Source organism: Arthrobacter sp. Soil_C_60 (genome assembly GCF_057656375.1).
Genome location: NZ_JBDGKM010000007.1, coordinates 71,916 through 129,586, shown reverse-complemented (window position 1 = coordinate 129,586; position 57,671 = coordinate 71,916). Strand labels below are relative to the sequence as shown.

Genomic DNA, 57,671 nt, shown 5'->3' with positions numbered 1-57,671 from the left:
GCTTCCCGGATTGATCCGAACTCCTCGTGCATCTTTTCCAAGTCGTCTCGCGTAAGAAGTTCCGCGCCCTGCCGGGCGGCCTCAACTTCGAGGATTCTGCGGATGGAATAAACGTGCAGGAGCTCCTCCAGGTGGAGCTCCTTAACCACAGCGCTTCTGCGCGGAGGGTTCTCCACCAGCCCCGCCTCTTCCAGCCGCCTTAAAGCTTCGCGTATCGGCATGTGGCTAGTGCCCAGTTGGGCCGACAAATCCTGGATACGGAGCTTGTATCCTGCCTCGAGTTCACCATTCATAATGGCGGCGTGGATTGCCTCGAACACCTGCTCGCCAACCAAAGTGCCCGGTTCGATCCTCGCCATCGTCATGCACGTCATTCTACTGTCCTAAGAGAAGTTTGATCAAAAAAAATTGATCAAAATATTCATTCACTGCAGACTCCTGTTTCAATCAATTAGACCTTTGCCAAAGACTTGCCCTGATGCTGGATCGCAATTGGGCAACTTTTACTGCGGTTTAGGCACGATCATGAGCGAGGTCGTGGTTTCCGACAGCGACTTTCCCTTCGTCTCCGGTGCCCAAATCTGCGAGACGATTGCACCGATGGCAACTACGCCCGCAAGCATCAGAAGAACTGGGCCGATCCCCAGAGTTTCGATGCCTACGGGAAGCAAGAATATGCCGATTGCTGCACCGAGCCGGCTGAAAGCGGCTGCAAAGCCTGTCCCGACACCGCGCACCCCTGTCGGGAACAATTCGCCTGGGTACACAGCAGTGAGGACACCATTGACTGCGTTCAGGAACGAGAATACGAAGAAGAGTATGAGTACTAGCCATGACGGGGCGGATGACCAGAGGCCGAGCAGAAGGAAGATGCCGAGCATGATCCATTGAGGCGGCGCCGTGAAAACCCGTCGGCCGGCCTTGTCAATCAATGACATCGTGACTGCTACGGCCACGACCGCCACCATTGACAGTCCCACGCCTCCACTCAAACCATCGGCGAGCCCGTACTGACTGAGTACAGCACCTGCGAAAGTAGCGATGCCAAAGTACGGTAGAACGTTACAGAACCAGAAGACGGAGATGAAGGCGGTGGATCGAACGTTTTCCCGTGAAAAGATCTCCACGAAACGCGCCTTCTTCTCGTGTTGAGCAACTCGCTCGAAGTCGGCAATGTCCGAAGCGCCGTCCATATATTTGTAAGCAATGGCGCGCGCTTCATCTTGACGCCCCTTCGACCACAGCCATCGTGCAGACTCCGGGAGGCCGATTCGACCCAAAAGCAAGGCAACGGCGAGGACGGTGGACGACCCGAGGATTAGGCGCCAGGAGACTCCGATAGCGCTCAGGTAGAAGGCGAACGCGTAAGCAAACATAAATCCGCCGTAGAACGCGAGCTGGTTGATCGACATGAGACGACCGCGGGTGCGTGATGGTGCGAACTCGGAGAGCATCGGCCAACTTACGGAGTACTCAGCACCAATGGCCAGCCCCATTGCAAAGCGGACGAACATAATCAGCTCTGGCGAACCCACGAAGAACTGGAGAATCGATGCCGCGACGAACAGCGCAATATCAATTATGAAGAGGGGCTTGCGGCCCCACTTGTCGGCAGCCCATCCTCCAAGGGGTGCCCCGATAAGAATGCCCACCATGGTCATGGCGGCGAGCAGACCGACCTGCAGTGCGGTGAAACCGAGGTCTTCCTGCAGGACAGCTGTCACCGGTCCAATGATGCCGAGAATATAGCCGTCCAAGAAGGTGCCGCCAGCCAGCACCCCGAAGAGACGGATAATGAACCGTCTTTTGAACTTTGTATCCTCAGCTGTCTGCTGTGTAAGTGACATTATCTTTCCTTCGACATCCGCAACCTGCACTGAATGAGTAGGCGGATATAGATTCCTTGCCGTCTTTTTTTGCTTGCGTCCCTAGGCGGTTACGCTGACACGAAGAAGAGACGACTGTTCGAGAACTCTCCGATCCCGGTCGGGCCCATTTCGCGCCCGAAACCGGAACGCTTTACACCGCCGAACGGCAGTTCTGCCGCTTCTGCCGCGATGGTGTTGACGTGCGCCATGCCCACTTCGAGGCGAGCAGCAAGGCGCGAGGCGCGAGCCTCATCGGTGGAGAACACAGAACCTCCAAGTCCAACAGCGCAGTCGTTTGCTATCTGCAATGCCTCCTCATCGCTGTGGACCTTGTACACGGTCGCAACCGGACCGAAGATCTCCTCCTGGTATGACTCCGAGTCCAGCGGGACGTTGGTGAGGACCGCGGGTGAGTAGTATGCCGAGGGGCCTTGCGAGAGTTCACCGCCGACCTCCAAGGTCGCTCCTTCGGAGACGGCCTTTTGCACCTGTGCATGCACCGTCTCGGCGGCTGCACGGGAGGACAACGGAGCGTACTCATCAGGGCCGAGATTCAACTGGTTACCGGGTTTCAGACCCTGGGCCTGCTTCGTCAGCTCTGCAACGAACTCTTCGTAGATGTCGTCCATGACGATAATGCGCTTGTTGGAGTTGCAGACCTGCCCACCGTTGTAGGTGCGGAAGTCCCACGCCTGCTTGGCAACCTGTGGGACATCCTCGGCGTCGAGCACCACCATTGGATCGATACCGCCAAGTTCCAGCACGCACTTCTTCAAGTGCTTTCCCGCCTGCGCACCGATGTGCGCACCAGCGCGCTCCGACCCAGTGAGCGAAACACCTTGCACCCGGGGATCCTCGATGATCGTGGCGATCTGGTCGTGCGACGAGAACAGGTTCTGGTAGCCGCCGACCGGGACGCCAGCCTCCTCCATGATCTGTTGCATGGTCAGTGATGAGCGGGCGCAGATGTCCGCATGCTTGAGCAGGATCGTGTTACCCAAAAGCAGGTTCGGTGCCGCGAATCTGACTGCCTGGTAGTAGGGGAAGTTCCACGGCATGACGCCGAGCAGGACGCCGATGGGGCGCTGCTCGATGCGTGCCTTGCCTGGGACCGTGCTGGGGATCTCGTAGTCCGTGATCAGGCTTGGACCATGCACGGCGTAGTACTCGCAGATAGAGGCGGCGAACTCTACTTCCTCGGCTGCCTCGGAAAGTGACTTCCCCATCTCGAGGGAAATTAGTCGTGCGAGCTCCTCGGATCGCTGCCGAAACAGGTCAGCAACGCGTTGGATGATGGCTGCCCGTTCCTGAACGCTGCGCTCTCTCCACTGGCGGTAGACAGAATCCGCTCGACCGAGTGCAGCCTGAATGTCTGCATCGCTTGCTGATTCAAAGGACTCTAGAACCTCGCCCGTTGCGGGATTCTGAAAACGGTACTTGGACATGATGATCTCTTTCGAAGAAATAAAAACAGAGAGGCTTGACGTAAGAAGAGCGGCACGGCCACGCACTACGGGTGGGCAGGCCGGGACGTACTGTGCGAGGAGTGGCCGCCTTTTTACGAAACGGGTAGCATTCCCGCGGCATTTTTCGCAGAAAAGTTGCCCGAACCACCGTGCTTAACGGACGTAATCAGCGCCGGTGATGTCGATGGTTGTGCCTGTGGCGTGTTTGGCGCGGCCGCTGGCAAGAAAAGCGATCACTTCGGCAACATCCTGCGGGGGAGTAACCTCGCGTAGCGGCAGTGTGGCGGCGATCGCATCTGCCTCGCTGCCCGATGACAGCTCGGTTGCCACCCAACCGGGTGAGAGGACGTAAGCCAAGACACCGTCGGAGGCAAACCCCCGGGCGATACCTTTGGTCATTGCCGCCAAGCCGCCCTTGGCGGCACCATAGGCCAAGTGTTCCGGATCATCGCCGCGATGGGCGGAACGGCTGGCGACGCTGATAATGATGCCGCCCCGCCCGCGGAAGTGTTTCACCGCCGACCGCCCCAGATCGGCCGCTGCCCACAGATTGAGGGACAGGTTGGCGTCCCAGCCATGTTTCCAGGCCTCATCCGTGCCGAGCATAGGGGAAGGGATCCACGCGCCGGCGTTGTTGACCAGAACGTCGACTGCTTCGACAGCATCGAGAGTCTTCAACCACAGCTGCGCCGGTCCGTCCACCTCGGATAAGTTGGCCTGCACGAGATGGACGCGATCGCCCAGCTCCTGCGCGATCGCCTCCGCCGGCCCTGCGGCCGACCAGTAGTGCAAGACGACCGTGGCTCCGTCACGGTGCAGGGTCCGCGCTGTTGCCGCACCGATTCCCCGGGACGCACCTGTTACGAGAACGGTCAATCCAGCCAGCGGTCCCATTGTGCCTGTCGTTGTCATTGGTCCAGTTCCCTTTTCTGTCGTGGCAGCACCAGTACAGACCCCCGGCTAGCTCGGTCCTCGTGCTGAGACGCGCGTTCCGCGCTAAACCGCGGCGGCGAGCAACTCGTCAACGAGGGGCTTCAGCAGGGCGCGCTTCTCGGCGGACAGCGCACTGAAGGGCCGACGCGGCGAACCTGCTGGATAGCCGGTCATTTCCATGGCAGCGAAGACTGAAGGTACGTACTCACCCTTTTCGAGGTAGCTCATCAACGGCTCCAGCGGAAGCCACAGCTGCCGTGCGAGGTCCCATTCGCCGCGCATTGCAGCATCGACGAATGCGACGGCCGCCTTGGGGGCGATGTTCGCACCTCCCCAGATCACGCCTGCGGCACCCGAGTACAAGGCGGCCGCTGCGAGCGAGTCAGCACCGTTCAGCACTGGCAGGCCGGTGCGGATAAGGTCGGCCTCGGCGGTCATATCACCGCGGCTGTCCTTCACGGAGACGAAGTTCGGGATCTCAATCAATCGGCGGAAGAGATCCGGCGTAATCGCAGGGGCAACTCCGCCCGGAACGTTGTAGCCGATGATGGGCAAGCCGCCCGCGTCCACAGCCTCGTAGTACGCGAAGATATTGTCATCGTCTGCTGGCCCCTCGAAGAATGGCGGCAGCACCATGACACCGTCCACACCGTTATCGGCCGCGTGCTTGGTGCGGGACACTACGTCCTCCACAGTGAGCGCGGAGGTCTGGGCGATGGTCTTTGCGCGGCCATTGATGATCTTCGAGCCGCGCTCGATGAGCTCATCGGCTTCGTCCCGCGTGAGGTAGACGTGGAGACCCGTGCCGGAGCTCAGCAAAAAGCTGGAGATACCAGCGTCGAGGTATCGCTCGATGTTCTCCTCAAGCTGGCCGTAAGCGACCTTGCCGTTCTCGTCAAAGGGCGTTGCAAGGGCCAAGTTCAACCCAGGGAATAGGAAGTCAGACATTCGGTTCTCCTTGTGGTGGTCAGGTAGAGGTTTTAGATGGTTGAAAGCAGTGAGTTCTTCGGAGCCCGGGCTTGCTGGTTCTCCGTGGCGATCAGGCTCATAGCGTCCTGCGCTGCCTGGAACCCGGTGGCGACCGACGTTTCCGTGTACATCGTGCCGAGGTAGTCGCCAGCGAGCTTGATGCGCTCGGTTCCTCGCAGCAGAGTTGGCTGGAGCTTGCCGCGTCCGGGGAAGCAGTACGGCGCACCTTCGGGCAGCCGCCAGGTTTCGGCTTCTACCACTGAGCTTCGGAAGCCCTCGCCCAGAACTTCGTTCATGTCATTGAGGTGGATGTCGAGGATCTCCTCATCGGACTTGTTGATCAGGGCTGCGCCCTTTGCGCCCGGGGAGAACACCATGAACGTGGAGCCAGGCTGACGTTCCGCCTCAGATCCGCGGACGATGCTTGATTGGTTCGTCAGGATTGAGAACGAGCGCTTCGGGGCTGCGATGCAGTAGACGTCGTCCCACTTCTTCGGGGTGGTCTCATTGGTCATCACGGAGGTGACCACGTGGTTCCCGTACTTGATCTGGCCCAGGGCCTCGCGCAGGTCATTGGGAAGGTCCTTCGTAACACGGTTCGTCACCGTCGCGGTGGTCGCCATAACGACCGTGCGGGCCTCTACCTCGTGATCCTCGCCGTTCTGCCGGTATCGGACGACGACGGAATTCTTCTTCGGCACAACCTCAACGACTTCGGCCCCCAGCTGGACCCGGTCGCCCAAACGGGCCGCGATGGTCTCAGTCAAGGTCGATGGTCCACCCACGATGCCGCGGTTCAAACCGGCGCCGATGCCCAGTACCAGCGAGAAGTAGCCGATGCCGGTACCTGCTGAAATGTCATCAACCGAACCGGTGCATCGGGTTACGGTGACGTCGAAGATTTCTTCAGCGTCCCGGGGCATCTTCCGACCGATCCATTCGCGGAACGAGATTTCGTTCTGGAAGTCGTAGATGCGCTGCTGTCGCTTGGTTGCGGACTCGCCTGGACGGACTTTCACCACATTCATGTATTCCATGATTAGCGAACGCAGGATTCGTGCGCCCACGGTGAATGCCGCGATCCGCGAGTCCATGGAGATGGGAAGACGCAACGGATAGGTCGCCAGCGTTCCCGAGTACAAGGTCTTGCCGTTCATGTTGAATCCGGTCAGGGAACCCGGGATCTCAACAGCCTCGATGCCAGTCTCGTTGAACAGGGTGTCCGTCGCCGAACCGGGACCTGCATACATGTGGCCACCCCAATTGAGCCAGTGTGAACCTCGTCGCTCGGAGCGCACTCGCCCTCCAATACGGGGCTGGCTTTCAAGCAGCACGGTGTCGAAAAAGCGCGAACGCCACGCAGCGGAAAGCCCCGCGAGGCCTCCACCGACAATGATCACATCTTTCATTATTGCCTTCTCATCTTTCCTAAAAACGGACTGGGCGGTCTCGCTACGAGCAACATCGAAACCCTCACCCATTGATGTCGGATCGTGGCCACGAGCATCCTCGCTGTAGGCCGGTTCGTCCGAGCTGCTCACGATGCTGCTGCGGAGAGTAAGGTTCCGGATCTTGAACGGTGAGAGCAGTGGATTAACGGCCAAGGGGCCCTGATTCGTGCTGACGCCATACAAAACACTATGAAGCGCATCACGCCGCCCGTCAATAAGTTTGATCAAATTTTTTTGATCAAACTTATGGAAGCTCCTTAAATGGCAGTATGGTATTGGCGAGGATTGAATTGAACCCGGCACTTTGGTGGGCGAGAGCAGGTCTTTGAAGCCCCTCACGCGGCCCTCATGACTGGCGAGTTCGAAGCAGGGTCCAAGCTGCGGATCCATGGGACCTGTCGGACCAGCTAGGTAACGAGTCACATGCCGATACGTGAAGCACTCCGGCGGCTGGAGGAAGCAGGGCCGGTGGAAAACCCGCCGCACAGAAGCGGGGTGGTCAAGGAGCCCCACCTGGAGGAGTTGCTGCATATCTACTCGATCCGCAGGATCCTTGAGGTCAAGGCGGCGCGTCAGGGGCTGAACTGGTGACGCCCGCCGATCTTGCGAAGATGCATGAGGGACCGCGTGGTGCGGAAGGCCTTGAGTGAAGAGCGGATCGCTGGCTACTCGATCACACGAACACATGCTTCGGATCCTCTCTATGCGGCCACAGGCAATCCGCTGCTCGTCGAAATGATCCGGGATTGTGGAACCGCTGCTGCTCCTATAACATCTTCGGCGCCCGGCAGGCACTGACGTCCGACGAAACCTCCATATTCTGGACGTCGCATAAAGAGATTCTGCAGCGGCCGAAGTGTACGACCCGGGTCTGTCAGCCGGATTATCGACGACTCCCTCCTCAGCGTCATCGACCGGATCAAGGAACGCCTGCCCCAGAATGCCGCCATGCCAGGAGCCGCGAGCAGCGCGCCGTGCCGCAGTGACGTAGCGGCAGCCCTGTCGTCTCACGCCCCCTACACTGTCCCAGCCATCTCGACATAGCTGCCCGAGATGGCAGGGTGTGCAGTCAGGACAAGGTCAGCCGGCATCCACGGCTTGTCCTGTTCCAGGAACGGAAACTCCTCTGAGATCCACTCCTGCTGAAAGCCGCCTGACGACTCACCCTTGCCGAATCCGCTCCGCTTGCGGGACGAGATCACAGAACCACCGGCACCGCAATGGCGCCGTGTCTGCCGCGTTCTTCCCAAGCGGGCGGGCGGAATGACACCGCTTCACCGCGACGTGTCGGCCTAAAACTCTCTCGATAGGCAGATGTGGCGTCGCTGGTGCTGAGTGCTCACTTGTAAATGGCGTAGACCTTACGGACGGTTTCTGTGACGTCCCATCGGCCGGACCAGCCCGTAGGCAGGACAACAAAGTCTCCGGCACTGATGGTGCTGACTTCGCCTGTGGCGCCATCGGTGATCATTGCGGTGCCTGCCAGGATGTAGCAGACTTCCGTATCGGCCCTGTCGATGACCGGCCACCCGCCGGGTTCGCATTCCCAAACCCCGATGTTGCTACCGGTTTCAGGCGCCAAGGTCCTGACGCTGAGGGTGGGGTTGCCGCTGTCGGCACCGGCCCGCAGCCCGGCCGCCGGCAGGCTGCCTTCGACATCATTCTTTTTAAGCACGGACATTTGTGCCATTGGATTCTCCTTAGTGTGCGCCTGTGAGCTTTTCGAGAATTTTCGAGATATTCGAGGGTTTGCCGGTTAAGCGTTCTTCTACGTCGGCAGCCGAGGCGGCGTACAGGCCCATGTTCACCAGCAGCCAGCGGAGGGGTTCGCGTTCCCATTGGGGCGAGCGATGGTCCACGATGGGCAGGTTTGTCAGGGAAGATTGTTTGCCAAGAATCAAATCGCGGAGCACCCGGCCGGCCAGGTTGCTGGTTGCGACCCCATCCCCTACATAAGGTCCGGCCCAAGCGAGTCCTGTCTCCTTGTTCAACCCAACGGACGGGTGCCAGTCCCTGGGCACGCCGAGCGGACCACCCCATCGGTGGGTGATGGCCGCGTCTTCGAGAGAGGGAAAGAAGTCCAGCATGGTGCGGCGGATTTTGGCGTGGATTCCGTCGTTCACGTCGTAGGACTCCGAGACCGATGATCCGAAGTGATAAGGGGCCCCCCTACCACCGAAGACGAGGCGACCGTCGCTTGTCATATGCGCGTACACGCGCAGATTCCGAAGGTCGTTGAAACCGAATCGCTGATCAAGTCGCAATTCACGCCGCGTCGCTTCAGCCAGCGGTTCCGTTGCCAAGACGAGGGAGTAGAGCGGAGCAAGAGTCCGTTTATGGTTCGGCAATTGCGAGGTGTAACCCTCGGTCGCGCGAATGACGTACTTTGCTGTGACCCTACCGCCGCTGGTTTGAATCTGGCCGGGCTCAAAGTCCACAACATTGGTTTTTTCATAGATGGTTGCCCCCATCTTTTCCACCGTTGCGGCCAGGCCGCGCACCAGTTTCCCAGGATGCACAAGTGCGCAATGCTGGGTGTAGGCGGCTCCAAGAACTCCCTGGGCTCCGACGGCGGCCTGCGCCTCTTCCCGGCTGCGCAGTTCCCACTGCCCTCTCAGCCCGAAGTCATAAGCGGACCTGACGGCTGCCTGAGCTTTGTGCAATTGAGCTTCGGAGCGTGCGAGGGAGAGGAAGCCTTCTTTGCTGAAATCTGCGTCGATTTTCTCCTCCGAGATGATCGTTCCGACTTCATCGACGGTATCGTTCATCGCGTACTGCAGGGAGAGCGCCTGATCGTAACTGTGCAGTTTCGCTACGCGCCCCAGGCTTATCGGGAAGATCCCCGAGCACCAGCCGCCGTTGCGCCCCGATGCGCCGAAACCAACGTACTCGCGCTCGACAACGACCACCCGCAGGGCAGGGTCCGACTTCAGCAGATAGTAGGCGGACCACAGCCCCGTGTATCCGGCCCCGATAATGACCACGTCGGCAGTCATATCAGCGGAGAGGGGCGGGCGAACCTTCTCCTCCGGCAGCGACGCCCACACGGGAACGCCGGGATTCTGGACAGCCCCCAGATCCCTTGCTGCATTGTTTCCCAGCTCAAACTGAGAGTTGATAACCACGATGACACCTTCCTTTCTTCCCTTCGAGTATGGTTTGAACCCGTGACGCATACCATAGACGGTTTGCTAGAATGGGCCCCTCTTGTTAGCACTTCGTATAAATGGCTTGAGGGCTTGCACTGATTGATGATGGCACCGGGGACGTCTTGGCGGATCCCGGCCGGCATAAAGGCACCGGAGCCGGCAACGTCAACCCTGCAGGGGGTGCCAGGACAACTCCGCATGTCCCTGAGAATTCGAACGGGAAATAATAAGGCCCCGGACCCACTGCTGGCTGCACTGTGTGCTCGGAATTACGGCAGTTGAGCTGGAGCAGTACGCGAAATCCGTGGACGAGAGGCGGCACGAAGGGGAAACGGTGCTGGGAAGCCTGCTTGAGGGTGCCTTGGAAATGCGCGCCATCTCCTCAGTCCTTGAGCAACGCGGGATGAGCGGTGGCAGCATCAGCACCGACTTCGTGGGAGTCGATTCCGTGGAGTTCCTTGACCACCGCGCTTCTGTGCGGCGGGTTTCCACCGGCCCTGCTTCCTCCAGCCGCCGGAGTGCTTCACGTATCGGCATGTGGCTCGTTACCTAGCTGGTCCGACAGGTCCCATGGATCCGCAGCTTGGACCCTGCTTCGAGCTCGCCAGTCATGAGGGCCGCGTGAGGGGCTTCAAAGACCTGCTCTCGCCCACCATAGTGCCGGGTTCAATTCAATCCTCGCCAGTACCATACCTGGCGTTTCAAGAGGTAACCAGAATCTTGATCAAAAAAATTTGATCAAACTTATTGACGGGCAGTGTGACGCGCTTCATAGTGGGTTGTATGACCTCAGCACGAATCGAAGCCCGTTGGCCGTTGATCCTCTGCTCTCAACATTCCCCGAAACCTCATACTCCGCAACAGCATCATGAGGACCTCGCACGAGGCGGCCTACAGTGTGGACGGGTTGCCGCAGGACCGGCATCGGAAGTATCACGTGGAAAAGGTGAAGGGCGGTGTTGGGCTGACAATGATCGGAGGCTCAGCGGTCATCTCTTTGGACAGCCCTCCTTTATCAAGCCTGAGGGAAAGCTCCAGCTCTTCCGGATTGCCGACGCGCTCACAAGCCGGAACATCCATGCAGCAAACTACGACGCTCTCCGTCTTTGCGAGGCCGTCTAGGTATGCCAAGCACAACAGGAGTACGGGATATGAACCCACCAACTGCAATAGAAGTGAAGAACCTGACCAAGATCTATGAGTCAGCCGAGAACCGACGCTCATGGCGCCAGCAAAGTCCTCCCCTGCGGAAACCAGCGGTTGATTCCGTATCCTTTTCCATCAAGAAGGGTGAGCTTTTTGTCATCATGGGGCTCTCCGGATCCGGAAAATCCACCCTGCTCCGCATGCTGAACCGCCTTGTAGAACCCACATCGGGCGACACAGTCATTGCCGGGCTGCCAATCAATGGGCTGAAACAAAAGGACCTGCGGGTCACCCGGAACGAGACCATCAACATGGTCTTCCAGCACTTTGCGATCTTCCCGCACCGGACAGTCCTCGAGAACGCTGCATACGGGCTGCAGGTGCGGGGTATGGAGCGGGAGGGAAGGGAAGCCCGGGCCATGGAAGCGCTGGAGACAGTGGGGCTTGCGGATTGGGCGCACGATCTCCCAGGTGCGCTCTCCGGAGGTATGCGCCAGCGGGTAGGTCTGGCGCGGGGCCTGGCAACAGATGCCCAGATCCTCCTCATGGATGAGCCCTTCAGCGCCCTGGACCCTTTGATCAGGCGCGACATGCAGGACCTGCTCCTGAAACTGCAGGAAAAACTCCAAAAAACGATTGTTTTCGTAACACACGACCTTAATGAGGCCATGCGTCTAGGCGACCGCATCATGGTCATGCGGGACGGTAAAGTGATACAGCTGGGAACGGCCGGAGAAATTCTCGCCCGGCCGGCTGACCCCTACGTGGCCAAATTCGTTTCCGACGTCGACCGCTCCCGCGTCGTGACCGCCCAGGAAGTCATGCGCGATCCCCTACTGACGGCTACGGAGGATGAGTCGGCCGCGGACGTTCTGGCCCGGCTGGCCAACGCTGAAGCACACGGTGTATACGTTCTGGACGGGCAGGGTCGCGTCGCAGGAGCCGTCAGCGCAGAAGCCCTGAGCCGGGGAGTGCAAGAGGGCGCAATGTCTTTGGCGCAGATTCCGACAGCTGAGTACGCAACCGTGGATTCCTCCACGCTGTTGAGCGAGCTGTTCCCCCTCGTGGGTCGTAACAGTGTCCCTCTCGGGATCACCAACTCGTCCGGCCAACTGGTCGGCGTATTATCCGTGGCGGCACTCCTAGCCGCCCTCTCTGATACGGAGCGGCGGTTCGAAAATGCTTGAGATTCCCATCGGAAGTTATGTAGCAGATGCAGTCTCCTGGCTGCAGGACAACATGGGAGGGCTCTTCGAAGCGATTGCCTGGCTCATGGAAGCCCTCATCAACGCAGTGCTCATCGTACTGACAGCTCCACACCCCCTCGTGATTGTTGCAATCAGCGGCGTCCTGGCCTTGTGGGCCCGCGGTATCGGACTTGCAGCCTTCACCGTCCTAGGCATGCTCCTGATTCAGAGCATGCAGCTCTGGCCCCAAACCATGGACTCCCTGGCCATCGTGTTGGTCGCCAGTTTCCTGGCCATTGTCGTCGGCGTACCCACCGGAATCTGGGCGGCCCGCAGCAAGCTCGGAAGCCAAATTCTCCGCCCGGTGCTCGACTTTATGCAGACGCTTCCCGTGTTCGTCTACCTGATCCCGGCGGTGTTTTTCTTCGGAATCGGAGTCGTACCCGCAGTGGTCGCCACCTTCATCTTCGCAATCCCACCGGCAGTACGTCTGACGGAACTGGGCCTGCGCCAGGTAGACGGCGAGATGGTCGAAGCAGCAATCGCCTTCGGCGCAAGCCCCCGGCAGATGCTCGGACAGGTCCAACTCCCCCTGGCAATCCCCTCCATCATGGCGGGACTGAACCAGGTCATCATGATGTCGCTGTCGATGGTGGTCATAGCCGGCATGGTCGGTGCGGGCGGCCTCGGAGCCGTAGTTGTCACCGGTATCAGCCGCCTCGATATCGGAGTCGGATTTGAAGGCGGTCTCGCGGTCGTCTTCCTGGCAATCTTCCTCGACCGGCTCACCGCATCCTTTCCGCGCCCTCGTCGCGTCCGCAAGCAGACTGCAAAGACCAAGCCCGTCCAGGCAGGCAAGACCGGGGCTCTCAGCAGCGCACCTACAGGCTAGATGCTGAGCCGGTCACTAATTTTCAGCAGTTCCCAACCACGATCAGAAGGACCGTTCGCATGTTCCCCTCCATTAATCGCCGCCACGCGCTGCAAGCAGCGTTGCTTGCAGCAATACTCCCCGCTACTGCTGCTGGGTGCAGCAACAGCACGCAGTCGGCTGGAAGCACCTCAGGGACAGAACAAGCCATAACCATCGGCATCAATCCATACGACGAAGTTCTCGCCTCCAGCTACCTGTGGAAAGAGATCTTGGAGGAGGAGGGCTACACCGTTGAATTGGAACAGCTCGACGTTGCCCCGCTGTACTCAGGGGTAGCAACCGGACAGCTGGACATATTCTTCGGGGCAGTTCCGCTGACTCACCAGGACTACTGGGACCGGTTCAGCGAGGACTTTGACGTAACAGGACAGTGGTACGACACCCTCGTCCAAGGTGTCGTGGTGCCCGAATACTCTGAAGCCAAGACCATGGCCGACCTCAAAGGCAAAGCATCTGAATTCGACGGAAGAATTGTCGGCATCGAGTCAGGCAGCGGACTCATGGCCCAGACCAAAGACGCGCTGGTCAAGTACGACCTGTCAGACTACAACCTCATCGAAGGAAGCACACCAGCAATGCTGGCAGCCCTGGACCGTGCGATCAAAAACAAGGAATCGATAGCAGTAACCCTCTGGCAGCCCCACTGGTCCTTCCAGAAATACCCGTTACGGCTCCTTGAGGATCCAGAAGGAGTATTCCCGCCGAATGACACGTTCAAGGTGATCACCAGCAAGGAATTCTCCGAGAACGAGGACGTTATTGAGCGGCTGGCTAAGTTCCACATGACCCCAGAGCAACTGCAGTCCCTGGAAGTCGTCATCAACGAGGCGGGCCAGGGCAACGAGCAGGAAGCCGTCAGGTCCTGGATTGAGGATAACCAGGCCGCGGTTGACTCCTGGAAGTCCGCTTCCTAACCCACTCCCCCCGCCCGCGGCAGAGGAACCATACCGGTACTTCTGCCGCTGGCTCGGGACCCCTTGCCAGGTTTTCTTGAAGAAGAAAGCCCATGAAAATCGTGTTGGCGAAGCAGGTCCCCGACACCTGGTCCAACCGCAAAATCAATTTTTGCCCCTCGGGTTACTGGACCGCGACGCGTCTGATCCGGTTGCCGCAAAATCAACTAACGTGCGCTGGAAAATGCCCTGCGAAATAAGGAAGCAACGCCCAGCACAGAAATCACCGCGCTCATCATGGGCCCAGACAGCGCCGTCAGCATGCTCCGCAAACTGCTGTCCATGGGCTCTGACTCAGCCATACTGATCGAGGACGCAACGCTCGCCGGATCGGACATGGTCCAGACCGCGCGTCCTTGCCGCCGCCGTCCGCCAGCCGGCCCGGCCCTGGTGCTGGCCGAAAACGAATCCATCGATGGCCGCGGCGGCATCGTCCCGGCAATGATGTCCGAGCTGCTGGACATTCCCCTGCTGCCCGGACTCGACAACCTGGACATCACGTCCCACCCCGTATCCGGAACCGCCCAGGTGGATGGAGCCTTGCTCACGCTGGAATCCGACTTCCCGGCCGTGGTGTCTGTGTCGAACCCGTCTTCACCGCCCACACCTTGGACAGCGCGCAACACCTAATTCCCTTCCTAAAACGTCCCTAAAGCTTCAAACCCCTAGCAAACCTTTCCCCCGTCCGAAAGTAGCGAAGCCCATTCAAAGGAGAACCTGTCCATGGACTTGAGACGCATCACCGACTGGACGCTTCTCACCGGAGCCAGCGTCGAGATCCGGCAACAAGGAGCCAGGATTTGCGAAGGGCTTGTAGATGCCGTTACCGATGACGGCAAAATCCTCTGGCTGCGGCCACTTGCCGAGAGCCGCCGCCTCTATGAAAAGGCCGAATCTTACGAAGCCTGGGCATCGGAGTACCGTACCGGCTTCCACTATGAAGTCACCAAGGGCCTCGACAGCAATCTGACAGAAAGCCGATGACGACAGCGCTCATTCGAGTAGAAGGGGCGTTCGCCGCGGCCGGGTTCGCTTTCGTCGATGAACACCACCGCCCGGAGGTGCGTTGGTAGAGGGTGCACAATCTCTCGTCCTTCGCCGCCCTCGTAGCCTTTGCCGGTGCAGCCCTCAGCCAATGGCTCGCCCCGGAACCAAGGGGATCTCCCTCACCGAAGCCGCTGCCGGCTACACACATTGACTTCGGTACGCCCAACCGGCCTGCCTGCATCTCACCTCGCCTGTAAAGCGCTCATAAGGAACTGAAATGGCACTGCACCCATTGGAAGATCATTGCTCCCCGATGGCCCGTCCCCTGGCCTTCCGTAAAGCCCGGAAGCGTGGTGGAGGTACGCCGACTGGACGCCCGTATCCGAGAAGGCCTCGTCGAAACAGTGATGCCAGACGGCGGGTCCGTTTTCTGGATTGAACCGCACGGATCCGAACCCGGGATGTTCGTCGGCACTAACGACGAAACCGTGGGGGTTTGGGCCTAATCGCCAAGGAAGGCAGGCTAAACCAATGCTCCGAATCTACTGGACGCTAATGACAGGTTTGCAACCGGCGGTGCGCTTCTAGCCTTCACCGCACAGACCAATTTGCAGCTGGCCGGCGGGCTCTTGGCCCTGACACTGGGTGCTGGAGGAATATCTGCCGGATCAGCGTCAAGCTCGACAGAGAGGCGTGCTCGGACGGGCGGCAATAAATCCAAATATGCCGTGCAGGACCAACCCTAACTGTGCCGCCCGCGCACTTTCATCCTCCTGATCATCCTCGCCTCCACCCTGGGCGGACAGGGAACCATCAAAATCGAAAGAGCCAATGGGAGAAAGCACATTTCGGCTATGGGAGCGGAATCAGCGGGTGAGGTCGAGTCACCATCGCAAATGAAGGAAATGGCCGCCCGGGAACACGTTCAGCAGCCGCGCCAAACAACAGCCCAGCCTCTGAGCCCTAAGACGGATACATGGCTGGGCTGCGACAAGGCAATATTCGAAGAATGCGGTCAAGCTGGATCACACCCCAAACTGACGGCGGAACTGTCGCGACCGCTTAGAACTCTTTTGCCGTTCAAGAGAACGGCCTTGCCCACTCCCCTGAGCCCTGTCAGCACGATGCCCCGGTCACCAGCAGCGTTGGCTTTTACACGTGCCTCCAGCAGATCAAAGGCAGCAATCAACGCGGCCACTCCGAACATTTATCCCCCGTGGCGAATTTAGACGATCATTCCGAGCAAGATTGCCCAATCGTCCACGCAAGAGTGTCCTTGGCACATTAATTCTCCTTACTGAACGATCAGGAGCATGCCCGCGTCGGCGGCAATCACCCAGGTGATGGGAACGCGAGGCTGCAGCCGGCAGCACTTTTTGGCTCTGCGTCCGGCGGGGTTGAGTTCGAACACGGAGTCCGTTCACTGTCATTTGGCCACCAAAACTGTCACTTGTATCTTCGTCTAATGTGGCGCCACCTTTCTTGCTTTTTGTCCATAGCGCGCCTTCGACGGGCAGTTCTATGGTTGTCACAAGAAGTCTCTTCAACCTTCCGGATTTCGAGCAGAACCGTTTCGGGTTGGATGTCCGAGGAACAGGCTCAAGACTTCTTCCTCATTTTCTTGTCATTACCGCCTAGCGCGAGTTGCATGGGCCGGTACCCCTTATAGCTAGGAGCTTTTGTGGAGCGCAAACGCAGTCAGGAGCTGGTTCTTGCCATCAGCTGTGAAGACACTACGGGCATCGTGCACGCGGTATCCGGCTTTCTCCTTGCCCACGGCTGCAACATTTTGACAAGCCAGCAGTTCGACGACGTGAGTGAGAATCATTTCTTCATGCGCGTCCAGGCAAGCTACCCGGACAAGACTTCCGTGGAGGCGTTGAAGTCTGCGTTCCGTGCCACAGCTGAAACTTACGGCATGTCCTGGTCCCTCACGGACAGCACCGAAAGGCCAAAGATTGCCATCCTTGTTTCCAAATTCGAGCACTGCCTGAACGATCTGCTGTTCCGCTGGCGAACGAACCAGCTCAAGGTCGACATCCCGTTCATCGCGTCCAATCATCGGGACCTTGAACCGATGGCGAAAGCGCAGGGAATCCCGTTCATTTATATTCCCGTGACGGCGGAAACTAAGCCGGCTGCCGAAGAGAAGCTCCTCTCGCTGGTCAAAGAGCACGATGTTGATCTTGTTGTACTGGCCAGGTACATGCAGGTCCTCAGTGACGACCTCTGCCGCGAACTTGCAGGGAAAGCGATAAACATCCATCACTCCTTCCTTCCGGGTTTCAAGGGCGCCAAGCCGTACCATCAGGCATTCGACCGGGGGGTCAAGCTTGTTGGCGCCACGGCACACTACGTGACAGCCGAACTGGACGAAGGCCCGATCATCGAACAGGAAGTGCTCCGCGTAGACCACAATTACCAGGCGGAAGACCTGGTTGTCGTCGGGCGTGACGCCGAGCGACTGGCCTTGGCGCGAGCCGTGCAATGGCACGCCGAACACCGCGTAATTCTCAACGGCACCCGCACAGTGGTTTTCAAATGACGAACCGAAAAGTCCCTGGAACCCACGGCGAAACTCTAGAAGCGAGGAAAAAATAATGGACAGGCTCGTCGATAGGAATATCAGCGCTAAAGCTTTCACTGATGATTCATACGGACCAGTACCTCAACGTGTCCGGACTGTTGTCGTCGGCGGTGGAATCATCGGGGCCAGCATCGCCTACCATCTGGCACTCGCTGGCGAAAGTGATGTTCTGTTGCTCGAAAACAACGTCCTGGGAAGCGGGACTACATGGCACGCTGCAGGGCTGGTAACAGGTGCACGGAGCTCGTCGGCCCTGACCAAGCTGGCCAAATACGGGCTTGAACTGTATCGAGAGCTTGAGGAGCTCTCCGGTGTCGATATCTCCTTCCGTCCCTCTGGGTCACTGAACATCGCACGCACCCCTGGCAGGCTGGACGAGATCCGCTACGCCCGTGACGTCGCCGAACAGAACGGCGTAAGGACCGAGATGCTCAATGACGAGCGTTTCAAGGAAGTCTGGCCTATTGCCCGCACGGATGGGATTCTTGGCTCCTTGCTCTTGCCGGACGACGGCTACCTCAACCCCGGACATGCGGCCATCGCCTTCGCCAAGATGGCCCACTCCCGCGGCGTCCAGGTCCGCGAAGGCGTCTCCGTCCATAAAGTCCTCCAAGAGGACGGCAAGACCACCGGAATTGAAACAAGCAAGGGTACCGTCGCATGCCACCGTGTCATCCTCGCATGTGGCCTGTGGACTAGGGAGCTTGCCGCTACAGCGGGAGTTAGTGTCCCGCTGTACCCTGCCGAACACGTTCACGTACGCTCTGAAGAAATCCAAGGAGCGGTGCCCGAGCTTCCCGTTTTTCGCGACCTTGATAACAGCTACTATGTCCGGCCGGAAGCCGGGCACCTCCTTGTCGGGGCTTTCGAACCTAACGGCATACCAAGGCCCGTGGAAGAGGTTGCACCCAATGGATTTGCTGAATTCCCAGCCAATTGGGAGCATTTCGCACCAATCAGAAGTAAGGCCGAAACCGCCATTCCAGCTCTGGCTGACGCTGGCTACGACCGCTTTCTGAATGCGCCCGAAAGCTTCACTCCAGATGCGAACTTCATCCTGGGTGAAACGTCCGAAGTGCAGAACCTCTTCGTGGCCGCAGGGTTTAACTCCCAGGGCATCATCTTTGCTCCGGGAGTGGGTAAGGAACTTGCAGAGTGGGTCATCACCGGTTCACCGGCATTCGACTCCTCCTCCGTGGACGTACAGCGCTTCTCGGAGCATCAGAACAACCGCCGTTACCTGCACGCCCGCACTAAGGAAGGGCTCGGGCGTCTGTACGCGATGCATTGGCCGCACTTGCAGTTAGAGACGGCACGAAACATCCGCCGAACACCGTTGCATTCCCGGCTTGCTGAGCTGGGTGCCTGCTTCGGTGAAGTCAATGGTCAGGAGCGGGCCAACTGGTATGCAGAACCGGGTACGAACCCGGAATACACCTATAGCTACGGCCGGACTGAATGGTTCCATCGCGTGGGAACGGAACACAAGGCCACGCGCGACGGAGTCGTCCTTTTCGATTTGAGTCCCTTTGCAAAGTTCGAAGTTGCCGGTCCGGATGCGCTGGCGGTATGCCAATTAGCAAGCACCGCGGACGTTGATGTTCCCGTTAACAAGGCCGTATACACGCTGTTCCTCAATGAAAATGCAGGCATTGAGCTTGACGGAACTATCACCCGGCTCGGAGACGACCGGTTCCTCGTCGTGACTCCGTCCTTTAGCCGGCAAAAGAGCCTGGCATACCTGAACCGGCTGGCGAAAGGAAGAGCAGCTGCTGTTTTCGATGCGACCGCGGGAATGGCCACAATTGGCGTAATGGGACCACGCAGCCGGGAGCTCCTGACACGTGTGTCCCCTGAGGATTGGTCCGATGAAGCGCAGAGGTACACTGAGGGACGCCGCGTAGAGATCGCGGATGGATTCGCATACTCCCTCCGGGTTAGCTTTGTCGGGGAACTCGGTTACGAGATCTATGCCAGCGCGGACCTGGCCGTAAACGTGTTTGACGCCCTTTGGGAAGCAGGACAAGACCTTGGGGTCCGCATGGCCGGTTACCACGCACTGGATTCCCTCCGTAGTGAAAAGGGATTCCGCCACCTCGGACACGATATCGGCCCTGAGGACGATCCTTATGCAGCAGGGCTTCGTTTCACTGTCGCAATGGACAAGCCTGGCGGATTTGTCGGGCGTGATGCGCTGGTGAAACTCGATCCAGCGAAACCAAAGCACCGCACCATCTATGTAGCCATTGATGATGCAGATCCTCTCTTCGTCCACGACGAAACCCTTTTCTGCAACGGAATGCCGGTGGGAAGGCTTACCAGTGGAAGCTACGGGTACACGCTTGGGCGCGCGGTCGGAATTGCCGCAGTCGACCCGGACACGGATCTCACGGGCAAATTCGAGGTCAAGTGCAAGGGCCAGCTGTATTCGGCGACGGTTTCCAGGCGGCCTTTCTACGATCCCAAAGGCGAACGCCTCCGGGGCTAGCCGTTGGTTTGCCGGAGACAGCTTCCTGTCTCCGGCACTTCCGGCGGCGCCATTCCTTGCTGCCGCCCCTGTTGTGACGGGTGAATTTTACAAAAGGATTTTGGACAGATTTAGGAGAGTCATGGAGCAACTCAAGGTGCAAGGAGCCGACACCAAAATGGCCCCGGTAACCGATGGTCCCGTCCACGGCGCGTACGGCCAGATTCTGGATGGACGAAGGGCTGCGGCGCAGATCAAGGCGGAACTGGCCCTGCGAGTTCAGGAGCTTAAGGCCCAGGGGATCGTCCCGGGTCTGGGTACAGTCCTTGTCGGTGACGACCCGGCCAGTCACTCCTACGTAGGTGGTAAGCATCGGGATTGTGCGGAAGTAGGTATCGAGTCCATCCGCCGGAACCTTCCGGCGAACATCACACAAAGTGAACTGGAAGCCGTGCTCGATGAGTTGAATGAGGATCCGGCAACGAGTGGCTATATTGTCCAGTTGCCTCTGCCGTCTCATATCAATCAGAACGCGATTTTGGGAAGAATTCGTCCCGACAAGGATGCCGATGGTCTGCACCCCACCAACCTGGGTAAACTCGTGCTGACCGTCAATGAGCCCCTTGATTCACCTCTTCCGTGCACACCGTTTGGAATCGTGGAGTTGCTAAACCGCAACGGAATTTCCCTTGCAGGTAAGGAAGTGCTGGTGCTCGGTCGCGGTGTCACCGTGGGCCGCCCACTGGGTCTTCTGCTGACCCGCAAAGCTGTCAACGCCACCGTTACCTCGGCCCATACCGGAACCACTGACCTCCCTGCGCTGCTCAAGCGCGCGGATGTTGTCGTCGCTGCGGCTGGGGTGCCGGACATCATCAAGGCTGCAGATCTCAAGCCGGGCGTGATCATTCTGGATGTAGGAGTGTCACGTGCAGTTGACCCAGAGACAGGAAAGGTATCCCTTCGGGGTGACGTTGAAGCGGCCGCTCGCAAGGTTGCGTCCTGGATCTCGCCCAACCCGGGCGGCGTCGGGCCCATGACACGGGCGATGCTGCTGAGTAACGTTGTGGACGCTGCCGAACGGAGGGCGCGCAACTAACCGCTGAGGTCAGGAGCTCGTGGCTTTGGAAACACGTGCCAGTGTTTACCGACCCACTGGCTGCGGAGGCTGTAGGCGGCGAAGGCTCGCTTCTTAGGACCCGTCTTCGTCGTCTACCCTGCCATTACGCCTTCATGCCGGCATGTGGTTCGAAGCGGACGATCATGGCTCTGAAGCCTGGGGCGTCAGATTCACGGGCGACGTTTTCCTTGTGGACCAGGGCGTTGGCTTCGGGGAAGTACGCCGCAGCACAGGCCTTGGCGGTGGGGTAGGCAACCAGGCGGAACCTTTCGGCGTGTCGGCCTATGCCTGGAAGGTGCTGACCACCTCCACGAGGCCGCGGTCCTGGAAGCCCTGCTCGGCGAGGTCTCCGGGGGTGGATGAGGATGACCCCCCGGCCGCCGGAGACGCCGCGGTAGCGGTCGTCCAGGCCGTAGAACGTGGTGTTGTACTCGTCGTGGCTGCGGATGGCCTGCAGCACCAGGTGCCCGTCGGGCCGAGTGAGGTACTCCAGCGGGCTGACGGTGAAGCGGCCGCGGCCAATGTCCGTGGCGAAGGAGCGGGTGTCCCGCGGCGGGGGTTGGGCAGCACGAAGCCATTCCTGGTCCGGACGCGGGCGTTGAAGTCCTCGAAACGGGCAGGACACGTCCGATGTGGTCCCGGATCACCTCGTAGTCCTCGGCCATGGCCTTCCAGTCCACGCAGTGGTCCGGGCCGAAGGTCGCCTCGGCAATCCGGGCCACGACGACGGGCTCGGCGAGCAGGGCCCGGAGACCGGGGTAAGCCGGCCCCGGGTGGAGTGGACCACGGACATGGAGTCTTCCCCGGACAGGAACCGGGCGCCCTTGGGGTGCTTGTCCTCCTTGTCCGTCCGGCCCAGCGTGGGCAGGATCAGCGAGGTGCGGCCCGTGCACGATGTGGGAGCGGCTGGGCCTGGTGGAGATATGCACGGTCATCCCAATCCACTGCATCCCTGCCTCCAGCATCTCCGTGTCGGAGCAGGCGAGGGAGAAGTTCCCGCCCATCGAGACGAGAACGTCCACCTCGTTGCGTTCGAACACCTCCAGGGACTCGACCGCGTCGTAGCCGTGGCGCCGAGGGGCCGAACTCCTTGTCGAGGGACTCAAGGAGCCATTCCTTGGGCTTTTCCCAGATACCTACGGCATATAGCGCAGTGGATTAATAAATACTAATGCGTAAAGGGCGCTGATCCTGCTAATTAATACAGTGGGTGAGCTCGTCCGGTACAGCTGGGTTTTCGGGGCGTTCTGGCTTGGACAGCTTGGCGTTCATACGATCCGCTGACCCGGTATTGCCAATTGCGATGATTGTATGAAAAATGTGTCATTGGACGTCTAAGAGGGGACCCTGATGATCACAGTCGACAGTCTGGTCTTGATCCCGGACCTGGACATCGAGTATTTAGCGGGCTCCAGCGGAGGCGGGAGGCCGGTGTCGTGGGCACACGCCGTCGACCTCCCCAATCCTTGGGAATGGGTCGGAGCCGGCGACCTCGTCATGACCACGGGCGCTGGAATGCCTCTAGGAGACTCGGCCCAGGTCGAATGGCTTGACCGCGTGATTAGCGCAGGCGTGAGCGGGCTCATAATAGCTAGCCCACCGGGCGCTAATGACATTTCTCAAGCCATGCGACGACAGGCTGACAAACGGGGTTTTCCACTGCTCAGGGCGCCCTTTGAACTGGAATTCGTCTCACTGGCCCGGTTGGTCATTAAAAACACGCTCGCCCTCGAGCGCGAACAACTAGACAAAGCGAAGCGACTATTTGACGCATACGGGGAATCTATCAGTCGAGACTCAGGAGTGGAACAGAGGCTCGGGGCCATCGCCCGCAGTGTCGGCTGGGAACTGGAACTCGTTGACGAAGTCGACGGTCAGACGATGTCTACTTCGCAATTCAAGGTAGGCAGCCTGGCCCAGTCGTCCGTGATGGCCGTCCCCGGCCGGCTGAGAACTGCGCTTAGAATTCAGAAGCCCGTCAACACTGCCCCGGACACTCTGCTGACTTACTACGTCGCAGCCATCATGGCGCTTGAGTTGGAACAGCAAGCCAAAGTTTTAGACGAGCTTCGACAACAGGGATCCTCTGCCCTCGTCGAACTCCTTGAAGGCTCGGTCGAATATCACGCGCTGGCGCCCCTATTGAAGAAACGAGGCCTCGGCGAAAAAGTGGCACTAGTTTGTGTAGAGCCGGGTCTGGGGGGCCAATACTCCTCGGCAAACATCCATCTGGCCCGAAAACTGCGGGACAATCCGGTTCTTCTTACAGAAGAGGATGGGAAACTTATTGCGCTGGTTCCCGACGCTACTGACGTCGCCGATACGATGACGCGTTTGCTCGGTAAGGGAACAAAGGCCGGTGTCAGTGCCTGCCTCTCAGCGGCGGTCGGCGCTGCAGAAGCTAAACGCCAAGCGTATCTGGCCCTGCAAGATGCATCTGAATCAGATAAGGGAGTCTCGAAGTACGGGGACGGCTCCGCTGAGACTGGGTTCTTCCCTCGAAGCGTCGCAGAGTCGCGGGCAATAGTGGATCGCGTCCTCGGACGGCTCATCGAACACGATCGAAATAGCCGAAGCGACCTGCTAAAAACTCTCGAGATTTTTTTAGGTGCCGACCGCTCATTGGTCAGGGCATCGCAGCTATTGAGTATCCATCGACAAACTCTGGTTTACCGTCTCAATACCATTCAGCAGGTAACCGGCCTTCATCCATCATCTACTGAAGGCACAACTCAGTTCTGGTTTGCCTTGCAGACTGGCCGCCGTGCAGCCCTGTTATAAAGTGACGGCTGATGCATTCGGCAGCGGCAGCCGCGCCGAACCTGCAGCTCGGGAACACGATCGTCCTTAAACACGCGCAGAACTGCCCGAAGTCCGCGCTGGCCATCCAGAAGATCATGGACGACGCCGGCCTCCCCAAGGGCGCCTACGTCAACGTCTTCGCCACCCATGACCAGGTTGCCGAAACCATTGCCGACCCGCGCATCCAGGGCGTCTCCCTGACCGGTTCGGAACGCGCCGGTGCGGCCATCGGCGAGATCGCCGGCCGGAACCTCAAGAAGGCCGTCCTCGAACTCGGCGGCTCTGACCCGTACGTGGTCCTGGACCCGGCCGACATCAAGGCGGCCGCGGATCAGGCCTGGGAAACCCGGATGGAAAACACCGGCCAGGCCTGCAACTCGAACAAGCGAATGATCGTCATGGAAGACATTTATGACGACTTCGCTACAGCCGGGCCAGCAATAACGTCAGTTATGCTGGCCCGGACGTAGGGTGAGGCACAGCACGATCTGAGGCACTTTGATTCAGCCTCGGCTGCAGGACTGCTGCAACGAATCGACGGGACCGGCTTTGGGATGGGGAAGGACTGACATTTGAGAATAATTGTCGTCGGTGCTGGCGCATGGGGTTTGCCGGCAGCAGCTGAGCTGGCCGATAGAGGGCACCAGGTCACCCTGATCGATCGCTTCGGCGTATCGAACCCGCTTTCATCGTCATGTGGACCGACTCGGATGTGGCGCATTCCTGACCCGGATCCCGGTCGAGTTCGGCTGTCCAGATTGGGGCTGGAAGCTATGAAGCGACTATCAAGCAGGACTGGAACACCGGTATACCGCCGAAAGGGCATACTTTGGCGCGATACGAAGTCGCTGCCGCGCTTGCGGTCAACGCTTCTCGCAGAAGGTGTGCCCTTCGAGCAGGTCGAGTCGAGCAAAGTCGCAAACTTTCTGCCTGGTTTGAGGCCCGATGGCCGAGATGCGATCTGGCAGGAGGATGCCGGCGTGGTGCTGGCTGAAGCGAGCCTGGAGGCACAGTTTCGGCTGTTTTCCGCGGCTAGCGGCACGTTCCTCCAAGGGTCCATTGTGGTGGAAATTTCAACGTCTTCAGGGACGGTTAGCGCTTCCCTTTCCAACGGCAAGCGTCTTGACGCGGATGTAGTAGTGATTGCGGCCGGACCCGGGAGCGGCGTCTTGCTCTCACAGCTTGGTTTGCCAGCGCCGCTTCGACCGTACTTGGAGCAGGTGGTCCACTTCGGTGATGCGCTTCAACGAGACGCTGCCGACAACTATCCCTGCTTTTTTGACGGACCCACAAACGAGATGCCTGGAATCTACGCGATGAGCAGCCCCAGCATAGGTTACAAGGTCGGTCTCGACAGTCCGCTGCGGAACTACGAGGAGGGGGACATTGACAGGTCACCGGATGAGCTGCGCACCGGCATTATTCAGGAAAGAGTGGGCAATAGTTTCCCGTTGATAAAGCCTGACGTACTCGATGCGCAGGTTTGTGTCTGGACCGACACGCCAGACGGAAAATTCATCGTCGATACTCCTACCCCCGGCGTTGTTGTCGCCTGTGGTGACGCCGGCGAGGGGTTCAAGTATTCTGCGTTGATGGGCATCATTGTCGCCGATCTGGCCGAGAATAAGCGGCCTGAGGCAGACATTAGTCCGTACCGGCTGAGTCGCTTTGAATTAGAGCAACGCGCCAACTGGGGTGCCCCGACCGCGCTGGGCCGTTGACAAAGCGGCCCAAAACGACGCCGCTAGTCTAGTAGGGCGCTGCGCGCCCATATAAAGATTTGATCACGTGCCTCCCAGGTTCCTACACGCACGCCGGCGCTCACTCCCCGACCAGCGGCGGGCGGTTACCCGCGGAGCCGCTCTCCTTTCGGGTCGTAGAATGGGCGACGCGAGACCGTGGCCGATGTCGCGGGTAGTGACCAGGTCCGCAGGCCTTGGGGGACTCCATCGTTGAGCCTCGGGCGGCGCAGCTTCTCGAGTGGCAGCGGCAGCGCGGGGGGCGGCTTGTTAGTCTTGCGGGCGCGTCACTTTATGTCGCCGGTGCCATGGCAATTGGCAGGATGCGCTGCTCCACCTGCCATTGGACGGCCTGCCTACAGGCGTGAAGCACAGATCCTGGACAGCTTTGGTCGAACTGCTGGCTGTTGCCGATATGCAGCCGTGGCCACTAGGAGGCCACACACGGACGATGCCGTGCGGTGTAACTGATCGGTAGCACCAGCTCCTCTAGCGGCTGTTTCATGGATCGCCTCCTCGGAGGATTTGCCGAATGTACCGCATGGCGGACACCTTCGTGGCGCTTATCGGCGGCCTGATCCTGGTGGTCGCGTCGCGGGATCCGAAGATCTAGGCGGCTGACCCCCAGGCAGGCAGCCATCTGCCGTTCCCCCACCAACTAGTTCTTTGCCCGCAACGCCCAAAAACCTTGTCATTTACCTAACCCCGAGCTAAGGTCAACTAAACGAACCGCTTAGTGGCACTGATCACAATTTTAGTACTGCTGAAGGAGGTGTTGAGTGGCCGCTGCAACCGAGCGCGAGCCGTCTGTTGGCAGCCGGATCCGGGTGGCCCGGGAACTGCGCGGGATGTCGCTGCGCCGCTTGGCGGAGCTGACCGGCGTCAGCTCCGGATTCCTCAGCCAGCTTGAGAATGGGCACTCGAATGCCAGTGTCGCCACGCTCAAAAAAATTGCGGAAGCCCTCGGATCAACGGCGGCGGAATTCATCGACGGCACCAGGCCCGAGGGCCGGGTGCTGCGCAGGGCCGACCGGCCTGCTTTTCACTCCGGTGGCGGCGTGACCAAATACCTGCTCACCGGGACGCCCCAGCGGAATCTGGAGGTCTACACCGGCGAGCTCGAGGTTCACGGCGGGACCGGCGAGGAACTCTACGTCCACGGAAATGCCCAGGAGGTCCTCGTCTGCCTCAAGGGGCGGGTGGAGGTTCGTCTCTCCGGCGAGTCCCACGTCCTGGAAAGCGGGGACAGCGTTGAATACCTCTCCTCCACGCCACACGGCCTTCGGAACATGGCCCAGACCGTATCCGAAGTCATGTGGATCGTCAGCCCGCCGACTATCTGAAGCAATGTGAAGTCAGGACAGTTCGACAGTCAAAGTTCCATACTCAATAGGAGAAACGATGTCAGCAAACACCACACGCCGCCGCAAGCGGGCACTGCCGTTTGGAATGGCGGCAGCCGTTGCCCTGCTCCTTTCGGCCTGCGGAGGCGGGGGCAATGCCGCACCTGCCGACATTGACCTGGGCACCGGTCCTGCCGAGGCTGGAACGGTCAAACCCGGCGCATTGGATGGCCTGAACATGACCTTCGCCTCCTACGGCGGACTGTACCAGGACGGGCAGATGGCGGCGTCCGTAACGCCGTTCGCCGAGGAGTCCGGGGCAAACATCCTGTCCGACGGGCCAATGGAATACGCAAAGGTCCAGGCCCAGGTGGAATCGAACAACGTCACCTGGGACGTCGTTGACACCGATTCGAACTGGGCGGCCGGACAATGCGGCAAGCTTCTGCAGAAGCTGGACTACTCGATCATCGACAAGTCCAATATCCCGGAGGGCTTGGCCAGTGACTGCTACGTGCCCGCCATGCAGTACGCCACGGTAATGGTCTACAACGCCGAGAAATACAGCGACGGGCCCCAGAGCTGGGCCGATTTCTTCGATACCGAGAAGTTCCCCGGCAAGCGGGCCGTCCAGGGCGGGGACATCGGCGGCGGCATCCTGGAGGGTGCCCTGATCGCCGACGGCGTGGCCAAGGAGGACCTGTACCCCCTCGATGTCGAGCGGGCGCTGGCCAAGCTGGACACGATCAAGGACAGCCTCGTTTACTGGACGACGGGAGCCCAATCGCAGCAGATGCTTGAGGCCGAGGAAGTGGACATGGCCCTGATCTGGTCCGGCCGCGCCTTCGGGGCGGTGGAGAACGGCGCCCCGTTCGAGCCGGTCTGGGACACCGGCGTTGTGGTCATGGATGTGCTGGCAGTTCCCACGAACGCCAAGAACCCGAAGGCTTCAATGGCCCTGATCAACTATTCGCTGGGCAAGGAACAGCAGGAGAAGCTCACGGAGGAAACTTCTTATTCGCCGGTCCACCTGGACGCCAAGCCCGCGGTGAATGAGAACGGCAAGAAGTTCCTGATCACCGAGCCGGACATCGCCGACAAGGTCCTGGTGTCCGACTTCGCATGGTGGGGCGAGAACTACGCGTCGACCCTGGAACGCTGGACGGCCTGGGTTTCCTAATGGGCAATACGGTCAAAGACCCCGTCCGGCCGGCAACATCGGCTGGCCGGACGGGGAACGACGACGGCGCGGCGCCGGCTGCCAGCCGGCACACACGCCGGCTGAGTCCGGTGCTGTTGCTACTGCCGGCGCTGGCGCTGATGGTCGGCGTTTTCGCCTACCCGCTGGCAGAGGCGATGTGGCGCAGCGTAGCGGACCCCGTGCTCGGTCCCCAGAACTACCAGTGGTTCGCCGCCGACGCCGGAAACTGGGCGGTACTCGGCCGGACACTGTGGGTGGCGCTGCTGTCCGCGGCGATCTGCTTGGTGCTGGCCTACCCCTATGCGTACTTCATGGTGATTTCCGGCCCGAAGCTACGCGCCGCACTGGTGGTCATTGTCCTGATCCCGTTCTGGACGTCGCTGATGATCCGCAGCTTCGCGTGGATCATCCTGCTGCAGGACAACGGCCTGATCAACGGCATGCTCGGATTCCTGGGACTGGGGCCGTTCGAGCTGATCCGCAACACCACCGGCATCCTGATCGGCATGGTTCAGGTGCTGCTGCCGTTCATGGTGCTGCCGCTGTATGCGTCGATGAGCAACGTGGACCTGCGGCTGCTACAGGCCTCCAGCAGTTTGGGCGCCCGTCCCTTCGTCTCCTTCACCCGAATCTTCATGCCGCTGGCGATGCCCGGCGTGGTGTCCGGCTCCCTGCTGGTCTTCATCCAGGCGCTCGGCTTCTACATCACTCCGGCGTTGCTCGGCTCGCCGTCCGAGATGCTGATCTCGCAATACATCTATATGCAGGTCAACGGCCAGCTCCAGTGGGGCCGGGGCAGTGTGCTCGGCGTCATCCTGCTGGTTGCCACTCTGCTGCTGCTGGGCCTGCTGGCCCTGCTGCTGCGCAAGAGCAAACGTGCCGCCGGGGATGAAGGAGGGTTGCTGTGAAACATTCCATGCTGACCCGGTCCCTGCTGTGGGTATATACGGGGCTGGTGGCCGTCATTCTGATCGCGCCGACCGCCATCGTCATTCCACTGAGCTTCACGGACAAGGCCTCGCTGACCTTCCCGCCGTCAGGCTGGTCGCTGCGCTGGTACGAGAATTTCTTCAACGACCGGGCATGGATGTCGGCTTTCGGAAACTCGGTACTGATCGCCATCATCGTTGCCGTCGCCGCGACGCTAATCGGCACCGCGGCGTCGGTCGGTCTGCAGAAGTGGGCCAGGCGCCGGTCCGCCAAGACGGTGCAGGCGCTGCTGCTGGCCCCGATCGTGGTGCCGGCGATCATCCTGGCCATCGGCGTTTACGCGATCTTCCTGCGGCTGCAGATGCTGGGCACCTTGAGCGGCTTCGTGCTGGCCCACACGGTACTGGCCGTGCCGTTCGTCGTCGTCTCTGTCACGGCCGCGCTGAGCGGTTTCGATCAGCGGCTCGCGACTGCGGCGGCAAGCCTGGGCGCGAACCGGTGGACCACCTTCCTGAAGGTCATTCTGCCGTCCATTCTTCCCGGCGTCGTGTCGGGGGCGCTCTTCGCCTTCGTGACCTCGTTCGACGAGGTTGTGTTGTCCATCTTTATCAAGAGTCCGTACCTGGAAACGCTGCCCGTAAAAATGTATTCGTCCGTCACCAGGGACACGGACCCGACCATCGCGGCCGCAGCAACCATGATCATGCTCCTGACGACAGTCATCATTGCCGTCGGGCTGCTCAGTATGCGTAGGAGGAAACGTGTCCAGTAAGCTGACCGGGGCCGGCACCCGGATCGACATTCAGAGTGTCACCAAGCGTTATGCCAAATCGACCGCCGTCGATGATGTCTCGCTGACCATCGAGCCCGGCGAATTCATTACACTGCTCGGCCCGTCCGGCAGCGGCAAGACCACCACCCTGAACCTCATTGCCGGTTTTACCGACCTGACCAGCGGCTCGATCGAAATCGACGGCCAGCGCGTCGACAACGTGCCGGCGCACAAACGCGGGCTCGGCGTCGTTTTCCAGCACTACGCGCTGTTCCCGCACATGAGCGTCGCCGAGAACATCGCCTTTCCGCTGCAGCAGCGCAAGACCCCCAAGGCCGAGCAGAAAACACTGATATCCGAGGCCTTGCAGACAGTCGGCCTGGCCGGCTACGAGGACCGCTATCCGCGTGAACTTTCCGGCGGCCAGCAGCAGCGCGTCGCTTTCGCCCGCGCCATGGTCTTCAACCCCCGGGCGCTGCTCATGGACGAGCCGCTGGGCGCGCTGGACAAGAACCTGCGCGAGAAGCTGCAGCTGGAGATCAAGCGGATCCACCAGGAAGTGGGCCGGACCTTCGTCTTCGTCACCCATGACCAGGAAGAAGCGCTGATCCTCAGCGACCGCATCGCCATTTTCAACAACGGCAGGATCGAGCAAGTCGGCAGCAGCGCAGAACTCTACGAGCGCCCCGCCAGCCTGTTCGTGGCCAAGTTCATGGGCGAGTCCACGGTCTTCCGCGCCGACGTCGATCCGGCCGGTCCGGACTGGTCCATGGACTTCCACGGCGCCAGGCTCCGCGGCCCCGCAACCCGGCCGGTCGCCGGCAAGGGTGCCCTCGTCCTGCGGCCCGAACAGCTGCGCGTTGCCCCGAACGCGGAAGAAGCCCCCGGCGGCGCCGTGAAGGTCCCGGTCAAGGTGGTCCAGAACATTTATCTGGGCTCCGGCCATAAATACGAGCTGCAGCTGGCCGACGGTTCAACCGGCATCGTCCGCAGCCCGCTGTCCGAAAGCAACGGGCTGCGGCCCGGCGACGACGCCATTGTCTACTGGTCCGCCCAAGACGGCGTGCTACTCGAAGACTCCGACCTCGTCTCCACCACCTAGGAACCCACACATGAGCAACGAACTGAGAAACGAGACGGCCCTGACTGTCAACGGCGGCGTCTCCTTCTGGTATGCCAAAGACGGCCTGCCCACGCCCCGGCCCGCGCTGGCCGGGGACACGACGGCGGACATCGCCATCGTGGGCGCCGGCTACACCGGGCTGTGGACCGCTTACTACCTGAAGAAGGCCCGACCGGAACTGGACATCGTAGTGCTCGAAAGCCGCTTCGCCGGCTTCGGCGCCTCGGGCCGCAACGGCGGCTGGCTTACCAACAGCATCACCGGCGGCCGCGGCCAGTACATCAAGGCACACGGCCGCGCACTGGTGGGCCGGTTCCAGACGCTGCTCAACGAAACGGTGGATGAGGTCATCGCCGTCGCCGGTGCCGAGGGGATCGACGCAAACATCCGCAAGGGCGGTGAACTAAATGTGGCCCGCAACGCGGCCCAGCTGGCGCGACTCAAGACCCTGGCCGCAGCGGAAGAGCAATGGCCCGAGGCCGGCGTCCGCCTGCTGAGCGCGGCGGAAAGCACCGAACGGGTCCGGATCGCCAACACGCTGGGCGCCATCCACCAGCCGCATTGCGCCCGGATCCATCCGGCCAAGTTGGTGCGCGGCCTGTCGGAGCGAGTGGAAGCACTCGGTGTGCGCATCTACGAGGACACTACCGTCACCGAAATCAACCCCCGCGTGGCGCGGACGGAGAAGGGCAATGTTCAAGCCGAGTACATTCTGCGGGCGACGGAGGGCTTTACCGCCAACCTGAAGGGATCACACCGGGAATGGCTGCCGATGAACTCGTCCATGATCGCCACCGAACCTCTCGGCGACGACGTCTGGGCTGAAATCGGCTGGAACCACCTCGACACAGTCGGCGACATGGCGCATGCCTACATGTACGCGCAGCGCACGGCCGATAACCGGATCGCGCTCGGCGGACGCGGTATCCCCTACCGCTTCGGTTCCAAAACCGACACGGACGGGGCCACCCAGCCCGAAACCATCCGGAACCTGACCGCCATTCTGCATGACATGTTCCCGGCCGCCCGTGGCGCCCGCGTGGACCATGCCTGGGCCGGAGTGCTGGGCGTGCCCCGGGACTGGAAGGCCACCGTCGGATTGGATAGGCAGACCGGAATCGGCTGGGCCGGTGGTTATGTGGGCACCGGCGTGACCGCCACCAACCTGGCCGGCCGGACGCTTCGGGACCTGATCCTGAACCCAGAAAGCGAACTGACCACCATGCCGTGGGTCAACCGCCGGGTACGCAAATGGGAAGTGGAACCCTTACGCTGGATCGCCGTCCAAGCCCTGTACAAGGCGTATTACGCCGCGGACAAGTCGGAAAACAGCGGCCGCACCTCAACTTCACCCATCGCTAGGGCCGCAGACCTCATCTCCGGCCGCTCCTGAAATACGCCGCTCTGGTCGAGCAGCAAGCGCAAGCGAGAGTATCGAGACCAAAGTGCCAGCCTCACTTGGTCTCGATACGGGCGCGTGCCGCGCCCAACTCGACCAGCGGCAACAATGCCCTGCTCGACCAGCGCAGGACCGCACCTTAGAAAGGAACAACCATGTCCATCGACACCATCCACCTCCAGGCGGCACCGCTCGCCGCGCTCGGAGAGCCTGCTCCCAAGCCCACGGCGGTTACTGCAAACCAGCACGAGGCATCCCGGGAGGTCTGGAGCGCAGACAGCCTGAACGTGGGTATCTGGGAGTGCTCGCCCGGCCTGTTCACCGCAGTGCGGGAGGGCTACCACGAGGTCTGCCAAATCCTAACCGGGCGGGTGACCATCACTGCGGAGGGGCAGCAGCCCGTGGAAGCGGCCGCCGGCGACACCGTCGTCATGCCTGCCGGTTGGAAAGGAACCTGGTTAGTTCATGACACCGTCCGCAAAACCTACATCACCCTGAACGGGGTTGGCCGCCAATCGACATACCGGAGTAACTGAACGACGACGTGGCAGCATAACTAGTGGCGACCATCGTCGTTGGGCAACTGAGTTCACGCTCTCGATATCGTTGTCCTCGAAAGCCGCTTCGCTGGCGTGGGTGCCTGCAGCCGTACGGCCGCTGGCTCAAGAACAGTGCCACCGGCGGCCGACAGCAGTATGTCAAGGACACATGGCCAGACCATGGTAGGACGTACAGACGTTACTGAATGAAACGGCCGATGAAGTCATCGCCATAGCTCGAGCCGAAGGTATCGCCACAGACATTCGAAAGGGCGCCGACCTCAACGTTGCTCGCAATGAGGCGCAACTCGATCGGCTGAAGGCTCCGGCTGCACCTGAGTGGCCGGAGGGCGTTGCCATCCTGCTGAACGTGGGGGACTCCCAAGAGCCCAAGAGCGAGCCAGGTAGCACTTGGAGCTAGCTAAAGGCAACAAAAGGCGCAGCCTTTAGCTAGCTCCCTCAAGCAGGCTCCGTCCGCACGTCTGGGAACCAGCCGGCCGGTGCTTTCTTTGGTTCGAGTTGTTCGGGGTCGCGGTGTTCTTTCATGTCGCAGTTGTAGAACGGTCCTTGTGGTCCAGGAGGACTTTCATGTGGTGGTCTGCGTGGTCCCGCCACCAGACGCTCATGCCGGTGGCCGGGTCGAGGCGCAGGTGTTCCCAGACACGCCACATGGCCGCGACGCGTGAGACGGCTTCGGGGCGGAAGTACCACTCGATGCACCACTTTGCTGATTTTCCAGTGACGTTGCGGACGTAGGTGGGCAGCAGCTGCTCGGGCAGGAATTCTTCGGCCGAGCCGTAGACGAGTTCCGGAGCCTTCCCGGTCTTTTCGTCCTCGCCCGTGCCGGGGCTCCGTGCGGGAATGCCGGTATTGAACAAGCCGAAATCATCATCCATGAGTGGTTGCTTCCTTACTTTGTGACCCAGGGATTAGCGGTCGGCGCGGCCGGGACCGGCCGCGGCTCGACTTCGGGTTGCGGGCTGTACTTCTTAATGGACGCGTCCACGGCCTCCTGGTGCGGACCGGTGTACCAGGGCAGTGTGCACACCAGCGTCGCCGGTGCGCCGGAAGCGAGGACAACGGCGCGGCCGCGGTCGAGTTCGGCGAGGTTAACGCCGAGCTCTCGCAGTTAGGCAATGTAGTCGCTGGCCCAAGATGGGCCAGCGGCTGTAAACCCCACCCGAATTCATGCCTTGAAGGATCGATTGACCCCAGCCCCGTAGACTATGTCGGCCCGGATTGCCGGGCGGCGCCGACGAGGACTGTATCCGAGCACCGTGACGGGAGACCATGTTCGACAAGCAACGCTATTTCGTTGAACATTCGGACCACTGAGGCAAGCTTCTTTTGCGCTGGCCGCGTGTGCGGTGTGCCGTAACGCAAATGCTTACTTCACTCCAACGACCCCTCGTGCTGGTCACCGCCTACCAGGCATGAGTCCGCCGGGACCCTGCCGGAGTCCCGGTCCACCAAATGCGTAGACCGGAACGGGATAGTGACGAGCTATCCGTTGACAGACAAAGACTGTGATCCGACAATTGTTCCATATGTAAAAACTGTTGCGTCAGACGGGACAATTTGTCTCCCTCTCTTATTTTTGGTTGTCTTCCCTACTCTTAATGGAGCATCAACTTGAAGCATGTGAGCACCACCACCTTGGGGGCCGCCTCCGACCTCCGGACACTTGTGGCACGACATGATATGGGGTTCAGTCTGGAAGGGGCTTTTTATTCCAGCCAGCCCGTATTCGACTTAGACATCGACGCAATTTTCCTAAAGCACTGGCTTTTCTGTGCCGCCGAAACGGAAATTCCCGAGCCGGGGGATTTCGTGACGATCAACATAGGATCCATTTCTGTGATCATCCTTCGTGACGACGATGAGGGCGTTCGGGCCTTCCATAACGTCTGCCGTCATCGAGGGTCGCGCCTCTTAAAAGATCCGTGCGGGGCAGTCGGCAACTTGGTTTGTCCCTATCACCAGTGGACCTACCGCACAGATGGAAGCCTGGCGTTCGCCGAATCCCAGCCAGCAACATTTGATCGCGAGCAATTTGGTCTGAAACCAGTCAAGGTCCGCACAGTTGGCGGACTAATCTTCATCTGCTGCGCAGACGACGCCCCGGCTGACTTCGAAGAAGTGGCCGGAGCCATTGACCCCTTCCTGACTCCCTTTGACCTCAAAAACACCAAGGTCGCCCATCAGATGGACCTGGTGGAGGAAGGTAACTGGAAGCTCGTCGTGGAGAACAACCGCGAGTGTTATCACTGCGACGCGGCACACCCGGAACTCCTCACAGCTTACTTCCCGGTGTACCGCTACTCTGTCGACGACATTACACCGCGCCTCCGCCCGATGTTTGAGCGCTATCAGAAGGCCTTCGCGGATCTGGAGCGAGCTTGCGCCCTCCACCAGTTTCCGCGCGACGAGCGCCGGGAGCTGGACAGCCGGGTTACCGGCTTCCAGATTACTCATTTGCCGCTGGATGGCGACGGCTCGTCTTTCGGCCCTAACGGGGCTGCCGTCTGCAAAAAGACTCTCGGCTCGATTACGGACGCACGCTTCGGAGACCTCTCCCTCCACATGCAGCCCAACTCATGGTTCCACTTCCTCAGTGACCATGCCGTCGTCTTTCGGGTCTGGCCGGTTTCGCCGGATAAGTCCATCGTTCGCACTACCTGGCTGGTGCACCCCGATGCGGTCGAGGGTGTGGATTACGACGTTGAGAGCCTCACCGCCGTGTGGCGGGCGACGAATGCTGAAGACCGGGAACTGGTTGAGGGGACACAGCAGGGCGTTTCCGGTCCAGGGTACGTGCCAGGTCCCTACTCCAAAGTCGAGGACGACGTCGACGCCTTCGTGAACTGGTACGTGGGTCGACTACGTGACCACTTGGCCGTGTAAGCCAGTTATCAGAGGCCAAAACGCTAAGTCAACGTCCGCCCGCAGACGGAGCACATGAATCAAGAGGAGAACAAGGAATGTCAGTTTTCACACTCGAAGCGGAACAACCGCTGCTTCCCGCTGCCGCGCCTGATTGTTGGGACGATGATGACAGAGAAGTCCTCATATGCCGTCAAGTACTGGACATTACCCATGATGTGAAGAGCTTTCACTTCGCCTCCGCAGCAGGAAGGCGTTTCCGATTTGACCCAGGACAGTTCATCACGCTTGATCTGGAGATCGATGGGGCCCTCGTTAGTCGTTGCTACACTATCTCCTCTGCTCCGACCAGGCCGTACCTTCTAGCCATTACCGCCAAGCGAGTCCCCGGCGGACGGGTTTCAAACTGGTTGCACGACACAATTGTTCCTGGGACCCGGGTCACCGTCCGGGCTCCATTGGGTGGTTTCACGTTGCCACGACGGCCAGCATCCAAGTACTTGTTTCTATCTGCCGGTAGTGGCGTCACCCCAATGATGTCCATGACTCGCACGCTTTATGATCTCGGTTCCGATGCAGACATTCTCTTTGTCCATAGCGCGCGTACTCCCAGAGACATCATCTTCCGCCGCGAGCTTGAAGCCATTTCCTCTGTGATGCCGAACGTCAGAATCGTCAACATATGCAAGAGGGATTTTCCGTCAGATGGATGGACGGGCTTACGTGGCCGTCTGACGGCCGCAGCGCTTGAGGCGGCCGCCCCGGACTTGGCGGAAAGGGTCGTGTTCAGCTGTGGGCCAGCACCCTATATGCGCGCCGTTCGACAGATGCTTGAACAAGCCGGCTACGACATGCGTAACTACAACGAAGAAAGCTTTTCATTTGACAGTCACCCCAGGGAGGATCGAACGTGGACGCGCGTGGCAGAGCACAGCCTAGCGCCGGACAACGCCCAACGGAGTGATGCCTCTCAAGGTGGAACCCCGTTCACAGTCGAGTTCGTTCGCAGCGGAAAAACGGTGGCCTGCGGCGCCACTGAAAACGTTCTTGATGCCGCCTTAGCGGCAGGACTACGGCTTCCATCCTCCTGCAGCCAGGGCATGTGCGGGACCTGCAAGAGCACCGTCCTGAGTGGCGACGTGAAAATGCAACACAACGGTGGAATCCGCCCAAGGGAAATCGCTCAGAGTAGAATTCTGATCTGCTGCTCCACTCCGCTTACGGATCTACGTATCGATGCTTGAGGGCGAGGAGTCCGGAAACTTCCCCGTGGCCCCAGACACACCCGCTCTAGCGGGCGTGCCCCTTAGCCCGGACATGGGCCTACACGGCATTTATGCAAATCGCTGATGGACCTCCGTCGGATGCCCATCCTCTTGACCACGTATCCCGAACAACCTGGGCGCGATGCCTGGTGCTGGCCCCGGCCGCGGGGCTAGAGGCGGCTGTGATGTAGCGTTTTGGTGTGGAGAACATTCCCAGCAAGGCAGGCAACTCGGTTCATTCGGTTGACCGAGCGATTTCAATCCTTCAGGTTCTGGCACGTCGCGGCCCCGTGGCTGTCACCGACCTTGCTACGGAACTCAACATTCATAAGTCCACCGCGTTCCGGTTGCTGGCCACTCTTGAGGCACGCGGTCTGGTGGAGCAGACCTCCCACCGGGGCAGGTATCAGCTCGGGTTCGGAGTGGTCCGGCTCGCGGAAAGGGCAACCGGAAAGCACGACCTGTCAGTGGTAAGCCGTCCAATTTGTCAAGAATTGGCTGCCGCCGTGGGCGAGACCGTGAATCTGGTGATAAATAATGGTTTCGCGGTCATTAGCATTGACCAGGTGATGGGCGCGTCGTCCCTGACTGCAGTCAATTGGGTGGGACGCAAGTATCCTATGCATGCCAGCGCGTCCGGCAAGGTCTTTCTGGCTCACATGCCCGAGGACAGGGCGCGGGCCGTCCTTGCGGAGCCCTTAGAGCGCTACACCAACCACACGGTCACGGACATCGGCGAGCTCTTCAATCAGCTCGCGGAAATCCGTCAAGCCGGGTGGGGTTTCACCTCTGAGGAGGACGAAATCGGGCTTGCTGCAATCGCCGCGCCCATCCGGGGACTTGAGGGTGATGTTATTGCCACCGTGGCCATATCAGGTCCCACATTTCGCATAAACGAAACCACTTTCCCCGAGCTTGCCGAGCAGGTGCTTTTGGCCGCGGCACGGATCTCTGTACGCAATGGGTATCCCAAACCGGAGTGAGGCACGGTGGCCGAAGCAGCGGGAAACGGATCAGTTGCGCCATGCCTCCGCCGGCAAAGCCATGGTCGGCGCGCGACGAATCACGGTGTAGTTTTTCGTTTTGCTAACGAAGATTAAATTGTCCAGGTGTAGCCTTCTGCCGTGCATCGAGGGCCGCACGACACGACCAGGACTTGTCCTCCCGGACGGAACAAGCAACTAGAGACACAGGCGTTGGGCGAACGAGCGGGCGAGCCGGGAGCTCGTCCAGGTACGGTACATCCCAAGCTGACGACGAAGGTCCGGGTCTTGACTTCCTTGTAGGACGGGGCTAGAACTCAACCTCACAAGCGAAGGGTTGGAGCAACAGTGGCCGGACAGCGGATCGGGTACGTGCGCGTAAGCACGTTGGACCAGAACGAGAAGCGCCAGCTCGAAGGCCAGGTTCTGGACCGGGTCTTCACGGACAAAGCGTCCGGCAGGGACATTGCCATCCCTATGGCTCCCAAATGTCCAGCCGTGGGGATAACACGAATTGACCCCAACTGTGGACAGCTTAGAGTTACCGTCACCTTTACTGGACTCGCACGTCGGGGAACCAGCCGTTTGGGGCCTTTTTGGGTTCCAGGTGTTCGGGGTCGCGGTGCTTTTGCATGTCGCATTTGTAGAACGGCCCGCGTGGGTCGAGGAGCACGCTCATGTGGTGGTCTGCGTGGTCTTTGAACCAGACGCTCATGCCGGTGGCTCCGTCGAGTCTGAGGTGTTCCCAGGCCCGCCACAGGGCCTCTATACGGGACACGGCTTCGGGGTGGAAATACCACTCGATGCACCACTTTGCGGCACGTCCGTCGACATCGCGGACGTAGGTGGGCAGGAGTTGCTCGTGCAGGAACTCTTCGGCTGAGCCGTAGACGAGCTCCGGTTGCGTATGGTGTTCCCCGGCGGCAGCGGTCGGCTCTACCATGCCTCCGCTGGGGGCTTCAGCGAAACGTCCGATGTCGATCGTCATGGGTCTCCTACCCGGTCACCCAGGGATTGGTAGCAGGGGCGGCAGCTACCGGCACTGCTTCTTCTTCCGGGCGCGGGCTGAACTTCTTGATGGACGCTTCTACCGCTTCCTTGTGCGGCCCTGTGTACCAGGGCATGGTTCGGACAAGCGTGGCGGGCGCGCCGGAGGCGAGGACGACGGCGCGGCCACGGTCCAGCTCCGCAAGGTTGGAGACGTCGAAGATGCGTTCCTTGCCTTCCTGGCGTGAGCGGCTGGACCCGGACCTGCCCGAGGAGATTGAGACGTTGGTGTAGCTGTAGTCCCCGATGAGGTCCGAGAGGGCGCGGAGGAAGCCTTCTTCTGCTACACCCCCGCCGTAGACCTTGACGTTCGCGGCGGACCAGATTTTGCGCATGTTTGCCTCGCCCCAGAGTTCGACGCCCTGGGACCAGGACTGCAGGATGCCCATGACGACCAGGCCTTTGGAACCGTAGTGGCTGAATTGGTCCGGCAGGCCGGCCCAGCGGACGACGTTGGCCAACTCATCGAGGGCGAACAGTGCGGGTTTGGGCAGGCGGCCGCCGCTGCGCTCGGCGCGTTCCTCCATCGCTTCAGCAATGGCCACCGTCAATGCGGTGGTGAGTGGGGCGGCTGAACCGGCGCCTTCCTTGGAGAGGATGTAGATCGTCTCCTGTGAAGCAGCGGCGAAGGCATGCGGGTTAAACTGACGGCGCTTATCAGAGGCCACGGTTGCGCCGCCCGCGGGGGCGACCCAGCGCAGTGTGTTCCGGCTTTTGAGGCACTGGATCATTTTCTCGGCGGTGCCGAAGATCCCGTCGCGCTGCTTATCGGCCAGCTTCAGGGTGGATTCCAGGCCTTTGTACTGCAGCTCGTAGTCATGCTCCCTGAGGATTTCGATGGGTTCCTGGCTGACCTGTTCGGTCACCCATAGGTACACCTGCGTGATCGGCAAGTTCCCGAGGGCGGCGGCGAGGAAATAGGAGGAGAGAACGTCTTCGGCTTTCGGATCGAAGTAGGCATCGGGCTTGGACCCCGGCACCCGGGAGCCGGCCGAGAAGTGTTGGGTGAGTTTGTAGGCCTTTTCCTCGTCGGTGACGTAGGAGAGCGGGTTCCACCACCAGTGCGGTTCTTCCTGGGCAATCTTCTGCGGATCAAACACCCACACCGGTGCGACCTTGTCGCGGACGCCGCGGGTACCGTCCACGACGTCACGCTTGTTCGAAGTCGACACCACAGCCCCTGGCGTGTCCAAGATCGCCGGCATCACCCGTGAGGTGGACTTACCCGTCCGTGGGCCCCAGATATCGAGGCTGAGGTCCTCCCAGGACTGAATGAACTTCCGGCCGGTGGAGACCACCGTGCCCACGGTGATTCCGGGAGTGTCCTTCACACCGAGCCGCTCGGCGGTGGCCATCGCTCCCTTTTCGGAGAACGCGGCCAGCGACTTCCCACGGCCCAAATAGCGGGCGGCCTTATCCACCCGGGCGCGCTTCGACGCGCCATGCCGCCAGGCCACCAGCACGATAACGGCCAGCACGAGGACCACGCCGGCCATGAGGCACGCGGCGAGAGTGAACTGGGTTGGCCAGGGCACCCGGCCCTTGACCAGACCGGCGATCAGGTCAATGGGATGGGCAGGCGGAGCCTCGATACCGGCGATCCGGGAGCCCAGATGGGCGGCCGCGTAGGTGCCGCCGCCAAAGACGACAATGAAACCAATGGCCAGCCAGACCAGCAGGGCATCCCCGACACCCATGCCTTTACGCTTCGGAGCACTCATCGTGTCCCTCCTTCGCCGGGCAGCTCAGGTGCCACCGGTTCCCTGGGTGTTTCCGCGGGTTTGTGCCATCTGGTGTCGGTGTCGTTCAGGCCGTCGTTCTTCTCAAGGGTGGTCAGCGCGATCTTTACGGGGATGCCGGGGCGGCCGCCGACCTTGATGAGGAACTTCCCCCGGCCCGGGGGGTCGACGTCGAGGCCGCGTGAGTCCCAGGCTGGCGGGTCCTGCCAGGAGATGAGCTTCTGCTGCTCCTGCCGGGAGAGCGGAATGGCGGAGGTCAGCAGCGGCATTTCCGAGGCCGGCAGACCGCCGCAGATCACCATGCCGGAGCGTTCCACGAAGCCGCGGGCCTTTATCCGGTCCTCTTCTGCCGGCAGCGCCAGCAGGTCGGACATGGTGTGGGAGATCATGATCTGCCCGACGCCGACGGACCGGTTCAGCCGGGTCAGGGCGTCCACCCGGTCGACCATGCCCTTGCCGGAGCGCAGCGCCCGCCACAGCTCGTCCAGCACCACGAAGTAGTTCCGGCGCGGCTCCAGGTGCGCGTCCGCGAGGGCGTTGGCGACGTTCACGGTGCCGAATCCGTAGGACCAGCACGCGAGCAGCACTGCGGCCTGCAGGTCCGTTTCTGTTTCGTCGATGCTGGAGACGTCGAAGACCACGGCCCGGTCCCGTCTCATGGGGTTGGTGGTCTGCCGGGAGAAGATTTCTCCCAGCTTCCCTCCCCCGGTCAGGCCCAGCAGGGTCGCTTCCAACGCCCGGGTCTCCTGCAGGTAGACCTTCATGTCGCCGCGGTCCAGTGCGACCTGGCGCAGCTCATCCGGGGCGGAGACAATCACGTCCAGGAGGTCCTGCAGCACCGGGATGCCCTCGAACCGCTCGTCGAGGACCCGCAGCGCCCGGTCCAGGATGGTTTGTTCCTGATCGCTGGGCGGGTTGTTCCGGCTGATCGTGATCAGCGAGACGACCATGTTCAGCCGGCGGCCGTGCGCGTCGGCCCGGACCCGGGTGGCGGCGTCGTGGTGGCCGTGGTCCTCGAGAAGCCCGGCGGCCTCGACGGCCTGGCCGGGATCGAGGATGTTCAGGTACCCGACACCGCGGCCGAGCTTGATGACCTGCCCGCCGAGGGCCTGGACGGCTTTGACGTGCTCGCCCTTCAAATCCCCAAGAACCAGCGGGTGGATGCCCTGGGCGGCAAGGCCCAGGAACATGCGCCGGACCAGCGTGGACTTGCCGAGCCCGGGTTTGCCGAGGATGAAGGCGGAAGGGTTGGAAATCAGGCGGGCGCGCTGGAACCAGCTGATCGGGTCGCAGCAGACCGTGGCCTGGGTTTCTTCATGGCGGCCCAGCGGGACGCCGGTCATGGGTGAGGACGCGCCGGAGGAAAACGGCCACAGCCCGCAGACCTGGACCGTCGTCCCCCTGTACTCACGCACCGAGGGGACGAGCTGTGCCATGCCTCCGCCGCGGCCGGACCAGCCGCGGGCGCCCGGCCCGGGCCCGCGGGGCGGCCTAGGTGTCTTCTGCGGCGCCGCCTTGGCCGGTCCGGTGGTCTTCCCGGCGGGGCGGGCGAAGAGCTTCAGGCAGTTCATTACAGGGCATCCTTGATTTCGGAGGGCAGCATGCTGTGTTTGGGCAGGACCAGGCCCAGGGGCAGGGAGGCGGCGAAGGCGGTGTCCTGGGCGCCGTAGGCGCGGCGCAGCAGCACCCGGGCGGTACCGGACGTCTGCTCAATGGCGGCCACGGCATCCGAGAGCCGTTCGGCGTCGGTCACGGTGGCGGTGACGACCATCCCGAAGTTCACCAGCCCGGCGCCCCGGGCTTCTTCCTGGGCGGTCTGCACGGCGGAGCGGGCATCGACCAGGGCCCGGGCACTGGGCCGGTTCCCGGAGGTGATGCGGACGTTCGCGTTGTTCTGGTCGCGCTCCACTATGGCAGCGGCCCGGGCGGAATCCATCGGCCGGTACAGCAGCGAGATCCGTTTACGGTCAATGTCCCCGTGCGGGGCCAGCAGCCGGGACAGGACCGAGGAGTTCACCGACCCGCGCGGAGCCCCGGTCATGGTCCAGGAGGCCGAGAACCCGCTGTCATGCCGGTAGGTCTCCCAGTTCGCCTGGGTCGCGGTGGGCCCGGCCTCGCCCCAGGCCAAGGATACCGGGGTACCGGCGGCGTGGGCCTGGTCAATGATCAGCGCGGCGGGGGGATCGTAGGCGATCCGGACGATCTCGCAGAGTTCCTGTGCCGGCATCGGGCGGGCGATGCCGGCTCCGGTGGACTGCAGGCGGGCCGACAGTCCCGGGATCCGCGAGGCGAGGTCACGGGCAACGTCTTCCGGTTCGCGTTTCTTCGAACCGGCCCGCAGGGAGGCGTTGAAGGTCAGGGAGACCCAGGCGCGGACGGTGGCCGATCCTTCCGGGTAGGTGTGCACGACTTCGCGCAGAATCGCTTTCGCGAATTCCGGTGCGTTCGGGTCGATGTTCATGTTCACTTCGTTGCGCAGCCGGTAGCCGGAGTCCGGGGCGGTTTCCACCGTTACCGCTGCGGCGTCCAGCCCGGCCTCATCGGCCAGGCCGGCGAGCCAGCCGCCCCAGTTGGCCACCCAGGCGTCGACCTGTTCAGGGTCAACCAGCGAGGCCCCGTCGGGTTCGGTGGAGAAGACCACGGTGAAGTGGCCGGTAGCGGGCACGTGCAGCAGGGCGAAGGGGCGGTTGTAGGAGTCGGTGAACTCGTAGAGCCTCGACTGCGCGGCCAGACCGGGCAGCTGATACATGCCCCATTCGGTCATCCCGAGGGGGCCGGAGCGGTAGAGGTTCGTTCCGGCCGATCGTGCGAGGTGGAAGCTCATCCGGGTGGCGAAGCGGTCGACCATGGATTGCCCGTGTTTGTCCTTGACTGTCAGCAGCAGGACCAGTAGTCCGGCTGCTGTCAGGACGCCCAGACCGGCGAAGAGTCCCCAGATGGCGAAGGTGATGATGCCCAGCAGCAGTCCGGCCATGACGATGCCGGTGCCGATGGCGCCGAGGGATCCCAGTCCGGCGGAGCGCGGGACCCGCCAGTTTCCATAGGACGGTTCCTTGTATTCGGTGTTAATTGCTGCCACTGGGTCCCTCCCCGGTTGAGTCCTGCGCGGTTTTTTGTGCGGCCTCGCCGGCTTTCGTTGCCAGCTTGATCCCGGTACTTGCTGCCGGTCCTGCTGCTGCGCCAGCTGCCCCGGACGAACCTCCTCCGGCTGCGGATGCGGCCGTCGGCGCTGCCCCGCCCTTCGACCCGTTCTGCCCCGCACCGCCGGGGGGCGGCTTGGCGTTCGTTGCGGTGCCGCCGCTCTGCCCGGTCTTGCTGGCTCCGGTGTTGACCTTGCCCGCGGTGCCGGCTCCGGGGTCTTGGCTTGGCGGAGTTGGTGATGCGCTGCCGCGTCCGCTGCCGCTGCGTCCCAGGTTGATTGCTCCCGTGGCCAGGGCACCCACCGCAGCTCCCGCGGCCGCGCCTGAACCTGCACCTGACCCGGCAGCAACAGCGCTGACCAGAGGAGTGACGAAGCGCATCAGAGCCGGGAGGGCCAGGACGGCGAGGATCATGAGGGAGATCCCGGTAATGGAGCCGAGCAGGGCGTCCTCCCCGGTATTGGATTCCATGAGCACGAAGGCGGCCCCGTAGACCATTGAAGCGGCGGGTTTGTAGAGGATGAACGCAAGGGTCCAGCCCACGGCCTTCTGGAACCATTGCCGGCCCATCTCCAGGTTGGTGAAGGCAGCCGTTGTGGGGAGAATGCCGGCAAGGATGACGAGCATCCCGCTGCGGACAATCATGAGCACAATCTGGACCAAGGAAGTCAGCAGGCTGATCAGACCAAGAACAATCAGCAGGAATATGGCGTCGCCGTCCTGGATGACTGCGATCTCGTTGATCGCTGTGGCGAATCCTTCGCCGTCCGTTGCCGTATTGATGATTGTCGTGGAAAAGACATCCGCGGCTTCCACGAGGATGGCGATGACGGCAAGGCCCATGCCGGAGACCAGGGTGAGCGTGAGCAAGGACCGGAGCAGGTCCTTCAGTGGTGCGCCGCGTTGTTCCCAGACCATGCGGGTGCCGCCGATGATCACCGACAGCACAGCCAGGGACAAGGTCCAGAGGACTAAGCCGTTCTCCAGGAAGGCAACAGTGACGCTTGGGGACACACCGTCGGGGGTCGTTAGGTTCGGTGTGGGCATATCGACCCAAAATGTGGCCAGCGTGGTCACGATTTTGCTCAAGGCCTCAATGATGGCCTGGCCCAGGTATTCGATGCCGTTGTTCCCGACGTCGGTGATGGCGTCTTCTGCTGCGGATTTACCGGAGCAGATGAGGTCATACCAGTTGCACTGTTCGTCGTCCGCCATGTCAGACTCCGGCCCAGGGAATGTAGGAACTCAAATCCGGGATCTGCCGGAAGGGGTTCCCACCGGCAGCAGGAGGCTCCAGCTTCCAGTCGCCCTTTTCCCAGACCAATGACGCCGAGAGTGATCCGAGCGCACCGGTTTCGGTCTTTACCGCGAGGTCGACTACCGCTGTCCGGGGCGAGTAGCTGCGGATGATGAAGCCTTGGATCTGCATTTTCGGTGCGCTTCCACCTCCAATTTCCTTCCCTGCTTTTATTGCCTGGAGGGCAGCGTCGCTGGCCGGGCTGTCAGCGGTGAGGTCCTGGTAGACCAGTGTTGCGTCACCGTAGAACGATGTTGCCCAGATATTGGCTGCGGAATAGAGTGCGCCGGCCGGCGAGTGGGCGAAGCAGGACTTGAGCCCGTTTGAATCCGTTGTTCCCGGTCCAACACTGGAAGGGTCGGACGGGACAGCCATTCCGTCTTGGAGAACCCATGTCGTTTGCGGGGCCACACCCAAAGCGGTGCTGTCGCTTTGGGGAAGGCCGCAGACGCTTTCCTCAAGACCGGAGGCCGGGGCGGAACTGCTGGGTGCATCCGGTGCCGCAGGGTTGCCCGGTGGCTGGGCTTCAGTACTTCCCCTCGGCACGGAGAAGATCACGATCCCGGCGGCAACTATCGCCAGGATCAGGGCGGCCGAGATGATGAACCCGGGGCGGGTAAAGGGATTTTGTTCGGTGTTCTCTTGCCTGGATCCGCTCATGATGATCCTCCTTCCGGTAACTGCTTTAGACGAATGCGCGGACGATGCCTGAAGCGCCGGTGATGATGATGCAGCCGGCGAGGACCCAGCCGAGCTTGCCGATGGATTCTCCGCCTTCGCCCCGGCGCAGCTGGATGACCATGCCGATGCCGACGATGATCACGCCCAGGACACCGAGGACGAGGCCGATACCGGACGCCCAGTTCAGGACGGTCAAAAGGCCCTCAGCTTGCGGAGGAACTACGGGTGTCGGGTCGGGGATGAAGCTGAGGGGAAGGAGAAGAGCGCTGTTCTGCATGGTGGGACCTTTCGTGAGACTAAAGCTGTTGCGGGGTGGTTGGTGGCTGGTTGGTCAGGGTTATGAGATCTGTGGCGAAGCGCTGGTACTCGCGGCCCGGCATGTCTGCCGTCATGTCCCCGTGCCGCCAGGCTTCAACCCAGGGCAAGATCCAGAGGCGTGGCGCTCCTCCACCCACGAGAAGGGCGAACTCATTCAGGGCCTTGGGCAGTTTCCCGGGCGCATCGGCAAGAACAGCCAGGCCCAGCAGATCAACGGCGGGAGACGCGCCGGAAGCCCACTGGATGAGGGCGCTTTGCGCGGCTTTCAGACCCCGCGTATCCGAACGGCAGACCAGGAGTACGGCCGGTTTCCGTTGAGCGTCGTCGAGTACGGGCCAGCAGTGACCGGTGGCGCGTGCGCCGTCGAGGAGGTCGGCGATGGTGCGTTCTCCGGCTCCGCCGTGAGCGCCGGTGATCCACAGCGTCGCAGGACCGGTCATGGTGCGGCGGGCCAGGCGGTCCGCTGCGTCGGGTTCGACCATGCCCCGCAGCGGTGCACTGATGACTGCCGCCGGCGGCGTGTACGTTTCCGGTGCTTGCTCTGACGCGTTCTCGGGCCCGGCTGCACTGGTGACCCAGGGGTTCAGGGACTGTTGCATGTTTCCTCCTTCCGTTCCGAAGATCGGTGCTGAGTGTGTCTAGAAGCCATGGCCCGTGGACGGGCGACGACGATTTATCGGTGGGCTGCGGCGTTTCGGTATGTGTCGGTCACGGTCAGAGGCCGCGGGCGACCGCGGCTGCCGCCCGGAGCCATGCCCTGCGCGTGGCGGGGCGGAGGGCGCCGAATCGGATCTGGCCGGACTTCAAGGCCGGATCGAAGGGCACAACGACGACATCGCGGACGTAGGGACGGAACTTGGCCGCTGTTTCCTGCGAGAGGCGGGCTTCGCCTTTCTGCCGCTCGGAGACGATCACGACGGCGTTGGTCGCGAGTGAGGCGGAGCGTTCGCTTTTCAGGTCCAGGCCCTGCAGCGTCAGGAGGGCGGCCTCGACGCGGTCTTCTTCGTTGGTGGTGGGAACGACCAGCTGGTCCGCGTGGTCGATCATGCGGTTCCACTCTGCGCTTCGGTGGTTGTTGCCTGAATCCATCAGGATGAGCCGGTAGTACTTGGAGACAACCCGGTGCAGGATGTCTACTTCTTCGGCGGTGACTTCGTGGGTGCCGTCCACATCCGCATCGGAGCGCAGCACGTCGTACTTATCGGTGCTCTGGTGGTGAACGAAGGCGTTGATATCCGCGGACCGGGCCGTGGGCGAAAGCAGGGCGTCAGCGGCAGCGATGACGTCCAGGGCGCTGCGGGTGTGGTCGCCCTGTTCTGTCCGCCAGCCAAGCGTTCCCGTGGTCGGGTTGTTGTCCCACGCCACGACGCTGCCGCCGTTGCGGCCGAACACGGCCGCCAGATCGGCGACGGTCGGTGTCTTGTTCGATCCGCCTTTCTGATTGACCACGGCAATGGTGCGGGTACCGGCGAAGTGCTTGGAGGCCAGCCGGATATCCTCGCGTTCCCCCAGTTCATCCGCTGACGGTGCCAGCGAGAAACCCAGGTTGTTCAGCATTCCCCTGATGCCCCGGGTGGCCGGTTCAACGGTGCCCGGCGCGGCAAGGAAGCTACCTGCGTCCCGGAGAGAGCGGCGCGTGGCCGGTTCCGGCGAAGACACAGGGCCGGAAGACGCGGGGCTGGAAGACGCGGGGCCGGGCGGCCAGGGCCGGGCGTCCTCCTTCGCGGGAGCGGCGGAAGCCGCGTCCGGCTGTGCGGGTACTGTCTCCGGTCCGGGGGCCGGGACCGTGCCGACCACGGCCGGCGCCGCCTCCTGGGGTGTGGTTTCCGGAGCTTGTGTCCGGCGGCGGGCGGGGCGGGTTTCGTATGAGACTGATTCGATGTTCTTATCCGGGTGCACGATCAGTTCACCGTGCCCTTCGGGGTCCTGGATCCGGACCCTGACGGGGCGCTGCAGGGTCCGGGCCTCTCCCACCACGAGGTCCAGGGCGTTGTTGCGAAGGTCCTGCAGCGATTCCCCGGCTGGAACGATGCGGGAGTTTCCGGCGACGACTACTTCGGCGGTTCCGTTGTCGCGGACGATGGCACTGATGTTGGGAAAGGCCAGGACCTCGGTCGGTGTGATACCCATGAACTCTTTTTCCTTTACGTGTGTGGGGCGGGGCAGGTGCGGCGTTTAGGACGTTGGTGGGGTGAGCCGGTTGACCTTCCACGGGGCTTGGCTGCCGGTGCGGAGCAGCTGCAGCGTGTAGGTGCCTGCGTTGGTGGGAACGGCGGCGGTGACGCCGTAGCCGTTGGTTTCATCGACGCTCAGCGTGGCCGGGCCGGTGACGCGGTTGGCCGGGATGTTGGCCGGGTCAACTGCTGAGTAGTGTGCGGTGACCTGCGGGGTCAGCCAGCGGGCAAGATCATTGGCCCACTGCTGTTCCTCCACTTGAGGGCGGGCGAAGTCGGCCATGGCCTTCCCGGCGGTTTCGATGGCCTTGTCCTTGCTGGCCTGGTCCCAGGTGATGCCGGTGGTGGCCGGGGCTGTGCCGCCGGGTGCCTGCGGGCCGCCGCCCGCGCTGAGCGAGACAGGCGCGGACGGTGTGGCCGTGGTTGGTCCTGCCGGTGCCGGCGTGGGGTTCGCTGCCGGAGCGCAGGCAGTGCAGAGCAGGGCAGCCGCGATGAGGGCCAGAGGGTTTTTCACTGGTTCTCCTCGTGAACGGGCAGGTACAGGAAAGCCGAGGGGACAGTGCTGCTGACCGTCCGGGTGTAGTAGTTGTGGTCATCCGGGGGCGGGTTGCCGTTATAGCCCTCCTCGACGAAGGTTCCGTCGTCGTTGACTTCCTTGACCACGGCGACGTGGCCGAAGGTCGGGTCCGCTCCCCCGGCACCGGGCGCGTACCAAATGACCGCGCCGACGCGGGGCGTGGCGCCGGTGGGCCAGCCCTTGGCGTCCCAGCCGGCCTTCCACGTCAGCGCGGAACCCAGCCGCTGCCCGTCGGGGCGGAACGTGCCGTTGAGGTACTTGAACGGTGCGCTGGTCGAACCCATTTGCTGGTTCACCCGCCACAACGCGAAGTCCACACACTCGCGGTAGTACATGTTCAGCGGGGACGTGCTGGCTTTGTTGGCTCCGACCTGCAGCCAGGTCGGAGCGTCCTTCCACGGGTAGTCATCCCCGTCACCGGATTGCCCCGGAACGGCGCAGCCGCTGCTTTCCAGCGGGACCTTCGCGTCCGAGAGTGCCTGAACGAGGGTGACGGCCTCGGGCCAGTACTTTTCGTAGTGGTACGGGTCGGCGTTGCGCTGCACCTTGTTGCCGGCGATGGTCGGCTCCAGCAGTTCCCAGCCGTCAATGGCCTGCAGGGCCCTGATGAAGTTCGTGGCGCTGGTGGCCGGGTCCATGCGGTCTGCGTAGGAGCCCCACGCGCCGTTGTCGCGCTGCTGGAACAACCCACGGGAGTCAGGTCCGGGGCCGTCGCCGTAGTCCAGGACACGCAGCCCCGACTCGCCCAACGCGACCATCACACTGACCATTTGGCCTTTGACCGGCAGGTTCAACGTTTTACCAGCGTTGATGATGGCCGTAGCATTCTTCACCTGCTCCTGGGTGTAGCCATCAACCTGGGTATCGCCGCCACTGGCGGCCGAAACCGGGGCACAACCCGCAGCTGCCGGCCTTGACCCTCCCAGCAGCACCAATGAGAAGACCAGGCCCAGGAACACCGCCGGCACCAAGACAACGGCGCCGATCATGAGACCTTTCGGCTTCACGTCTGGTCCCCCTTTTCCGGGTTCGGGCGGGCTCCAAGATTTGGCAGCAACACTTTAAAAATGATGGTAGCATCACTTAAAAGATGTTGTAAATTCATCGGGCTGCGAAGGTAGGCGAGAATTATGGAGTGCCCCGCATCTACAAGCCGATCCCAGGACTGCCCCCAGAGGTTGGAAACGCCTTGACCGTTTTCAACGCCAACACCCTGAGGGCTGCCATCATCCGGGACCTTGCCCGGCACCCCGACGGTGACACCACCGGAAACATCGCCAAGCGGATCGGCGTGGATTACCGACAGGTCTACGTCCACATCAAGACCCTGGAAGCCGAAGCCCTTGTCTACGCCGAGGGGGAAGCCGGCGACCGCAGCGGGCAGCGCATCCAATACTCCATAGACCTTGCCAGGCTGCGCGAGCAGGGTGACGTGTATATGAGATATCTCTTGGGGGAATGAACGGCCCTGGCAGGCGGAGTCTCTGAATGCTGGGGATGTGAAGTTGTTGTGTCGCATCGGCCCTGAGCGTATCACGCATGTGTCACACATGTGTGACTTCAGGCCGTGAGAGCAATAACGCTCAACTTGGTGATTTGAGTCGAGGGGGCGAGAGGGTGCTTAGGATTCCTCGTCCAGAATTTTAGTAATCGCCTTGAGCGCTTCCGGATCAACCGGGCCGAGAGCTCTGGCAGCGAAGTTTCGCACCTCTGCGCGCCTCATACTGCGAATCAGCTCCAGCTCCGCTTCAACACGTTCGGGCAGCTTGCCGCCGTCCTGAAGGAGGTACTCAGGGTCGACGTCGAATACCGAGGCTATGGCCCGTAGTGCCTCGTCAGGAACCACTTGCTCTTTCCCCGCCTTCAACAAGGACCATCTGGTCCGCGACAGGTAGTAGCCGGCCTTTTGGGCTCCTTCACGGATGGCCGGGTAGTCGAAGGGCTTACCGGTGTCGGACATAATCACGTCCAGCAGGAGGTTGATCTTCCGTGCGAGCGTTTCGGCTCGGCGGATCCCAGCCGCCCGCTCCGGCGGCAGATCAAAATCGCTCAAGTGATCCAGCTCCAATTTGTAGCTCCGACGAAACAGCCGAAGGTGACTGTTCCGATAAGGGCGCCGACTAAAGCTTCGCCCCACGTATGTTGCCGAAGGGCAGTCCGACTCGCCATCATCATCGGCGATAGTACCAACAGCCATACAAACGCCGGGTCGAAGACCTCGGTCCCCCAGAGAACAGCGAAAGTTATAACCGATACGTGCGCCGAGGCGTTCATCCACCGTCGTGCCAAAGCCAACCCCGCGTTGCCGCTAACCAGTCCTACGACTGTCGCTGGAACGGGAGCAGGAACGTTCAGCAATGTACAAGCAAATGCCCCAACAACAGTCAGTATAGTGACCACCTTTGTTCGCCAAGTTGCTGGCAAACGTAACTTCCCCGCGATCAGGGCAAATTTTTTGTAGGCGAATCCAGGAATGACGATGATGCCGACCGCAAGGATAATCACGCCTAAGAGTCCAAGCCCAGCCTTTATTCCGGCCAGGACAATAACCACCAGCAGCACAACCGCCGGTGTGAACATCTTTGAAAAGCTAGCTGCCAGTCGGGATCTGGGCGCCAATAGGACCTGAGCGTGCAATTTTTGCCTCAATGTTCTCTACTAACTCGACTTCATCAGCTGACAGAAGCTGCGGATTTTGAACTCTAATATCGTCAACGAAAATCACCCATCGGTATAACTGGTTCCTAGATGCCCGCTGCCCCAGGCTGAGTGCCGCGCCTTCCCGGGCACGTTGGCCTGCGTCAGTTTCAAGGAGTCTGCTCACAATTGGCTCAAGCCCCTTGTGAGCGCTACGAATTCGTCGGCGCTCGCTCCCCTGCTGACGAATCCGATGGAATGCAGGAAGCGCGAAGCCCATAGCGAAGCCGATCAAGGTGAGTGCGACCAGCAGCCGATAGCCAACGTAAACGGTATCCGAGACACTGCTTTCCGAACCGATTGATTCCTGTGCCACCAGCAGTAGTTTGACCGCGACGGCTAGAACCCCGATGAGGCACGAGACAGCGGTGATGTCGAACCCGACACGGAAAGACGCCGTTTCACCGGTTCGGTTGCGGCGCAGGCATTCGATTCCCGTGTACCCGGTGATGAGTCCAATCCATGCGAAGAACAGCCCCTGGTACCAACCGATGGCCGGGATGCCCGCGAAGATGTCCGTGAAGTTTGTGGCCGATCCGGGCGTTTCCGTCGTGAGCAGCAGAGCTGCCTGGACAACAGACAATGCTACTCCCGCCAAAACCAGCAGCCGCCAGCGAGCGTCTGACGCACCCGTAGCAGCGACAATCAATCGGCTTAGTTCGGTCATGCCCAGCCCCAAGACGATGTGGACGATCAGATTCAATATGTTCCGATTGCCTAGCAATGAATCAACAGTCAAGTAGACCGGATCTATATTCAGCGTGGTGCCGATCGATACAGGAAGCATCGCCGTGAGGATTCCTGGCTTCCATCCGAACCTCAACCCAATGATCCGTGTTAGCACCACAGACCAAAGGATGAGAGCAGGCAATATCTGTAGCAATTTCATCCAAAGACCTTTTCGAAGTCGCTGGTCGGCGCAGCCCACTTTTCCAACACAATCCGAGAAAGCAAGTAGGCAACTTCCTCCGCCGCCTTTTCCACCTCATTCCAGTGTGGAGAACGCGCAAGCATTCGCTTGATGCCCTTTTTCTGCCCTACGTGATTGAAAACTGACGGCATGGATCCAGCCAATCCGTCGCAACTTTGGTGCTGTAGCAGGATGTGGCCAAACTCGTGGCAAATTACATGCAGTCGGTGCAGTTCCGAGTGATTCTGCGGAACGAGGATGTGGGATTTGAACTCCGTTTCGAGCCAGAGTCCTGATACGCCGGGAAGCGTTGAATCTGGCACGAGTCGTACGGTAATCGGTTTGCCATGTGCCGCTTCCACCGTTTCCAGGAGGCTGTCAAAAGATACCTGACTTGTCAGCTGGAGCTCATCGACAACGGACTGCGGCGTTCGGTGCGGGAGGCCTGCACTGCCGGCACCGTCCCAACTAATTCGCATTACTTCTTCACCACACCAAGTTTCACACATGATTCACGCATGTGTGGATAGACTACTTATGGGACGGCAACTCGTCCGTGACAACCCTGACAGGACCCGCTCACGTTTACCAATCCGTCGAAGGTGCTTGGCACTAGGAAGGTTACATGGCAGGAATTAGCAAAATGCGACCCGGCCGGCTCAGCAGGTCGGTGCTGCAGTCCCCGCGTTGGCAACAGTTGTCCAGCCTAAACCTCATCTCTAGGCTTTCAAGCCTGAGGGGACGAACCTACGACGCAAGTGCGTGGCTCGCCGTTAGCCGCCGCGGTAACCGGAGGGCTCTGACATGAAAGTTTTGGTCAAGGGAGTGTCTGGCGACACGCCGGGGAGCTTCCCGGCGATTGGTTACTGTAACCGATTGAATACGTTTATGGCTATCTCAGGAAATCGTCGCGGCGGCCGCCGGAGCAAAGGCGAACGCCACCTCGTTGGTGCCCGCATGCCAGTCCAAGACGCCAACAAGCTGCGTACCGTAGCCGAGGCAGAAGGCAGCACGGTGAGCGACTACGTTGCCCGAATAATGCACGAACACCTGATGACCATAGATGTTAACTCGTTGCACGGTCAGGAGGCTTTGCCTATTAGCCGTGCCAGTTAAATAAAGAAGGCCCGCCTAAGCGGGCCTTCATATGAAGTTGTTCAGCTCTACACCGTGTCTCCGCCAAGATGTGCGGTGAAGAGCTTCATACAGATACAGGGTATTTTCATGCCCTCCTCCATATGGAGTTGGTTCCATCATACACACACACCTTTTTTCGGTGGGTGATGTTTCCGAAACCGCCATAACCGGCGTGTCGAAAACGCACCCCTCCCCCAATTCGCTGCTGGTCCGTGAACAGGCACAGGCCGAGTGGAGAGCTCTTGCTTCCCTGCTGGCCTCACAACCGCGGGTCCGACTGTCCCGAGACGGCGGTAAGACTTATAAAGACAGCGGGGAACGCGATCTCACTGACGCGCTTCCCTCGCTGCCGGCTGCCGTGCGGACGTGCGGAAACGACGGTCTAGTCCGGACTATTTGCCTTGACCTCGACATCAGCCGCGGGGGCCAGGAGAAAGTAGAAAGTGACTATGGCGCCCTCCGTCGCTGGTTCTCTCGCAATGACGTGCGGTGGATCGAAGACAAGTCGCCCAGCGGCGGGCGTCACCTGTACCTGCCGCTGAATTTCGGTGTCGCGTTCACCGACGCCAAGGAATTCGTTCAGGCGGCCGCCAAACGGTTCTCCAGCATCGACCCCGGCCCGCATGAGAACGCGAAAACCGGTGCCATTCGAGTCCCTGGCAGTGTTTGGAAGAAGGGCGGCTACCAACGGCTCACGATGAGCCTGAACACCGCCTACGACATTGCCAGGAGAAGCCGGAACAGTTGGCCCGGATGGATAAGCCTGCGCCAAGGCCTCGCTGATGAACTGGCATCCGTCAGACAACGACACGCGGAACCAATTGAACTGCTTGAGCCCACCGAGTACCTTCCTAGAGCTGCCGGTCGCCGCCCATTACCAGTTGTCAAAGAACATATCGCCCGGAGCGGAAACTACGACACCAGCCGCTTCAATTCCCCGTCTGAAGCACGCCAAAGTGTGCTTGCCTCGGCAGTGGCGGCCGGCTGGGAGCTTGCAGACGTCAACCGCCTTATGCATCAAAACGTTTGGCCCGGCATGGTCTCCTTTTACTCCCGCTACTCCCCCACTCACCGAGGCAAAGCACTGCGCCGGGATTGGCAAAAAGCCGTCAGCTACATCGAGAAATTCCAGAAAAAACAACGCACCCCGCTGGCGGGAAATAACAATGGCCATAAAAGCTACACAAGCCCGCCTAATACACACCCCCCGGTAGTAACCTTGCTCCACTCCCCCGGTTCCCCGGCTGAATACCAGTACCTGAAGACCTGGCAGAACGCCCTCTTCATATATGAGGAATCCCTTCGAGGAACACGTTCCGGACTCGGGGAACGCATGCTCCTGCGGGCGATGGGCGAAGCCGCTAACAAGAGCGGGAGCCGGCTCATAGAGTTCGGTGTCCGGTCTCTTGCCCTGGCAACTGGAACCCACGAAACAACGGTCGCCCGCCTGCTACGCCAGCTAGCAGCCTCAACACCAGCGATGATCCGTTTAGCGGGTGAAGGTAGAGGTGTCCGCGGAGACCTCTATGAACTTGTCATCCCAGATGAATACCGCCAACGCGCGGAAACCAAAGCGTGGCGACCAGGAAAAATCCGTGCCCTGCGCCCCGTTTTTAGAGAACTCGGGGTGGTGGCAGCATTAGTCCACGAAACGATCGAACGATCTGTCCGGCCGCTCACCAGCGCCGAGCTATCCCGAACCAGCGGCCTCTCCCCCACCGCGGTAAACCAGGCACTGGAAACCATGGCGGCATGGAACATGATCAACAGAAACGAGGGGCGCTGGCGAATCAACGCTAAAACCAGCCTCAGAAGCCTTGCCGAATACTTCGGCGTACTCGATGACATGAGGGCACAATTACGCCGATACAGGATTGAACGAGCCATCTGGCAGCAATGGCTTGCCAAGAGAGCCCTCTCCCGCGAACCGGTACTGGCCGAAGCCGATGAAGATTACCCATACTGGCAATACGGCGGGCCGCCTGGTGATGAACAATCTGTTGTGGATGTTCTCTCGTGGGGGGCTGCTTCGTGAGGTGGTGCAGCTGGAGCGCAGAGCGGGAGTGAGAAGTTTGTAACTCTGCAACTCTGCAACTCTGTTACTTTGTGAGTTGTGTGCAGGTAGGGAAGCAGACGGCGATATTGCGTTCTGGGCAGGCGCAGCGGCCCCTCTTCAATGGTGGTTGATAGCCGGACGTGAAGTCGGAAGACTCTAACTCGCGGACTCTTGCCCTGGGCTAGATGCGTGCGATTGTGCCTCTGCTACACGTCATTACTGGGTCCGTTTAGCGGGTGAAGGTAGAGGTGTCCGCGGAGACCTCTATGAACTTGTCATCTCAGATGAATACCGCCAACGCGCGGAAACCAAAGCGTGGCGACCAGGAAAAATCCGTGCCCTGCGCCCCTTTTTAGAGAACTCGGGGTGGTGGCAGCATTAGTCCACGAAACGATCGAACGATCTGTCCGGCCGCTCACCAGCGCCGAGCTATCCCGAACCAGCGGCCTCTCCCCCACCGCGGTAAACCAGGCACTGGAAACCATGGCGGCATGGAACATGATCAACAGAAACGAGGGGCGCTGGCGAACCGAGACCGATGAAGAGTACATACCGGTGATACGGCTGCTACTGGATGATGAACGATCGGGGTTGTCTGCGGCCAACAGAAACTGCCCATAGATGGCCAATAGGATTCTTGCCGTTTGTGTTCTCATGGCCTTTTGAGCTGCCCACTGACGGCCAGTCGAAACGCCGTCGCTCGAGGGCGCCGGGAGGATCTGGTTTCTTGCCGCTCTCGCCAGGATTCTGAGGCGAACGCCGTGCCTGCTTGCCGGTTCACGCGGGTCCTGCATCGTGGCCCGACCTCGACTGGCGGGCTGGAAACAAGGGCAAGAATCCAAAAACGGGCGGACGGGGCCTCGCCTCGTCTCGGGCAATTAGCGCTCTTGACCCCTTTGGACACGATGAGTTGCGGACCTTCCTTGGGTAGCTATCGGTCGCACCGGATCTGGGGATTCATCAAGTGTGGAGTGGCCACTGACGGCCAGCTCCTGATGGCCATCTAGGGGCAACTTGCTGATCGCCGGTGGGCAGTTTCTCCTGGCCGCTAACACGGGGGTGCTGCTTCGTGAGGTGGTGCAGCTTGAACGCAGAACGGGGCGTGAGAAGTTTTTAACTCTTTTACTTCGTGAGTCACGTGCAGCCAAGGAAGCAGACGGCATATCGCGTTTGGGCTGGTCTCAGCGGCACCTCTTCAACTGTAATTAATAGCCGGACGCGTAAATTGGAATTCTGTAACTCACGGACTCTGTCTTCCGGGCCAGATGCGTCGATTGTGCCCTGGCTACTGCGTCTCGTAGGTATACCCGACGTTGCAGACTCAGCAACTTTTGTACGTCCGTTGGTTCGCTGTCTCGTTCATTCTGACCCCTGCGGATATGGCGTCTGTAACTGACGGAGTTTGTGTGGATGGCTGAGGCGCGTCCTCCTGTGGGGGTGCCTGTAAGTTCCGGACTTCGTGACTCTTGAAGTCTGTTGGTCTGGAAGTCTGGTTGGCAGGCTAGTGCCGTTCGGGAGTTCGTGACTCTGTAACTTCGGAAGTGGTGATCAGTCCAGGATTGTGGGCAGGCGGGGTTTTGACGCCTCCTGGCCCGTGCTGCGTATGCGGTGGCGGTTCGTCTGGACGTGAGTTTGGAAGTCTGTAACTGACGGAGTTTGTCTGTATGGCTGGGTTTCGGTGTGGATGGCTGAGGCGCGTCCTCCT

Annotated in this window: 49 protein-coding genes and 3 pseudogenes (1 of these 52 only partly in view); 26 read left to right on the top strand and 26 right to left on the bottom strand. The window is 60.9% G+C overall.

Annotated elements, in window-relative coordinates:
* From AC3A4M_RS15085 to AC3A4M_RS15060, 6 genes are all read right to left on the bottom strand, one after another.
* Positions 1-365, bottom strand: partial view of a GntR family transcriptional regulator gene (locus AC3A4M_RS15085; protein ID WP_498736547.1) — the 5' portion only. The gene continues 322 nt to the left of window position 1, outside the view; the window shows 365 of its 687 coding nt (coding positions 1-365); it begins with the start codon at positions 363-365; the stop codon falls past the left edge of the window.
* Between the two features lie 138 nt (positions 366-503).
* Entirely contained in the window at positions 504-1,847 is a 1,344-nt protein-coding gene (locus AC3A4M_RS15080; protein WP_498736545.1) for an MFS transporter, read from the bottom strand.
* Positions 1,848-1,936: 89 nt separating this feature from the next.
* On the bottom strand, positions 1,937-3,313 hold the full coding sequence (locus AC3A4M_RS15075; RefSeq protein WP_498736543.1) for an NAD-dependent succinate-semialdehyde dehydrogenase: 1,377 nt from the start codon (positions 3,311-3,313) through the stop codon (positions 1,937-1,939).
* A 174-nt stretch (positions 3,314-3,487) separates the two neighbouring features.
* Entirely contained in the window at positions 3,488-4,246 is a 759-nt protein-coding gene (locus tag AC3A4M_RS15070; RefSeq protein WP_498736541.1) for an SDR family NAD(P)-dependent oxidoreductase, read from the bottom strand.
* A gap of 84 nt (positions 4,247-4,330) precedes the next feature.
* Positions 4,331-5,215, bottom strand: a complete 885-nt coding sequence (locus AC3A4M_RS15065) for a dihydrodipicolinate synthase family protein (RefSeq protein WP_498736539.1) — start codon at positions 5,213-5,215, stop codon at positions 4,331-4,333.
* A gap of 32 nt (positions 5,216-5,247) precedes the next feature.
* Positions 5,248-6,645, bottom strand: a complete 1,398-nt coding sequence (locus AC3A4M_RS15060) for a protoporphyrinogen/coproporphyrinogen oxidase (protein ID WP_498736537.1) — start codon at positions 6,643-6,645, stop codon at positions 5,248-5,250.
* Between the two features lie 465 nt (positions 6,646-7,110).
* Here AC3A4M_RS15060 and AC3A4M_RS15055 point away from each other — a divergent pair, with 465 nt between their 5' ends.
* Positions 7,111-7,278: a hypothetical protein gene (locus tag AC3A4M_RS15055; protein WP_498736535.1), complete on the top strand. Its 168-nt coding sequence runs from the start codon at positions 7,111-7,113 to the stop codon at positions 7,276-7,278.
* A gap of 748 nt (positions 7,279-8,026) precedes the next feature.
* Here AC3A4M_RS15055 and AC3A4M_RS15050 read toward each other — a convergent pair.
* On the bottom strand, positions 8,027-8,377 hold the full coding sequence (locus AC3A4M_RS15050) for a cupin domain-containing protein (protein ID WP_498736534.1): 351 nt from the start codon (positions 8,375-8,377) through the stop codon (positions 8,027-8,029).
* A gap of 10 nt (positions 8,378-8,387) precedes the next feature.
* Positions 8,388-9,812: an NAD(P)/FAD-dependent oxidoreductase gene (locus tag AC3A4M_RS15045; protein ID WP_498736532.1), complete on the bottom strand. Its 1,425-nt coding sequence runs from the start codon at positions 9,810-9,812 to the stop codon at positions 8,388-8,390.
* 283 nt (positions 9,813-10,095) lie between these two features.
* On the opposite strand from AC3A4M_RS15045, the gene AC3A4M_RS15040 reads away from it, so the two are divergent.
* The 9 genes from AC3A4M_RS15040 to AC3A4M_RS15000 all read left to right on the top strand — a co-directional run bounded on the left by AC3A4M_RS15040 (position 10,096) and on the right by AC3A4M_RS15000 (position 21,193).
* The gene (locus AC3A4M_RS15040) at positions 10,096-10,389 is read left to right on the top strand and encodes a hypothetical protein (protein WP_498736530.1); all 294 of its coding nucleotides are present in this window, start codon (positions 10,096-10,098) and stop codon (positions 10,387-10,389) included.
* A 598-nt stretch (positions 10,390-10,987) separates the two neighbouring features.
* Entirely contained in the window at positions 10,988-12,169 is a 1,182-nt protein-coding gene (locus AC3A4M_RS15035; protein WP_498736528.1) for a quaternary amine ABC transporter ATP-binding protein, read from the top strand.
* Complete coding sequence (locus tag AC3A4M_RS15030; RefSeq protein ID WP_498736526.1) at positions 12,162-13,061, top strand: ABC transporter permease; 900 nt, start codon at positions 12,162-12,164, stop codon at positions 13,059-13,061. The genes AC3A4M_RS15035 and AC3A4M_RS15030 overlap by 8 nt, the downstream gene beginning before the upstream one ends.
* Before the next feature lie 59 nt (positions 13,062-13,120).
* Positions 13,121-14,017, top strand: coding sequence for a glycine betaine ABC transporter substrate-binding protein (locus tag AC3A4M_RS15025; protein WP_498736524.1), 897 nt, complete (start codon positions 13,121-13,123; stop codon positions 14,015-14,017).
* A gap of 216 nt (positions 14,018-14,233) precedes the next feature.
* A complete protein-coding gene (locus AC3A4M_RS15020; protein ID WP_498736734.1) occupies positions 14,234-14,686 on the top strand; it encodes an electron transfer flavoprotein subunit beta/FixA family protein in 453 nt (150 codons plus the stop codon).
* Positions 14,687-14,779: 93 nt separating this feature from the next.
* A complete protein-coding gene (locus AC3A4M_RS15015) occupies positions 14,780-15,040 on the top strand; it encodes a hypothetical protein (RefSeq protein WP_498736522.1) in 261 nt (86 codons plus the stop codon).
* 1,684 nt (positions 15,041-16,724) lie between these two features.
* Entirely contained in the window at positions 16,725-17,588 is an 864-nt protein-coding gene (purU, locus tag AC3A4M_RS15010; RefSeq protein WP_498736520.1) for a formyltetrahydrofolate deformylase, read from the top strand.
* Positions 17,589-17,643: 55 nt separating this feature from the next.
* On the top strand, positions 17,644-20,118 hold the full coding sequence (locus tag AC3A4M_RS15005) for a GcvT family protein (RefSeq protein WP_498736518.1): 2,475 nt from the start codon (positions 17,644-17,646) through the stop codon (positions 20,116-20,118).
* Positions 20,119-20,275: 157 nt separating this feature from the next.
* Complete coding sequence (locus tag AC3A4M_RS15000; RefSeq protein WP_498736732.1) at positions 20,276-21,193, top strand: bifunctional methylenetetrahydrofolate dehydrogenase/methenyltetrahydrofolate cyclohydrolase; 918 nt, start codon at positions 20,276-20,278, stop codon at positions 21,191-21,193.
* A gap of 124 nt (positions 21,194-21,317) precedes the next feature.
* Here the strand turns inward: AC3A4M_RS15000 and AC3A4M_RS14995 are convergent.
* Positions 21,318-22,354 (bottom strand): annotated as a pseudogene (locus AC3A4M_RS14995) (hypothetical protein); the annotation flags it as partial.
* 210 nt (positions 22,355-22,564) lie between these two features.
* On the opposite strand from AC3A4M_RS14995, the gene AC3A4M_RS14990 reads away from it, so the two are divergent.
* The 10 genes and pseudogenes from AC3A4M_RS14990 to AC3A4M_RS14945 all read left to right on the top strand — a co-directional run bounded on the left by AC3A4M_RS14990 (position 22,565) and on the right by AC3A4M_RS14945 (position 33,059).
* The gene (locus AC3A4M_RS14990) at positions 22,565-23,995 is read left to right on the top strand and encodes a PucR family transcriptional regulator (RefSeq protein ID WP_498736516.1); all 1,431 of its coding nucleotides are present in this window, start codon (positions 22,565-22,567) and stop codon (positions 23,993-23,995) included.
* A 20-nt stretch (positions 23,996-24,015) separates the two neighbouring features.
* Positions 24,016-24,444 (top strand): annotated as a pseudogene (locus tag AC3A4M_RS14985) (aldehyde dehydrogenase family protein); the annotation flags it as partial.
* Between the two features lie 144 nt (positions 24,445-24,588).
* On the top strand, positions 24,589-25,737 hold the full coding sequence (locus AC3A4M_RS14980; RefSeq protein ID WP_498736514.1) for an NAD(P)/FAD-dependent oxidoreductase: 1,149 nt from the start codon (positions 24,589-24,591) through the stop codon (positions 25,735-25,737).
* A gap of 797 nt (positions 25,738-26,534) precedes the next feature.
* Positions 26,535-27,098, top strand: a complete 564-nt coding sequence (locus tag AC3A4M_RS14975) for a helix-turn-helix domain-containing protein (protein WP_498736512.1) — start codon at positions 26,535-26,537, stop codon at positions 27,096-27,098.
* 58 nt (positions 27,099-27,156) lie between these two features.
* Complete coding sequence (locus AC3A4M_RS14970; RefSeq protein ID WP_498736510.1) at positions 27,157-28,278, top strand: ABC transporter substrate-binding protein; 1,122 nt, start codon at positions 27,157-27,159, stop codon at positions 28,276-28,278.
* Positions 28,278-29,207, top strand: a complete 930-nt coding sequence (locus tag AC3A4M_RS14965; RefSeq protein WP_498736508.1) for an ABC transporter permease — start codon at positions 28,278-28,280, stop codon at positions 29,205-29,207. Before AC3A4M_RS14970 ends, AC3A4M_RS14965 begins: the two co-directional genes overlap by 1 nt.
* Complete coding sequence (locus tag AC3A4M_RS14960; RefSeq protein ID WP_498736506.1) at positions 29,204-30,001, top strand: ABC transporter permease; 798 nt, start codon at positions 29,204-29,206, stop codon at positions 29,999-30,001. Before AC3A4M_RS14965 ends, AC3A4M_RS14960 begins: the two co-directional genes overlap by 4 nt.
* Positions 29,991-31,103, top strand: coding sequence for an ABC transporter ATP-binding protein (locus AC3A4M_RS14955; RefSeq protein ID WP_498736504.1), 1,113 nt, complete (start codon positions 29,991-29,993; stop codon positions 31,101-31,103). The genes AC3A4M_RS14960 and AC3A4M_RS14955 overlap by 11 nt, the downstream gene beginning before the upstream one ends.
* Before the next feature lie 10 nt (positions 31,104-31,113).
* Positions 31,114-32,517, top strand: coding sequence for an NAD(P)/FAD-dependent oxidoreductase (locus AC3A4M_RS14950; protein WP_498736502.1), 1,404 nt, complete (start codon positions 31,114-31,116; stop codon positions 32,515-32,517).
* 161 nt (positions 32,518-32,678) lie between these two features.
* Entirely contained in the window at positions 32,679-33,059 is a 381-nt protein-coding gene (locus AC3A4M_RS14945) for a cupin domain-containing protein (RefSeq protein ID WP_498736500.1), read from the top strand.
* A 545-nt stretch (positions 33,060-33,604) separates the two neighbouring features.
* Here AC3A4M_RS14945 and AC3A4M_RS14940 read toward each other — a convergent pair.
* Complete coding sequence (locus tag AC3A4M_RS14940; RefSeq protein ID WP_498736498.1) at positions 33,605-33,958, bottom strand: DUF4913 domain-containing protein; 354 nt, start codon at positions 33,956-33,958, stop codon at positions 33,605-33,607.
* Between the two features lie 745 nt (positions 33,959-34,703).
* Between AC3A4M_RS14940 and AC3A4M_RS14935 the strand changes: the two genes are divergently transcribed.
* From AC3A4M_RS14935 to AC3A4M_RS14920, 4 genes and pseudogenes are all read left to right on the top strand, one after another.
* Positions 34,704-35,966 carry an aromatic ring-hydroxylating oxygenase subunit alpha gene (locus tag AC3A4M_RS14935; protein ID WP_498736496.1) on the top strand — a complete coding sequence of 421 codons (1,263 nt, stop codon included), beginning with the start codon at positions 34,704-34,706 and terminating at the stop codon, positions 35,964-35,966.
* Positions 35,967-36,043: 77 nt separating this feature from the next.
* A complete protein-coding gene (locus AC3A4M_RS14930; RefSeq protein WP_498736494.1) occupies positions 36,044-37,189 on the top strand; it encodes an FAD-binding oxidoreductase in 1,146 nt (381 codons plus the stop codon).
* Between the two features lie 221 nt (positions 37,190-37,410).
* Positions 37,411-38,193, top strand: coding sequence for an IclR family transcriptional regulator (locus AC3A4M_RS14925; protein ID WP_498736492.1), 783 nt, complete (start codon positions 37,411-37,413; stop codon positions 38,191-38,193).
* A 348-nt stretch (positions 38,194-38,541) separates the two neighbouring features.
* Positions 38,542-38,670, top strand: a pseudogene (locus AC3A4M_RS14920) (recombinase family protein); the annotation flags it as partial.
* Between the two features lie 76 nt (positions 38,671-38,746).
* Here the strand turns inward: AC3A4M_RS14920 and AC3A4M_RS14915 are convergent.
* The 11 genes from AC3A4M_RS14915 to AC3A4M_RS14865 all read right to left on the bottom strand — a co-directional run bounded on the left by AC3A4M_RS14915 (position 38,747) and on the right by AC3A4M_RS14865 (position 50,155).
* Positions 38,747-39,181, bottom strand: coding sequence for a DUF4913 domain-containing protein (locus tag AC3A4M_RS14915; protein ID WP_498736491.1), 435 nt, complete (start codon positions 39,179-39,181; stop codon positions 38,747-38,749).
* A 7-nt stretch (positions 39,182-39,188) separates the two neighbouring features.
* Entirely contained in the window at positions 39,189-40,961 is a 1,773-nt protein-coding gene (locus AC3A4M_RS14910) for a type IV secretory system conjugative DNA transfer family protein (RefSeq protein WP_498736490.1), read from the bottom strand.
* On the bottom strand, positions 40,958-42,550 hold the full coding sequence (locus AC3A4M_RS14905; protein WP_498736489.1) for a helicase HerA domain-containing protein: 1,593 nt from the start codon (positions 42,548-42,550) through the stop codon (positions 40,958-40,960). Before AC3A4M_RS14905 ends, AC3A4M_RS14910 begins: the two co-directional genes overlap by 4 nt.
* Positions 42,550-44,058, bottom strand: coding sequence for an SCO6880 family protein (locus AC3A4M_RS14900; RefSeq protein WP_498736488.1), 1,509 nt, complete (start codon positions 44,056-44,058; stop codon positions 42,550-42,552). The genes AC3A4M_RS14905 and AC3A4M_RS14900 overlap by 1 nt, the downstream gene beginning before the upstream one ends.
* A complete protein-coding gene (locus AC3A4M_RS14895; RefSeq protein WP_498736487.1) occupies positions 44,045-45,334 on the bottom strand; it encodes a TrbL/VirB6 family protein in 1,290 nt (429 codons plus the stop codon). Before AC3A4M_RS14895 ends, AC3A4M_RS14900 begins: the two co-directional genes overlap by 14 nt.
* Before the next feature lies 1 nt (position 45,335).
* Positions 45,336-46,076 (bottom strand): DUF8175 domain-containg protein, encoded by a 741-nt coding sequence (locus AC3A4M_RS14890; RefSeq protein ID WP_498736486.1) that lies wholly within the window; start codon positions 46,074-46,076, stop codon positions 45,336-45,338.
* Positions 46,077-46,101: 25 nt separating this feature from the next.
* Positions 46,102-46,374 carry a TrbC/VirB2 family protein gene (locus tag AC3A4M_RS14885; RefSeq protein ID WP_498736485.1) on the bottom strand — a complete coding sequence of 91 codons (273 nt, stop codon included), beginning with the start codon at positions 46,372-46,374 and terminating at the stop codon, positions 46,102-46,104.
* A gap of 19 nt (positions 46,375-46,393) precedes the next feature.
* The gene (locus AC3A4M_RS14880) at positions 46,394-47,014 is read right to left on the bottom strand and encodes a DUF6668 family protein (protein ID WP_498736484.1); all 621 of its coding nucleotides are present in this window, start codon (positions 47,012-47,014) and stop codon (positions 46,394-46,396) included.
* A 115-nt stretch (positions 47,015-47,129) separates the two neighbouring features.
* Complete coding sequence (locus AC3A4M_RS14875; protein ID WP_498736483.1) at positions 47,130-48,545, bottom strand: MinD/ParA family ATP-binding protein; 1,416 nt, start codon at positions 48,543-48,545, stop codon at positions 47,130-47,132.
* 45 nt (positions 48,546-48,590) lie between these two features.
* Positions 48,591-49,103 (bottom strand): hypothetical protein, encoded by a 513-nt coding sequence (locus AC3A4M_RS14870; protein WP_498736482.1) that lies wholly within the window; start codon positions 49,101-49,103, stop codon positions 48,591-48,593.
* The gene (locus AC3A4M_RS14865; protein WP_498736731.1) at positions 49,100-50,155 is read right to left on the bottom strand and encodes a CHAP domain-containing protein; all 1,056 of its coding nucleotides are present in this window, start codon (positions 50,153-50,155) and stop codon (positions 49,100-49,102) included. Before AC3A4M_RS14865 ends, AC3A4M_RS14870 begins: the two co-directional genes overlap by 4 nt.
* A 200-nt stretch (positions 50,156-50,355) precedes the next feature.
* Between AC3A4M_RS14865 and AC3A4M_RS14860 the strand changes: the two genes are divergently transcribed.
* Entirely contained in the window at positions 50,356-50,628 is a 273-nt protein-coding gene (locus AC3A4M_RS14860; protein ID WP_498736481.1) for a helix-turn-helix domain-containing protein, read from the top strand.
* A 159-nt stretch (positions 50,629-50,787) separates the two neighbouring features.
* Here AC3A4M_RS14860 and AC3A4M_RS14855 read toward each other — a convergent pair whose 3' ends face one another.
* From AC3A4M_RS14855 to AC3A4M_RS14835, 5 genes are all read right to left on the bottom strand, one after another.
* Positions 50,788-51,219: a hypothetical protein gene (locus tag AC3A4M_RS14855; RefSeq protein ID WP_498736480.1), complete on the bottom strand. Its 432-nt coding sequence runs from the start codon at positions 51,217-51,219 to the stop codon at positions 50,788-50,790.
* On the bottom strand, positions 51,216-51,746 hold the full coding sequence (locus tag AC3A4M_RS14850) for a hypothetical protein (protein ID WP_498736479.1): 531 nt from the start codon (positions 51,744-51,746) through the stop codon (positions 51,216-51,218). The genes AC3A4M_RS14855 and AC3A4M_RS14850 overlap by 4 nt, the downstream gene beginning before the upstream one ends.
* Positions 51,747-51,756: 10 nt before the next feature.
* A complete protein-coding gene (locus AC3A4M_RS14845) occupies positions 51,757-52,752 on the bottom strand; it encodes a hypothetical protein (protein WP_498736478.1) in 996 nt (331 codons plus the stop codon).
* Positions 52,749-53,282 carry an ImmA/IrrE family metallo-endopeptidase gene (locus AC3A4M_RS14840; RefSeq protein WP_498736477.1) on the bottom strand — a complete coding sequence of 178 codons (534 nt, stop codon included), beginning with the start codon at positions 53,280-53,282 and terminating at the stop codon, positions 52,749-52,751. Before AC3A4M_RS14840 ends, AC3A4M_RS14845 begins: the two co-directional genes overlap by 4 nt.
* A 388-nt stretch (positions 53,283-53,670) precedes the next feature.
* On the bottom strand, positions 53,671-53,853 hold the full coding sequence (locus AC3A4M_RS14835) for a hypothetical protein (RefSeq protein WP_498736476.1): 183 nt from the start codon (positions 53,851-53,853) through the stop codon (positions 53,671-53,673).
* Between the two features lie 196 nt (positions 53,854-54,049).
* Here AC3A4M_RS14835 and AC3A4M_RS14830 point away from each other — a divergent pair, with 196 nt between their 5' ends.
* Positions 54,050-55,945 carry a MarR family transcriptional regulator gene (locus AC3A4M_RS14830; protein WP_498736475.1) on the top strand — a complete coding sequence of 632 codons (1,896 nt, stop codon included), beginning with the start codon at positions 54,050-54,052 and terminating at the stop codon, positions 55,943-55,945.
* Positions 55,946-57,671: the final 1,726 nt, after the last annotated feature.

Excerpts from the sequence above, each read along its gene's own strand:
- AC3A4M_RS15080 (WP_498736545.1), bottom strand. The coding sequence starts at position 1,847 with ATGTCACTTACACAGCAGACAGCTGAGGATACAAAGTTCAAAAGACGG.
- AC3A4M_RS15075 (WP_498736543.1), bottom strand. The coding sequence starts at position 3,313 with ATGTCCAAGTACCGTTTTCAGAATCCCGCAACGGGCGAGGTTCTAGAG.
- AC3A4M_RS15070 (WP_498736541.1), bottom strand. The coding sequence starts at position 4,246 with ATGACAACGACAGGCACAATGGGACCGCTGGCTGGATTGACCGTTCTC.
- AC3A4M_RS15065 (WP_498736539.1), bottom strand. The coding sequence starts at position 5,215 with ATGTCTGACTTCCTATTCCCTGGGTTGAACTTGGCCCTTGCAACGCCC.
- AC3A4M_RS15060 (WP_498736537.1), bottom strand. The coding sequence starts at position 6,645 with ATGAAAGATGTGATCATTGTCGGTGGAGGCCTCGCGGGGCTTTCCGCT.
- AC3A4M_RS15055 (WP_498736535.1), top strand. The coding sequence starts at position 7,111 with ATGCCGATACGTGAAGCACTCCGGCGGCTGGAGGAAGCAGGGCCGGTG.
- AC3A4M_RS15050 (WP_498736534.1), bottom strand. The coding sequence starts at position 8,377 with ATGGCACAAATGTCCGTGCTTAAAAAGAATGATGTCGAAGGCAGCCTG.
- AC3A4M_RS15035 (WP_498736528.1), top strand. The coding sequence starts at position 10,988 with ATGAACCCACCAACTGCAATAGAAGTGAAGAACCTGACCAAGATCTAT.
- AC3A4M_RS15030 (WP_498736526.1), top strand. The coding sequence starts at position 12,162 with ATGCTTGAGATTCCCATCGGAAGTTATGTAGCAGATGCAGTCTCCTGG.
- AC3A4M_RS15025 (WP_498736524.1), top strand. The coding sequence starts at position 13,121 with ATGTTCCCCTCCATTAATCGCCGCCACGCGCTGCAAGCAGCGTTGCTT.
- AC3A4M_RS15015 (WP_498736522.1), top strand. The coding sequence starts at position 14,780 with ATGGACTTGAGACGCATCACCGACTGGACGCTTCTCACCGGAGCCAGC.
- AC3A4M_RS15005 (WP_498736518.1), top strand. The coding sequence starts at position 17,644 with ATGGACAGGCTCGTCGATAGGAATATCAGCGCTAAAGCTTTCACTGAT.
- AC3A4M_RS15000 (WP_498736732.1), top strand. The coding sequence starts at position 20,276 with ATGGCCCCGGTAACCGATGGTCCCGTCCACGGCGCGTACGGCCAGATT.
- AC3A4M_RS14990 (WP_498736516.1), top strand. The coding sequence starts at position 22,565 with ATGATCACAGTCGACAGTCTGGTCTTGATCCCGGACCTGGACATCGAG.
- AC3A4M_RS14970 (WP_498736510.1), top strand. The coding sequence starts at position 27,157 with ATGTCAGCAAACACCACACGCCGCCGCAAGCGGGCACTGCCGTTTGGA.
- AC3A4M_RS14965 (WP_498736508.1), top strand. The coding sequence starts at position 28,278 with ATGGGCAATACGGTCAAAGACCCCGTCCGGCCGGCAACATCGGCTGGC.
- AC3A4M_RS14950 (WP_498736502.1), top strand. The coding sequence starts at position 31,114 with ATGAGCAACGAACTGAGAAACGAGACGGCCCTGACTGTCAACGGCGGC.
- AC3A4M_RS14945 (WP_498736500.1), top strand. The coding sequence starts at position 32,679 with ATGTCCATCGACACCATCCACCTCCAGGCGGCACCGCTCGCCGCGCTC.
- AC3A4M_RS14940 (WP_498736498.1), bottom strand. The coding sequence starts at position 33,958 with ATGGATGATGATTTCGGCTTGTTCAATACCGGCATTCCCGCACGGAGC.
- AC3A4M_RS14930 (WP_498736494.1), top strand. The coding sequence starts at position 36,044 with ATGTCAGTTTTCACACTCGAAGCGGAACAACCGCTGCTTCCCGCTGCC.
- AC3A4M_RS14915 (WP_498736491.1), bottom strand. The coding sequence starts at position 39,181 with ATGACGATCGACATCGGACGTTTCGCTGAAGCCCCCAGCGGAGGCATG.
- AC3A4M_RS14910 (WP_498736490.1), bottom strand. The coding sequence starts at position 40,961 with ATGAGTGCTCCGAAGCGTAAAGGCATGGGTGTCGGGGATGCCCTGCTG.
- AC3A4M_RS14905 (WP_498736489.1), bottom strand. The coding sequence starts at position 42,550 with ATGAACTGCCTGAAGCTCTTCGCCCGCCCCGCCGGGAAGACCACCGGA.
- AC3A4M_RS14895 (WP_498736487.1), bottom strand. The coding sequence starts at position 45,334 with ATGGCGGACGACGAACAGTGCAACTGGTATGACCTCATCTGCTCCGGT.
- AC3A4M_RS14890 (WP_498736486.1), bottom strand. The coding sequence starts at position 46,076 with ATGAGCGGATCCAGGCAAGAGAACACCGAACAAAATCCCTTTACCCGC.
- AC3A4M_RS14885 (WP_498736485.1), bottom strand. The coding sequence starts at position 46,374 with ATGCAGAACAGCGCTCTTCTCCTTCCCCTCAGCTTCATCCCCGACCCG.
- AC3A4M_RS14880 (WP_498736484.1), bottom strand. The coding sequence starts at position 47,014 with ATGCAACAGTCCCTGAACCCCTGGGTCACCAGTGCAGCCGGGCCCGAG.
- AC3A4M_RS14875 (WP_498736483.1), bottom strand. The coding sequence starts at position 48,545 with ATGGGTATCACACCGACCGAGGTCCTGGCCTTTCCCAACATCAGTGCC.
- AC3A4M_RS14865 (WP_498736731.1), bottom strand. The coding sequence starts at position 50,155 with ATGATCGGCGCCGTTGTCTTGGTGCCGGCGGTGTTCCTGGGCCTGGTC.
- AC3A4M_RS14850 (WP_498736479.1), bottom strand. The coding sequence starts at position 51,746 with ATGTTCACACCGGCGGTTGTGCTGCTGGTGGTTATTGTCCTGGCCGGA.
- AC3A4M_RS14845 (WP_498736478.1), bottom strand. The coding sequence starts at position 52,752 with ATGAAATTGCTACAGATATTGCCTGCTCTCATCCTTTGGTCTGTGGTG.
- AC3A4M_RS14840 (WP_498736477.1), bottom strand. The coding sequence starts at position 53,282 with ATGTGTGAAACTTGGTGTGGTGAAGAAGTAATGCGAATTAGTTGGGAC.